The sequence below is a fragment of the Halorarum salinum genome, from assembly GCF_013402875.1.
Taxonomy (GTDB): domain Archaea; phylum Halobacteriota; class Halobacteria; order Halobacteriales; family Haloferacaceae; genus Halorarum; species Halorarum salinum.
In genome coordinates, this window is sequence record NZ_CP058579.1 from 2,187,398 (window position 1) to 2,244,584 (window position 57,187).

58 protein-coding genes, 1 tRNA gene and 1 pseudogene (2 of these 60 cut by a window edge) are annotated in these 57,187 nt (G+C 62.1%); 30 read left to right on the top strand and 30 right to left on the bottom strand.

The genetic code is table 11. The annotated features are described in order from the left end of the window. Positions 1-1,759 (top strand): annotated as a pseudogene (locus HUG12_RS10750) (ATP-binding protein); it begins 250 nt to the left of the window's first position. 156 nt (positions 1,760-1,915) lie between these two features. On the opposite strand, the gene HUG12_RS22040 reads toward HUG12_RS10750, so the two are convergent. After that, complete coding sequence (locus tag HUG12_RS22040; protein WP_179268772.1) at positions 1,916-2,296, bottom strand: hypothetical protein; 381 nt, start codon at positions 2,294-2,296, stop codon at positions 1,916-1,918. A gap of 158 nt (positions 2,297-2,454) precedes the next feature. On the opposite strand from HUG12_RS22040, the gene HUG12_RS10760 reads away from it, so the two are divergent. From HUG12_RS10760 to HUG12_RS10785, 6 genes are all read left to right on the top strand, one after another. Beyond that, a tRNA-Trp gene (locus HUG12_RS10760) sits at positions 2,455-2,633 on the top strand. 76 nt (positions 2,634-2,709) lie between these two features. Continuing rightward, complete coding sequence (locus tag HUG12_RS10765) at positions 2,710-2,955, top strand: hypothetical protein (protein ID WP_179268773.1); 246 nt, start codon at positions 2,710-2,712, stop codon at positions 2,953-2,955. A gap of 68 nt (positions 2,956-3,023) precedes the next feature. Next, a complete protein-coding gene (locus HUG12_RS10770; RefSeq protein ID WP_218836299.1) occupies positions 3,024-3,944 on the top strand; it encodes a DUF4326 domain-containing protein in 921 nt (306 codons plus the stop codon). Then, positions 3,941-4,210, top strand: a complete 270-nt coding sequence (locus HUG12_RS10775) for an RNA-binding protein (protein WP_218836300.1) — start codon at positions 3,941-3,943, stop codon at positions 4,208-4,210. Before HUG12_RS10770 ends, HUG12_RS10775 begins: the two co-directional genes overlap by 4 nt. Continuing rightward, positions 4,207-4,716 (top strand): hypothetical protein, encoded by a 510-nt coding sequence (locus HUG12_RS10780; RefSeq protein WP_179268775.1) that lies wholly within the window; start codon positions 4,207-4,209, stop codon positions 4,714-4,716. Before HUG12_RS10775 ends, HUG12_RS10780 begins: the two co-directional genes overlap by 4 nt. Then, positions 4,713-6,554: a DUF7845 domain-containing protein gene (locus HUG12_RS10785; protein ID WP_179268776.1), complete on the top strand. Its 1,842-nt coding sequence runs from the start codon at positions 4,713-4,715 to the stop codon at positions 6,552-6,554. Before HUG12_RS10780 ends, HUG12_RS10785 begins: the two co-directional genes overlap by 4 nt. Before the next feature lie 493 nt (positions 6,555-7,047). Here the strand turns inward: HUG12_RS10785 and HUG12_RS10790 are convergent, their stop codons facing one another. The 15 genes from HUG12_RS10790 to HUG12_RS10860 all read right to left on the bottom strand — a co-directional run bounded on the left by HUG12_RS10790 (position 7,048) and on the right by HUG12_RS10860 (position 19,363). Continuing rightward, positions 7,048-7,266 (bottom strand): helix-hairpin-helix domain-containing protein, encoded by a 219-nt coding sequence (locus tag HUG12_RS10790; protein WP_179268777.1) that lies wholly within the window; start codon positions 7,264-7,266, stop codon positions 7,048-7,050. A 184-nt stretch (positions 7,267-7,450) separates the two neighbouring features. Beyond that, positions 7,451-7,759: a hypothetical protein gene (locus HUG12_RS10795; RefSeq protein WP_179268778.1), complete on the bottom strand. Its 309-nt coding sequence runs from the start codon at positions 7,757-7,759 to the stop codon at positions 7,451-7,453. Then, complete coding sequence (locus HUG12_RS10800; protein WP_218836301.1) at positions 7,756-8,052, bottom strand: hypothetical protein; 297 nt, start codon at positions 8,050-8,052, stop codon at positions 7,756-7,758. The genes HUG12_RS10795 and HUG12_RS10800 overlap by 4 nt, the downstream gene beginning before the upstream one ends. Next, positions 8,049-8,276 carry a hypothetical protein gene (locus HUG12_RS10805; RefSeq protein WP_179268779.1) on the bottom strand — a complete coding sequence of 76 codons (228 nt, stop codon included), beginning with the start codon at positions 8,274-8,276 and terminating at the stop codon, positions 8,049-8,051. The genes HUG12_RS10800 and HUG12_RS10805 overlap by 4 nt, the downstream gene beginning before the upstream one ends. Then, positions 8,273-11,131 carry a hypothetical protein gene (locus tag HUG12_RS10810; RefSeq protein ID WP_179268780.1) on the bottom strand — a complete coding sequence of 953 codons (2,859 nt, stop codon included), beginning with the start codon at positions 11,129-11,131 and terminating at the stop codon, positions 8,273-8,275. Before HUG12_RS10810 ends, HUG12_RS10805 begins: the two co-directional genes overlap by 4 nt. A 229-nt stretch (positions 11,132-11,360) precedes the next feature. Then, a complete protein-coding gene (locus HUG12_RS10815) occupies positions 11,361-12,734 on the bottom strand; it encodes a hypothetical protein (RefSeq protein WP_179268781.1) in 1,374 nt (457 codons plus the stop codon). Positions 12,735-12,739: 5 nt separating this feature from the next. Then, the gene (locus HUG12_RS10820; RefSeq protein WP_218836302.1) at positions 12,740-13,675 is read right to left on the bottom strand and encodes a hypothetical protein; all 936 of its coding nucleotides are present in this window, start codon (positions 13,673-13,675) and stop codon (positions 12,740-12,742) included. After that, a complete protein-coding gene (locus HUG12_RS10825; protein ID WP_218836303.1) occupies positions 13,668-15,437 on the bottom strand; it encodes a hypothetical protein in 1,770 nt (589 codons plus the stop codon). The genes HUG12_RS10820 and HUG12_RS10825 overlap by 8 nt, the downstream gene beginning before the upstream one ends. Next, positions 15,434-15,871 carry a hypothetical protein gene (locus HUG12_RS10830; protein WP_179268782.1) on the bottom strand — a complete coding sequence of 146 codons (438 nt, stop codon included), beginning with the start codon at positions 15,869-15,871 and terminating at the stop codon, positions 15,434-15,436. The genes HUG12_RS10825 and HUG12_RS10830 overlap by 4 nt, the downstream gene beginning before the upstream one ends. 58 nt (positions 15,872-15,929) lie before the next feature. Further along, positions 15,930-16,166: a hypothetical protein gene (locus HUG12_RS10835; protein WP_179268783.1), complete on the bottom strand. Its 237-nt coding sequence runs from the start codon at positions 16,164-16,166 to the stop codon at positions 15,930-15,932. Beyond that, positions 16,163-16,633 (bottom strand): hypothetical protein, encoded by a 471-nt coding sequence (locus HUG12_RS10840; protein WP_179268784.1) that lies wholly within the window; start codon positions 16,631-16,633, stop codon positions 16,163-16,165. Before HUG12_RS10840 ends, HUG12_RS10835 begins: the two co-directional genes overlap by 4 nt. After that, positions 16,630-17,013, bottom strand: coding sequence for a hypothetical protein (locus HUG12_RS10845; RefSeq protein ID WP_179268785.1), 384 nt, complete (start codon positions 17,011-17,013; stop codon positions 16,630-16,632). The genes HUG12_RS10840 and HUG12_RS10845 overlap by 4 nt, the downstream gene beginning before the upstream one ends. Before the next feature lie 2 nt (positions 17,014-17,015). Further along, a complete protein-coding gene (locus HUG12_RS10850) occupies positions 17,016-17,471 on the bottom strand; it encodes a hypothetical protein (RefSeq protein ID WP_179268786.1) in 456 nt (151 codons plus the stop codon). 3 nt (positions 17,472-17,474) lie between these two features. After that, positions 17,475-18,971 carry a hypothetical protein gene (locus HUG12_RS10855; protein WP_179268787.1) on the bottom strand — a complete coding sequence of 499 codons (1,497 nt, stop codon included), beginning with the start codon at positions 18,969-18,971 and terminating at the stop codon, positions 17,475-17,477. An 8-nt stretch (positions 18,972-18,979) separates the two neighbouring features. After that, the gene (locus HUG12_RS10860) at positions 18,980-19,363 is read right to left on the bottom strand and encodes a hypothetical protein (protein ID WP_179268788.1); all 384 of its coding nucleotides are present in this window, start codon (positions 19,361-19,363) and stop codon (positions 18,980-18,982) included. A 435-nt stretch (positions 19,364-19,798) separates the two neighbouring features. Between HUG12_RS10860 and HUG12_RS10865 the strand changes: the two genes are divergently transcribed. From HUG12_RS10865 to HUG12_RS10880, 4 genes are all read left to right on the top strand, one after another. After that, positions 19,799-19,978 carry a hypothetical protein gene (locus tag HUG12_RS10865; protein ID WP_179268789.1) on the top strand — a complete coding sequence of 60 codons (180 nt, stop codon included), beginning with the start codon at positions 19,799-19,801 and terminating at the stop codon, positions 19,976-19,978. Between the two features lie 677 nt (positions 19,979-20,655). Beyond that, positions 20,656-22,164, top strand: a complete 1,509-nt coding sequence (locus HUG12_RS10870) for a PGF-CTERM sorting domain-containing protein (RefSeq protein ID WP_179268790.1) — start codon at positions 20,656-20,658, stop codon at positions 22,162-22,164. 448 nt (positions 22,165-22,612) lie between these two features. Continuing rightward, positions 22,613-23,353, top strand: a complete 741-nt coding sequence (locus tag HUG12_RS10875) for a hypothetical protein (protein ID WP_179268791.1) — start codon at positions 22,613-22,615, stop codon at positions 23,351-23,353. Beyond that, on the top strand, positions 23,350-24,255 hold the full coding sequence (locus HUG12_RS10880; protein WP_179268792.1) for a hypothetical protein: 906 nt from the start codon (positions 23,350-23,352) through the stop codon (positions 24,253-24,255). Before HUG12_RS10875 ends, HUG12_RS10880 begins: the two co-directional genes overlap by 4 nt. Before the next feature lie 343 nt (positions 24,256-24,598). Here the strand turns inward: HUG12_RS10880 and HUG12_RS10885 are convergent, their stop codons facing one another. The 3 genes from HUG12_RS10885 to HUG12_RS10895 form a co-directional block, all read right to left on the bottom strand. After that, the gene (locus HUG12_RS10885) at positions 24,599-25,423 is read right to left on the bottom strand and encodes an HNH endonuclease (RefSeq protein ID WP_179268793.1); all 825 of its coding nucleotides are present in this window, start codon (positions 25,421-25,423) and stop codon (positions 24,599-24,601) included. Between the two features lie 133 nt (positions 25,424-25,556). Continuing rightward, entirely contained in the window at positions 25,557-25,856 is a 300-nt protein-coding gene (locus tag HUG12_RS10890) for a hypothetical protein (RefSeq protein WP_179268794.1), read from the bottom strand. Positions 25,857-26,125: 269 nt separating this feature from the next. Continuing rightward, positions 26,126-27,076 carry a hypothetical protein gene (locus HUG12_RS10895; RefSeq protein ID WP_179268795.1) on the bottom strand — a complete coding sequence of 317 codons (951 nt, stop codon included), beginning with the start codon at positions 27,074-27,076 and terminating at the stop codon, positions 26,126-26,128. A 169-nt stretch (positions 27,077-27,245) separates the two neighbouring features. Between HUG12_RS10895 and HUG12_RS10900 the strand changes: the two genes are divergently transcribed. From HUG12_RS10900 to HUG12_RS10915, 4 genes are all read left to right on the top strand, one after another. Continuing rightward, positions 27,246-30,476, top strand: a complete 3,231-nt coding sequence (locus tag HUG12_RS10900) for an AAA family ATPase (RefSeq protein WP_179268796.1) — start codon at positions 27,246-27,248, stop codon at positions 30,474-30,476. A 3-nt stretch (positions 30,477-30,479) separates the two neighbouring features. Further along, complete coding sequence (locus tag HUG12_RS10905; RefSeq protein ID WP_179268797.1) at positions 30,480-31,841, top strand: hypothetical protein; 1,362 nt, start codon at positions 30,480-30,482, stop codon at positions 31,839-31,841. 107 nt (positions 31,842-31,948) lie between these two features. Continuing rightward, positions 31,949-33,001 (top strand): DNA adenine methylase, encoded by a 1,053-nt coding sequence (locus tag HUG12_RS10910; RefSeq protein WP_246308032.1) that lies wholly within the window; start codon positions 31,949-31,951, stop codon positions 32,999-33,001. 222 nt (positions 33,002-33,223) lie between these two features. Next, positions 33,224-34,000: a hypothetical protein gene (locus HUG12_RS10915; RefSeq protein WP_179268798.1), complete on the top strand. Its 777-nt coding sequence runs from the start codon at positions 33,224-33,226 to the stop codon at positions 33,998-34,000. On the opposite strand, the gene HUG12_RS10920 is transcribed toward HUG12_RS10915, so the two are convergent. Next, complete coding sequence (locus HUG12_RS10920) at positions 33,997-34,701, bottom strand: hypothetical protein (protein WP_179268799.1); 705 nt, start codon at positions 34,699-34,701, stop codon at positions 33,997-33,999. The genes HUG12_RS10915 and HUG12_RS10920 overlap by 4 nt on opposite strands. A 61-nt stretch (positions 34,702-34,762) precedes the next feature. Further along, positions 34,763-35,458: a hypothetical protein gene (locus tag HUG12_RS10925; protein ID WP_179268800.1), complete on the bottom strand. Its 696-nt coding sequence runs from the start codon at positions 35,456-35,458 to the stop codon at positions 34,763-34,765. Between the two features lie 54 nt (positions 35,459-35,512). On the opposite strand from HUG12_RS10925, the gene HUG12_RS10930 reads away from it, so the two are divergent. Then, the gene (locus HUG12_RS10930) at positions 35,513-36,310 is read left to right on the top strand and encodes a DUF2971 domain-containing protein (protein WP_179268801.1); all 798 of its coding nucleotides are present in this window, start codon (positions 35,513-35,515) and stop codon (positions 36,308-36,310) included. On the opposite strand, the gene HUG12_RS10935 is transcribed toward HUG12_RS10930, so the two are convergent. Next, a complete protein-coding gene (locus HUG12_RS10935; RefSeq protein WP_179268802.1) occupies positions 36,307-36,981 on the bottom strand; it encodes a hypothetical protein in 675 nt (224 codons plus the stop codon). The genes HUG12_RS10930 and HUG12_RS10935 overlap by 4 nt on opposite strands. Positions 36,982-38,019: 1,038 nt before the next feature. Between HUG12_RS10935 and HUG12_RS10940 the strand changes: the two genes are divergently transcribed. From HUG12_RS10940 to HUG12_RS21725, 8 genes are all read left to right on the top strand, one after another. After that, on the top strand, positions 38,020-38,259 hold the full coding sequence (locus tag HUG12_RS10940; protein ID WP_179268803.1) for a hypothetical protein: 240 nt from the start codon (positions 38,020-38,022) through the stop codon (positions 38,257-38,259). Further along, complete coding sequence (locus HUG12_RS10945; protein WP_179268804.1) at positions 38,256-38,591, top strand: helix-turn-helix transcriptional regulator; 336 nt, start codon at positions 38,256-38,258, stop codon at positions 38,589-38,591. Before HUG12_RS10940 ends, HUG12_RS10945 begins: the two co-directional genes overlap by 4 nt. Continuing rightward, positions 38,588-39,388, top strand: a complete 801-nt coding sequence (locus HUG12_RS10950) for a phage N-6-adenine-methyltransferase (protein ID WP_246308033.1) — start codon at positions 38,588-38,590, stop codon at positions 39,386-39,388. Before HUG12_RS10945 ends, HUG12_RS10950 begins: the two co-directional genes overlap by 4 nt. 109 nt (positions 39,389-39,497) lie before the next feature. Next, a complete protein-coding gene (locus tag HUG12_RS21720; protein ID WP_246308034.1) occupies positions 39,498-39,980 on the top strand; it encodes a hypothetical protein in 483 nt (160 codons plus the stop codon). Next, a complete protein-coding gene (locus HUG12_RS10960; protein WP_179268805.1) occupies positions 39,977-40,567 on the top strand; it encodes a J domain-containing protein in 591 nt (196 codons plus the stop codon). Before HUG12_RS21720 ends, HUG12_RS10960 begins: the two co-directional genes overlap by 4 nt. Continuing rightward, entirely contained in the window at positions 40,560-41,567 is a 1,008-nt protein-coding gene (locus tag HUG12_RS10965) for a tyrosine-type recombinase/integrase (protein WP_218836304.1), read from the top strand. Before HUG12_RS10960 ends, HUG12_RS10965 begins: the two co-directional genes overlap by 8 nt. A 301-nt stretch (positions 41,568-41,868) precedes the next feature. Further along, complete coding sequence (locus HUG12_RS10970; RefSeq protein ID WP_179268806.1) at positions 41,869-42,384, top strand: hypothetical protein; 516 nt, start codon at positions 41,869-41,871, stop codon at positions 42,382-42,384. Beyond that, positions 42,381-42,803 (top strand): hypothetical protein, encoded by a 423-nt coding sequence (locus HUG12_RS21725; RefSeq protein ID WP_246308035.1) that lies wholly within the window; start codon positions 42,381-42,383, stop codon positions 42,801-42,803. Before HUG12_RS10970 ends, HUG12_RS21725 begins: the two co-directional genes overlap by 4 nt. Positions 42,804-43,022: 219 nt before the next feature. Here HUG12_RS21725 and HUG12_RS10980 read toward each other — a convergent pair whose 3' ends face one another. The 3 genes from HUG12_RS10980 to HUG12_RS10990 all read right to left on the bottom strand — a co-directional run bounded on the left by HUG12_RS10980 (position 43,023) and on the right by HUG12_RS10990 (position 46,570). Beyond that, on the bottom strand, positions 43,023-44,240 hold the full coding sequence (locus tag HUG12_RS10980; RefSeq protein ID WP_179268807.1) for an MFS transporter: 1,218 nt from the start codon (positions 44,238-44,240) through the stop codon (positions 43,023-43,025). Positions 44,241-44,572: 332 nt separating this feature from the next. After that, positions 44,573-45,652, bottom strand: coding sequence for a sensor histidine kinase (locus tag HUG12_RS10985; RefSeq protein WP_179268808.1), 1,080 nt, complete (start codon positions 45,650-45,652; stop codon positions 44,573-44,575). A gap of 495 nt (positions 45,653-46,147) precedes the next feature. Continuing rightward, positions 46,148-46,570 (bottom strand): hypothetical protein, encoded by a 423-nt coding sequence (locus HUG12_RS10990; protein ID WP_179268809.1) that lies wholly within the window; start codon positions 46,568-46,570, stop codon positions 46,148-46,150. A gap of 98 nt (positions 46,571-46,668) precedes the next feature. Here HUG12_RS10990 and HUG12_RS10995 point away from each other — a divergent pair, with 98 nt between their 5' ends. Then, on the top strand, positions 46,669-46,971 hold the full coding sequence (locus tag HUG12_RS10995; RefSeq protein WP_179268810.1) for a hypothetical protein: 303 nt from the start codon (positions 46,669-46,671) through the stop codon (positions 46,969-46,971). Positions 46,972-47,340: 369 nt separating this feature from the next. On the opposite strand, the gene HUG12_RS11000 is transcribed toward HUG12_RS10995, so the two are convergent. After that, positions 47,341-48,372, bottom strand: a complete 1,032-nt coding sequence (locus HUG12_RS11000) for a hypothetical protein (RefSeq protein WP_179268811.1) — start codon at positions 48,370-48,372, stop codon at positions 47,341-47,343. Positions 48,373-49,073: 701 nt separating this feature from the next. On the opposite strand from HUG12_RS11000, the gene HUG12_RS11005 reads away from it, so the two are divergent. From HUG12_RS11005 to HUG12_RS11020, 4 genes are all read left to right on the top strand, one after another. Then, a complete protein-coding gene (locus HUG12_RS11005) occupies positions 49,074-49,499 on the top strand; it encodes a universal stress protein (protein WP_179268812.1) in 426 nt (141 codons plus the stop codon). Positions 49,500-49,561: 62 nt separating this feature from the next. After that, on the top strand, positions 49,562-51,826 hold the full coding sequence (locus HUG12_RS11010; protein ID WP_179268813.1) for an amino acid permease: 2,265 nt from the start codon (positions 49,562-49,564) through the stop codon (positions 51,824-51,826). 200 nt (positions 51,827-52,026) lie between these two features. Then, on the top strand, positions 52,027-54,417 hold the full coding sequence (locus HUG12_RS11015) for an amino acid permease (protein ID WP_179268814.1): 2,391 nt from the start codon (positions 52,027-52,029) through the stop codon (positions 54,415-54,417). Positions 54,418-54,528: 111 nt separating this feature from the next. After that, positions 54,529-54,858 carry a DUF5789 family protein gene (locus HUG12_RS11020; protein ID WP_179268815.1) on the top strand — a complete coding sequence of 110 codons (330 nt, stop codon included), beginning with the start codon at positions 54,529-54,531 and terminating at the stop codon, positions 54,856-54,858. A gap of 63 nt (positions 54,859-54,921) precedes the next feature. On the opposite strand, the gene HUG12_RS11025 is transcribed toward HUG12_RS11020, so the two are convergent. Both HUG12_RS11025 and HUG12_RS11030 read right to left on the bottom strand, forming a co-directional pair. Continuing rightward, entirely contained in the window at positions 54,922-55,152 is a 231-nt protein-coding gene (locus tag HUG12_RS11025) for a DUF7385 family protein (protein WP_179268816.1), read from the bottom strand. A 96-nt stretch (positions 55,153-55,248) separates the two neighbouring features. Beyond that, positions 55,249-56,001, bottom strand: coding sequence for a GTP cyclohydrolase IIa (locus HUG12_RS11030; RefSeq protein WP_179268817.1), 753 nt, complete (start codon positions 55,999-56,001; stop codon positions 55,249-55,251). 300 nt (positions 56,002-56,301) lie between these two features. Between HUG12_RS11030 and HUG12_RS11035 the strand changes: the two genes are divergently transcribed. Then, entirely contained in the window at positions 56,302-56,445 is a 144-nt protein-coding gene (locus tag HUG12_RS11035; RefSeq protein WP_179268818.1) for a hypothetical protein, read from the top strand. Between the two features lie 66 nt (positions 56,446-56,511). Here the strand turns inward: HUG12_RS11035 and HUG12_RS11040 are convergent, their stop codons facing one another. Both HUG12_RS11040 and HUG12_RS11045 read right to left on the bottom strand, forming a co-directional pair. Continuing rightward, complete coding sequence (locus HUG12_RS11040; protein ID WP_179268819.1) at positions 56,512-56,910, bottom strand: OsmC family protein; 399 nt, start codon at positions 56,908-56,910, stop codon at positions 56,512-56,514. A gap of 146 nt (positions 56,911-57,056) precedes the next feature. After that, positions 57,057-57,187 carry the end of a metal-dependent hydrolase gene (locus HUG12_RS11045; protein WP_179270628.1) on the bottom strand. Its footprint extends 583 nt past the window's final position, so the window shows 131 of its 714 coding nt (coding positions 584-714); the start codon falls outside the window, past its right edge — the gene reads right to left on this strand; it ends in the stop codon at positions 57,057-57,059.

Below are 57,187 nucleotides of genomic sequence, written 5' to 3' on the forward strand. Positions count from 1 at the left end.
TACCCACGAGGGAGGAGTCACGGGCGGGATACTCGCTGCTCTCGGAGGAGCCGGTCATCGCCGACGACCTGCGCGAGGAGGACCGCTTCTCGGGCGATCGACTGCTGGTCGACCACGAGGTCGTCAGCGGGATCACCGTCGTCGTCGGTTCGGTGGAGTCGCCGTGGGGCGTGCTCGGAACGTTCACGTCCGAACGCCGGGAGTTCACGGAGAACGACGACAACTTCGTCCGGAGCGTCGCGAACGTCCTCGCGTCGACGGTCGACCGTTCGATGAAGGAGCGCCGGCTGCGAAACCGCGAGAAGCAACTACACCTCGCGACCGAGGCCGCCTCGATCGGCCTCTGGAGTTGGGACGTCCGGGAGGACCTCGTCACGGGGGACGAGTTCGTCGCGGAAACGTACGGCAAGGAGTCGGACGTGGCGACGGGAGGCGCATCGATGGAGACGTTCTTCGAACCGATCCACGAGGACGACGTCGAGGAGACGTGGGAACGGCTCCAGCGGGCGCTACGGACGGGCGAACTCGACGCCGAGTATCGGACCAGGGACGCGAACGGCGAGCTCACGTGGCTGGTGGCCCGGGGTGAGGTCGAGTTCGACGCCGCCGGCGAGCCCGTTCGGCTGTACGGCGCCGTCACCGACATCACCGAGCGCAAACGCCGCGAACGGGCGCTCGAGGAGAGGGAGAAGCGGTATCGGAACCTGTTCACGTCGATGTCCGAGGGGTACTGCGTCATCGAGCGGATGGGGGCTCCGGGGGAGCCGACCGACTTCCGCTACGTGGAGGCGAACTCGGCCTTCGAGGAACACACCGGCATCGAAAACGCGGTCGGGGAGACGCTCCGGGGCGTCGTTCCGAAGGACGTTCGAAAGTGGGTGGACACGTACGAGAGCGTCGTCCGGACCGGCGAACCGGTCTCGTTCGAACGCGGACTCGTGGCGCGGGGGCGGGTGCTGGAGTGTTACGCGTTCCCGGTCGGGGACGAGACGTCGGAGCTGGTCGGGGTGATGTTCACGGACGTCAGCGACCGGGTCGAGCGCGAACGTCGGTTGGAGGAACTGGTCGACGAGTTGGAGGAGTCGAACGAGCGCCTTGAGCAGTTCGCGTACGCCGCCTCCCACGACCTCCGGGAGCCCCTGCGGATGGTCTCGAGCTACCTCCAGTTGATCGAGCAACGGTACGCCGACGCGCTGGACGAGGACGGCGAGGAGTTCCTCGAATTCGCCGTCGACGGCGCCGACCGCATGCGGGGGATGATCGAGGGCCTGCTCCGGTACTCGCGCGTCGAATCGCGTGGCGACCCGTTCGAACCGGTGGACCTCGACGTGGTGCTCGACGACGTGTTGTCGGACCTCCGGATCCAGATCGGGGAGAGCGACGCCGAGATCACCGCCGACGAACTCCCCGCGTTCACGGCGACGAGAGACAGTTACGGCAGGTGTTCCAGAACCTGCTGGACAACGCCATCGTGTATTCCGGCGACGAACCGCCGCGGATCCACGTCACCGCCGAGCGCGACGGGTCTAGGTGGCTCGTCTCGGTACACGACCAGGGGATCGGCATCGATCCGTCGGATGGCGACCGCGTCTTCGAGGTGTTCCAGCGGCTTCACTCCCGAGGCGAACACGCCGGCACGGGGATCGGGCTCGCGCTCTGCCACCGGATCGTCCAGCGCCACGGGGGCGACATCTGGGTGGAGTCCGAACTCGGAGCGGGAGCGACGTTCTCGTTCACGCTTCCGGCCGAGAGCGACTGAACTCGGGAGCGCCCCTCCGTGGAGGGCGGTACGACCCGGTCCCGGACCAGGTGGTATCACCGATCGGTCCGAACGCTCCTCCCGGGTGGTGGCGCGCGCAACGTCGGATCGTGAACCCGTCCGGCGCGTTTCACCCCGCCGATCGTCGGGGCGGCGTCAGGGGGCGACGGTAGCTTCCCCGTACAGCGGTATCGTGATCAGGAGTAGCCCGACCGCGCAGAACGCAGCGAGGGCCGTCGCTCGCCAGCGTCCGGTCGACGGGTTCGACCGGACGGCGACTCCGGCGAGGCCGACGAGTGCGACCTGGACGGCGAACTCGAGGTAGGACGCGCCCAGTCCGAGGTCGCCTCGGAGGACCGACACCGTGAGAGCCGTCGAGAGGAGGGCGAGACCCGCCGCCACGCCCGTGATGGCCGTTCCGGGGCTCCGTGACCTGGCCACGAGCACGGCCAGGGCGCCGTTAGCCAGCGTCCGCGCTCCGACGATCAGCGCGAGAACGGCGGGGTTCGTCCACGTCGGAAAGAGCCACTCGAACACGTTGAAACGGCCCGTACGGGACCTATCAATCTTCCGCTCGGACTCGCCGTTCGTCGTACCCGCCGTAGCAACGCGGATCCGGTCACCGTTCGAGGGGTTCGGCGGGGCCGACCGAACCGAAATCCCTTTAGGCGAATCGGGGGAAGGAACGGACGCGAGGGGTCGTGGCCAAGCCCGGCATGGCGACTGACTCCAGAGGCAGACCGCCCGGTGACGAACTCCAGACTGATATACCGAGCGTCCGACTGATCATCGGCCGCGACGACGACCCTCTGGAGGACCGAGGCGCGACACCGGAGATATCAGTCGATCGGGGGTTCAAATCCCTCCGACCCCATTGCGATCTTAGCGCTAACTTATCATTCCCGAGAGATACCTCTCAAAGCTAAACAATCTCAGGGAGGTGAGGGTGCGTGACCCTCGGCGACCAGAACCGAGGTCGGCTCACGACCGAGGGCGTCGGCGAGTTCCGATGTCCCATCTGTCGCGCGCGGTGTACCGAATCGCAATCCTCGGACGTCCCCGGCGAGTTCGGCCACTATCCGGGCTGTCCTGAGCGCCCGGACCACCTCCCGAACGGGGGTAGCCACTACTTCAAGCCTGACGAGGAGGATATCGGCCGCGTTGCTGCCGACGGCGGCGAGGAGGTGGATCCGTGAGTCTCGACAAGTACGGCGTCACGTCCTGGCCGTCGCTTCGCGAGCTCAAGCGGGACGAGCACGGGGACGTGATCGACCCCGTCTCGGAGCTCCCGATCACACACTCCCGCGGGGAACTGGAAATCCCCGTCGTACGTCTCGCGGACGATGACCTCCGAGACGCGCTCCAGGAGGCAGGCGTCGAGACCGTTCGTTCACGAGGCTACGACAGTTCCTACAATGACCTTCTCGTACCTGAGACGGTCGGCGGCCCCTCCGCGAACGGATATTCGAGCCGGATGGTCGGCATTCTGGCCGAGATTAGCAATCGTAACCCGGTGTGGATTCCCGTCTACCGGGAGGACCTCGAGCCGGCAGAGGACGCGCTGGAGGCCGCACTCTCACCCGAGGCACTCGGTGACGGTGGCGGGTCCGCTGATATCCGTGGCACGACGCGTACTCCTGACGGGTCAGCGGGGCGACCCAACGGCGCCCGTGCGCGGAAGGAACGACTCGCCGAGCAGACCGGCGAACATCCGGAGGCGGCGATCCTCACGCGGCCCGCAGTAGTCGCTGAGTTGGGTCTCCCGACCGAGTACCCGGACGGTAGCCCCCGGTTCACGTACGTCGGACACACACAGTATGACAGCCCTGACGTGTACGCCGGCCGGCACGGCTCGGAGGGAGAGCACGACCTCGTCACGTCGGAGATCGGCGAGGCGGGATGGCTGGGGAATCCGTACCCGGTAGGCTCTCTCGGAACTCGCGAGGAGGTCGTCGAGGCGTTCCAAGCAGCACTGTGGACGCTCTTAGAGCGAAACGCCGAGCTCCGCCGGGCACTGTACGCGCGCTGTCGGGGTCGCGTCCTCGGCTGTTGGTGCCACCGTCTCGAGGAGACCGGGGACGAGGACGCCCCGCGCTGTCACGCCGACGTGATAGCCGAGACGGTCGATAAACACCTCCGCATCACCCCCGAGAGTGCCTGGAGTCGCGGAGGTGAAGACGAGTGACGTCCTGCGTACCGCGCATCTCCTCGCACGCCGAGGGCCGCTGGCTCGTCCGCTCCGCCGATTCCACTCTGGACCCGGCCGGCGCATGGCTCGACGCGAAGGAGATCCATCGTCACGGACTCGACGGCGACGAGGCGCGCTATCACCGCCCCTCGGATACGGTCCTGGTTCGGAAGGACGATACCCTCGTGACGGTGATCTCTCTAGAGAACGCGAAGTACAGCGTTCACGCCGCCGTCGCACACCTTCGAGGTGGTCAGTCGTGAGTTCAGGATGCGCCGAAGCGAACGAGATCGGCGAAGACCTGGAGCTTCGGATCACCGAGTCCGAATCCGCCCTCGAGCACGTTCCGAAGACGGAGACGTTCCGGTACGACGCGCGGACGACGACGCTCCTCGAGGGACGCCCCGAGCGTCCGCTGGCCGGCGTGCTTCTCTTGGAGGAAGGAACGCCGGTCGAAATCAAGACCACGCGTCCGTGGGTGAGGAACGGCGTAGGGCGGTGTCGCGGTCGATTCTACATCAAACAGCCGTCCCACGAGGTCCTCCTCGAAGCGGGCGGCGCCTACTACCTCGCCGTTTACGAACGGCGCCAGACGCCCTCCGGGCCCGAGGTGGAGATCGTCGCCGCCATCATCGTTCCCGCGAGTATCGTCGAGGAACTCCGTGGCTCCTGGTGCGAAACTGGCCGCGCTGACGGCCCGGTCGCGCGACTCTCGTGGACCGCGGTCCTCCGCGAGGATGACCTCGAGAGCGGGGTGGTCGTCGCATGAGTCTCGACGCCCCGACGCCCGCAGAACCGCCGACGGACAACGGTGGGCTCCTCCGGCTTGAGGGCATCACGACCACTACCGAGCAGCTGCCGGAGCCCACTCGCCACGGTGGGAACCTCCACGTCGTCCTGAACGACCAGTACCGGCCGGCTGCGGAGATCGAACACGATTCCGGCGATCGCGACCTACCCGACGGATCAGCATATCAGACCGCCCGCGCTCGGTGGTACGAGGCCGCGGACGCCGACGAAGTCCACACCGTCGAAACGCCGAAGGGATACGAGCGAGAGTACGTCGTTCTCGAGGACGAGTACGAACTCTTCGACGAGCCGGTCGCTGTCACGCTGAACTCGTCCAGGTGCGAACTCGGCCAGGTCACCAGCGCCGGGAACTTCCGCGCCTACTTCAAGTACAACCTCACGCTGAAACCACTGGACGACGACGGCGAGGTTCGCTGGTTCGGGACGCCGACCACGTCGCTGAACGTCACGATCCGCCCCCAGGACGCGGGGCTCGCCCGGAAGACCCAGGAGGAGGGAATCGTCCAGAAGTGGAGTCCGCCGTACGGGAGTGGCACGGAGATCAGAGCTCAGACGACTTGGGCGGAGAGTACCCAGGAGATTCAGGGCCGCATCGAGACGCTCCTGTACGACGTACTGGGCTACGAGTGGGACGACCTCGACGCTCAGAACGAGAGCCGAACGTTCTGGAAGAGCGAGGTCCACCACCGCGTCGCCGAGGAGGTCGCGCCGGAGATCGTCCACACGATGCGTCAGTCGGCGGAGCTCCTCGCTCGCCACGAGGCGGACCTCAAAGAGGAGACCGTCCACTCCGAGGGAACGTGGAAGATCGTGAAGCTTCGGACCGACGGCTGGGAGCAGCTCGGATTTCCGATCCTCCGCGGCCAGGACGTTCAGATAAAGCTCTACATGCCGGATGCGCCGGCCGAGTATCTCGAGTACCCGATGGACCAGCCGAAGGTCGAGGTCTCTCTCGAGGGCCGTCCGCGTGGCGGAGACGCCTATCACGTCGATCGGTGGGAGCAGATTACGCACGTCCTCGAGTCCATCCTCCTCTCTCACCTGAGATGGGCCGACGTCGGAACCGAGCACATCCTCCAGGACGACATGAGCTTGGGGCCGGCCGCGGATCTCCTCTCATGGGAGCATCCCGAGGGCCGTCGTGCGTGGCTTCGTGACCACTACGAGAGCCTCACGCCCCGCGTGTACGCCGAAGCTCGGAAGAGCCAGACGACGGCCGTGTACGACATCCTCCACAGTATCAAACGCCGCGACATCGCGACGTATGCGGAGATCGCCCAGGATGTCGGGCTCGTCGAGCGGACGGTCCGCGGCCACGTCGCCCGTCTCACGGGGACCGCGAAGGAGCCGGGTATCCTGAAGACGATTCCCGACGCGGTCACGTTCGTCACGTTCAGTGCCGAGTGGTGGGAGGACGATGCTCGCGAGGCTCTGGACCGCGTCTACCCGAACGACACGGCCGAGGACCGCTCCCGGCGCCGGCAGACGCGCGTCGAGGAACGCCTCTTGAAGCGGACGCTTGGTCTCACGCCCGCGTCCTCGAGCTCGTCCAGCGACGGCGAAAGCGAGGACGACCAGGTGCCCATCGTGGACGTCGACGACGACAGCGACCAGGAGGACGACAGGGACGATGACGATCGTGGTCGCGATGGCACACCGGACCAGCGTTGCTGGCGATACTTCCACGATGTCGACCTCGACGGCGCCCAGCTCGGGATCGCCCTCGACCGCGGGTACCTTCCGGAGGACCACGTCCGCGTCCGCATTGACGACTCGCCTCTGTTCAGCGGAGGCTGACGTCCGCCAGCGGCCGGTGTTCGCCGGCGATCGATAGCGCCAGCGCCGTCCTGTGACCCTTCTTTTCGCCGTCTCGTGGCGCGTTTCCTTCCTTGACTCATACATGTCTACACACAGAGGATCGTTGACCGCTCATTTCACTTCCACAAAGGTGTATGCGAAAGAGCTCCACCTAATTTCGACCAAATTTTCATCTAAATATCGGTAGGTTCACGGCTGCTGAGAAGCCCGACCGGCTCAGTGAACCCTCCAGAGACCGGCTCAATCCGGGTCCGGGTGGTATGGGGGTGTTCCGGGGTCCCTTACGATGAGTGCCCCTGGGGGGAAGAGAGAAAACGGCCGGAGCCATAACGGCTCCGGCCTGCCACACCGCACAACAGGGCCGAGCACGGCTGCTCACTGGGTCGAGAGACGCTCACGAAAGAAGCCCCCCACGTCAACAGTCAGGAAGGGACCTCTTCCGGAATTAGTTAGGTCGACGCCGAGACGTCCGCTATCGCGCCACCCGCTCCCGGATGCTCGCGGCCCGCTTCTCCCCGATGTCTGGCACGGCCTCGAGGTCATCGCGAGACGCACTCGCGAGGTCCGCCTCCGACTCGAACGCCTCCGCGACCGCCCAGGACCACTCAGACCCGATGCCCGACACGCACTCAACCACGCGCCGAAGCTCGTCGTTTCGCGGGTCGAGCACGACCTCGAGACGGCGCTCCATCTCCCTCTCCGAGATGTAGCCGCGCGAGTAGGTGAGCCGGATCTCTTCGGCGGTCTCTGGGTCCTCGAGTCGAGGTCACCGATCCACACCCGCAGGCCCGTCGGGAGCCGGTGCACGTAGCGGTCGAGGAGGAAGGTGCCGATCGCGATGACCCAGAACACCAACGCAAGTGATTCGAGGGCCGTCACGCCTCGACCCCCCGCTCGTCGACGTCCTCGACGAGCTCCTCGGTCGGCTCGACCACGGCCGCCCAGGCGTCCGCAACCGCGAGCCCGTGGTAGTGGCCGAGCAGGCCCGCCGGGACGCCCGAGACGATGAATAGCAGGCTCCCGCGGGCGCCCTCCAGCTGGGCCGACTCGAGGAGCAGCATCCCCGCGAGCGTGAACACGACCACCCAGGCGCTCAAGAAGTAGCCCAGGAACACGACCAGCGAGACCGCGGTGGCCGCCCGGCGCCGGAGGCGCGCCTCCCGCCGGGAGATGGACAGCGTCACGGGAGCACTCCGTCGAGCAGCGCCCGCCACTCGACTGCCTGGGTAGCCTGCCACAGCTCTTGTGTGCGACTCCCGTCCCAGTTCACGATGCCGACCAGCAGCGCCAGCAGGAGGACGCCAGCGGCCACCTGCAGGTCGTGCGTGGCCCGCGCGCCTGCCGAGACGGCCATGCCCCCGACCGTGCTTGCCTTCTGGGCGTATAGGAGGAACGCGAGCAGGAGCGCGACCACGGCCACGCTCACGCCCTGGAGCCCGAGCATCGCGAGCGCCTGGGCGAGGAGGTCGCGAATCACGCCGCGTCCCCTCCGATCGGGACGGGGTGACCCAGGAACGGCGGCCACCCAGGACGCCGCTCGCGACGGTCCTCGGTCGGCCACGTCCGCGCCGCCTTGTCGTGTGCCGAGAGCGGCGGGGGGTTCCAGTCGCCCTCGTCGTCCTCCTCGAGGGCCGCGATCGCCGAGTCGAGCGCCTCGAGCATGGCGGTCGCGACCTCGGCGACGAGCTCGAGGAGGCTCATCGCCGTCCCCCGAGGTCGAACGTCACTTCGGTCTCGGGCGTGGCGGCCTCCTCGCGGCGCGACTGCCACCACGAGAACACCGAGTAGCCCGCGATACCGAACGCGACCAGGCCGCCGAGCGGCACGATCTCCTCGACGCCCCCGGCGACCGCGCCCGAGACCGACCCGGGCCGGAGCACTTCGATCGAGAGCAGCGCCGACCCGGCGCTCACCGCACCGACGAGCATCCAGCGCGGCCGGCCCCGGACGCTCGAGCGGCCCGTGGCGGCGACCAGGAGCACGACCAGGAGGACCCAGCCACCGACGATCCCCGCATCCCGGAGCGTCGTCTCGGGCGGGTTCTGGGTCCACGAGCCGCCTCCGCCGATGCCCGTGCCGCCGCCACTACTGTCGTCGCTGGTCGCCCCGCGGATGCGGAACGTCTCCTCGCCGTCGGTCGCGCTGAACTCGACGGCCTCGGCGTCCGCGTCGCTTTTCTCGAGGACGCGGCCCCGCGAGACCGAATAGAGCTCGTACGACTCGCCGGAGGTGGCCCCGTAGTAGCGGAGGAGGACGTCGTCGCTCGAGCTCACTTCGCCGGGCCCGAGGGTGAACGTCGGGTCGTCCGGGTTGGCGACGTGCACCGAGACGTCGCCCGAGCTGGGCTCGGCCTCGAGCGGGATGGTCGTGACGCGGAACGTGTCGCCCTCCTGGGCGTTCGGGAGGTGGAGGTCCTGGTCACCGTCGGCGTCGATGACCACGTACTCGTCGGCCTCGCTCCAGCTCTCCTCGTACGTGTAGTGGACGCGGTCGCCCAGCCACGTCCCCGCGACCCCGATCTCAAAGCCGGTCGTGCGGAAGTCGAGCCGGACCTCGGAGTCGAGCGTCGAGTCGTCCGGCGTCGTCGGGTCGAGCACGGTGAGGTCGCCGTTCCGGACGTCGATCTTGTAGCCCGAGGCGTGGACGGCGACTGTGTCTCCCGCGTCCACTTTGCCATCGCCGTCGCCATCGTCGAGCTCGACCAGGAGCGTGGTCCCGTTCTGCAGCTCCCAGCGGTCGCTCGAGACCGACTCCCAGCTCCCCCCGTTCACACTGGTCTCGACCTCCCGAATCTCGTAGATGTGCGTGCTGAATGGGATGGTGAGCGTCGGTGTCTCTCGGTCGTCGGCGAACGTGTGTGAGACGTCATAGGACTCCTCCCAGCCGTTTGCAGCGTATTGAGTGGTCGCCTCCACCTGCGAGGAGTGCGAGTATTGCAGGTCGACCTGGGGGGTAGGGGCGTCCGCCGAAAGGGTGTCGTCGCCCACTTGGACGGTGACGGTGTTCGTCCCGTCCTGGAGCCACGACTCATCCCCCGTGTAGGTCACGGACTCCCCCTCCGCGAGCGTCCCCGAGTGCGACAGTGTCTCGTTGTTGATGGAAACGGCCGGGTCCCGCGTCTCGGTGTGCTCCTGGAGCGCCACGTCGACGTCCACCGTCCCGCCGCCCGAGACGGCCACGTCGAGCGAGTCCGACGACGTCGACAGGTCGAGCGCGCCCGAGGCCGTCTCACCGTCCTCGAGCGACCCGAACTCTGCCGACGACCCCGTCGCCGGGTCGGTGACTGTCGCGGAGTTGACGGGTTTCGCGATGCCGAGCGACACATCGGGATATGCAGACAGGCCAAGGGGCCCGCTCCCGTCGTTCGTAGTTATCCAGTCATCCGACGCGGACGTATCCGTCGCGATCCTGACCAAGTCCTCACTCCCGTCACCGTCGGTCGAATCGGTCACAAACTCCAGCGCATACGTCTCTCCCGCCACAACCGACGGGGACGAATCAAGTTGTATCTCTTGCTCGCCGGTCGACCACTCCGGAGACCACGTCGCGATTTTGTCCCCCTCCCGGGATGTCCAGTCGGGCCCCTCGTTCACGAGATACACGTCCACCGTCGGCCCGTAATCCGCCCCGGCCGTCGACTCGATATTAACCGTTAGCGAGTCTAACTCGCCCGAGGACGTCGGAACGACTTTCAACTCGGGATTTAGTGCGCCGTCCCCGGTGTCGCCCGCAAGGTCCGCATTGTCGCCCGCGTCGCCCGAACCGTCGTCGTCCACCGGATTGTAGGTGGACGACGGGACCGACGCCGTCAGCGTCACCTCGGGGTCGCCGTTTGCGGGGCCGGTCGGGTCAAGATCCCCCGCCACGTCGATCGACACGGTACCGCCGTCGGCCACGTCCGCCACGGACTCGTTATCCCACTCGGTTGCGGTCGAGCCCGTGAACGTCACGTTCGGCGCGGTCACCGCCTCGGGGTTGCCGAGGTCGTACGAGTAGCTCGAGCCGTCCTGTGCCGGTGTGGCCTCGATGACCGTCTCGCCCTCGAACGTCACCGTATTTGAACTGAACTTCGGAATCTCGAAGATGAGCAGCCCGTTCCGCGCCTCTACCTGGGAGGTCCATTCGGTCCCGTCCTCGTGGACGCCGTGGACGACTTTCGGCAGGTAGCCGACCGAGTCACGGATGGCGTCCGCCGGCACCGCGACCTCGCGCCCCTCGTGCTCGGTGTCGTCCCGGAAGACGAGCGCGACGCTCCCGCTGCCGACGACCGACCCGTTCGTGTAGTCGGTCGCCCGATCGGGCGTCGTCACCACGACCTCGAGGCTCGAGGCGTGGTCGGAGGCCATCACCGAGCCCTCGAGGTCGCTCGCGCGGAGCGAGGCGTTCTCGCCGACCGGGAGGTCCTCGTGGACGTTACTGTCCGGGAGCGTCACGAACCCGTCCGGCGGCGCCGTCGACGCGGCCGCCGTGTCGACGAGCGCGGCCGGCCCGATCGGCGCGCCGACCAGGAGCAGCGCCACCACGATCGTCGCGAACTGCCGGAGCCGCGCGCTCATCGCGCCACCTCCCGAACCGAGGGGTGGGGGGTTGACTGTATTCCCTTTTCCCCGCGCGGGCGCGTATGGCCTGGGAGCGCGTTCGTCGACGAATTGTCTGTCAGCGGCTCACAGAACGGCCAACCCGGCCAAATCCGGCCGGTCTGAGCGGTATCCTTTCCAGCGACACCCCCGGCCGTCCATTTCCGGGGGGTCGCCCCGATCGGGGCGCTCGAGGTCGTCGACGAGCTCACGCGCCGAGCACCTCCTGGACCTCGGGGAACCGGATGTGTAACTGGCCGGGTACTTTGAACTCTGCCGGGACGTCGCTCCAGGAGAACTCCGCGAAGTTCTGACTGTTCCACGAAAGCGCCTGGCCGAGCCGCATTCCCTGGGTATAGTTCCGCGCCATCGGCGCGTCGCCCATCCCGACGGTCTTCCCCGTCGGGTTGTCGGCGCCGGCGAGCGTGATTCGCCACCGCTGCTTCTTCCGCATGAGGTTGTGGAGGTCCTCGGGGTCGTGGCCGATGCCGTACAGCGAGAACTTGTTCCGCCGGGCGTCGACGTACTTGTCTCGGACGGCCGAGATGCGGTCGTGGAGCCGGTGGTAGTCGTTGCTCGCGTGCTCGGGCATCCAGTTCCCGATCTCGTCGGCGAGCAGCGAGACCCAGATAGGCGGGCCGTTGTCGATCTTGTCGACGACGTACGCGAACCACCACATCTCGGACGGGGTAACGTCCTCCGGCCCGAGCTCCTCGTCGGCCGCGACGTCCCAGGCGCTCGTGTGGCCGACCTCCTGAATCTCGTCGGCCTCCCGGAACGCCTGGGTGGCGCCCCTGAACCGGGGGTCCGGGTACACCACGTGGAACATGCCCTCCCGGAGCACCTCGTGGTTCAGCTCGCGAATCGACGAGTACCGGACGACCTCGTGAACCATGCGCTCGAGGTCGACCGGGATGGCGTCCATGTCGTCGCTCGGCGGCTCCAGGAGCGCCTCGACCTCGAGGTCCGCGGGGAGGCACAGTCGCGTCCAGGCCCGCAGCGGGAGCCACTCGGCCCGCGCCGACGAGCCGCGCCACACGACCGCGTCCGGGTTCACCTCGAGGTTCCGAATGACCGCGAGCGCGATGGCCATCGTCGACTTTCCCGAGCCTTTCGGGCCGAACGCGCCCCAGTCGGTGCCGCCGATCCGGAGGTCCTGGACGACGTCGGGCCGCTCGGCGAGCCACCGGAACAGCGCCCGGCGCTCCCGCGGGAGGTCGGTGAGGTCGTCGTGTTCGATCCGGAGCTTGTCCAGGTCGTCGAGATGAACCAGGTGGTCCAGGAACGCCCGCGGGTGGTGGATGATGGGATGGCTCCCGCCTTCGATGGCGGGGTGGTCCATCCGCTCGAGGTCCGCGAGGACGTTCGACCAGCACCGGAAGCCGAACGCCCGCCGCATGTTCTCGCCGACCGTGTGCCGGTTCTTCTCGCCCGTCAGCTGTCGCGTCTCGTCGAGCCCCGGGGCGGTCGCGCCCTCGAGGCGGGCTTTCAGGAGCTCGGGGTCCTGGACGACCTCGAGCATACTGTGCGCGTCGTGAGCGGCCGTCTCGGGCCGCCGGTTGATGGTGTCAGATTCGCTCATGATAGTTATGTGATAGAGCCGGTGCCGGTCTCGCCACGGAACCCGCGCGCGGCCGTGACCTCGCTCGCCCGCTTCCCCAGCGCGTCAGCCGCGCGATTGAACGCCGGCAGGAGGTACTCGGCCGCCCAGCCCTCCCGGACGAACATGTCCTCGGGAGTGGGGTCCGTGCCGATGAGCCGGCGCCGGAGCGGCCGCTCGAAGTACGGCGCCGTGACCGTCTCTCGGTCGATGTTCGCGTACGAGGCACCGACGACCCGAAGCGACCACGCGAGCAGCGCCTCGGAGCCCGCGAAGCCCTCGAGGAGCTCGCCCAGCGCGGCCGCCTGTTGCCCGTCCAGTTCCCCAAAGGCGGGCCGCATGAGCGGGTACTGTTGGTCGAGCGGGTCGATCGGGTCGACGTCGTCGCCGTCCCGATCGTCGTCGAGGTGGTCGACGCGCTCGACCGCGGCCCAGCGCGCGACCTCGTGAGCCGCGTGGAACGCCGGCAGGAGGTCTTTGGCGACCATGCCCCGCCGGACCTCGAGCGCGAGCTCGGCCGGCATCTCCTCGACCGTCCCCCAGGGCCGCCCGAGCAGCGCGGAGACCGTCGGGGAGTCGGCCGCCGTCCGCGAATACCAGGCGTCCTCGAGCTGGCCGACCGTCTGGATGACGAGGTCCTGCTGCCACTCGAGCAGCGCCCGCCGATCGGGGAAGCCCTCGAGGACGTCGACGAGGAGGTCCGCCTGGTCGTGGACGAGCTTCGCCGAGGCGGGCCGCGTCGGGGCGTCCACGCCGGCGCTCGTGAGCGTCTCGTGGACGTGGGTCCGGATGGCCTCGGCATCGAACGCGACGCCGCCACGGGCGTCCTCGGCGCTCTCAGCGGGGGCGTCGTCCAGCATGTCCGCGAGCGCGTCCATGCCGGCCTCGAGGCCCTGGACGACCCGGACCTCCGACTCAGTCATCCGCGGGCGCCTCCTCGCCGTCCTCGCGGCCGCTGTGGCCGTTCCTGACGGGTGCCTCGTCGGTCCCCGTCCCCACGTAGCGGTCGAACAGCTTGCCCATCTGCGACTCGCTCCGGTCGTCCAGGAGGTCGCGCCGATCGGCGTGCGACTCGGCCTCGCTCTCCGTGTAGTTCCGGAACCAGTCGTCCCAGGATTTGGCGTCCGCCAGGCCGCGAGCGTGCGTCAGCATCGACCCGACGGCGTGGTGGTAATGGATGGGTGCGAGGTTCGCGTGGAGCTTGCCGTCACGCGGCTGGGCGATCTTGAACGCGAACAGCAGCACGCTCCCGACGAGCAGGCCCAGCAGGCCCGTTCCCGCCGCGAGGCTCCCGATGCCGTACGAGAAGCCGAGCGCGGCGATGCCGGCGATGTACGGAACCGGGTGGAGCTGGCGGTTGCCCTCCTCGTCGTACGTGATGAGGTCGGGCCACTCGAGCGCGTGGTGCTCGGGCTGGTAGTCCAGCGGCGCCTCGTCCTCCGGGTCGAGGAGGTAGAGCTCCTCGATCGGGCCGTCCACCTCGATCCGCGTCTGCATGTTGCCCTCGACCTCGAGGTCCGACGTCGCGCCCCGGGCCCGCGCCCAGAACCGCCGGATGCCCTTCCGGATGGCCGACCGCTCGCCGGTGTCCCCGCGAGCGAACTTCGCCACGTTGAACCGGGCTTTCAACACTCCGGGGGCGTCCTTCGGGTCGCCGTCCTCCTCGGCCTCCTCGGCCTCCTCGGCCTCTTTGGCAGCCTCCTCGACGGCGTCCGGGTCCGTCGGGTCGAACCCGTCCGCGAGTTGGAACTGCAGGAACCCGGCGCCGTACGTGGTGCGCCCGAACCACTCGACCGCGATGACGCCGAGCAGGATGCCGCCGGCCGCCGAGACCAGATACGGCGCGCGGATGAGCGTCGCCGACATCCAGTCCCACGCGAGGACGACGAAGAACATCCCCACGACCGCCGTGAGGACCCACCAGATGGCCGATATTTGCGGGCCGGCTTTGGCCTTCTCGACCGCTTTCCGGCCGCCGTAGAGCGTGAACACCGTCGAGATGAAGAACGGGAAGAGCAGCGAGAGCATCCCCCAGCCGAGGCGGGCGCCCGCGCTGTTCGTCTCGACTGGGAGCGTCGCCTGACTCGAGGCGTGGTAGAACGTCCAGCGCGTGTCGGTCGGGTTCCGGAGACAGCTGGGGTCGGTCGGTCCGCGGACGCACATCACGGTCCGGACCCGGTCGTCGTAGTGCTCGCGGAGGTCGATCTCCGCGTAGTCGTAGCCGCCCGCGAACGTCACCGAGCGCGAGTAGGTGGTGACGTTCACCGCGGCCCGCTGCTGGGAGGTGGTGCCGTCCTCGTGGGTCACCGTTTTCTGCCCGACCTGGTAGTGAGCGACCTCGACGACGTAGTCCTCCTCGGGAACGCCGTAGGCGCGCTTCGACCAGAGCTGCAGGTGGTTCCGTTTGACCGTCTCGCCCGGTTGCATGTACCGCCAGGAGTTGCTGTCCTCGGCCTCGTCGACGAGCAGGCCCGTCGGGAGCGTCTTTACCGCGAACTCGCCGTACTGGCCGTTCTGCCGAATGGAGTCGGGCGCGTTCGCCGGTTTCTCGCCGCCCGGCGTGAGCTCCTCGAGCGTGAGGTTGCGGGCCGCCGCGCCCCCGTCGTCATTCTGTGCAACCGCGGGCGCGACGGCTCCGGCGACCACGAGCACGACGAGCGCCAGGAGCACGGCGGACCGCCTCACGGGAGTCCCCCCGTCCGGAAGTCGGCCCGGTACGCGACCGCCAGGACGACGAGCACGGTCGTGAGGAGCACGAAGTGCCACCACTCCAGGATGATGAGGTCCGAGAGCCCGAGCGCCCCCAGCCCGATCGTCATCGCCGTGGCCGTCAGTACCGGCACTTCGGGCGCCAGCGTGAGCACGAAGCCGATCGCCTCGCCCGCCGTCTGGAAGGTCGTCGCGGCCCAGCCGACGAGCGCGACCACGCTCACGAGCACGATGTTCAGCGCGCCGCCCGTCCCGCGCTTCGCCCGGCCGCCGAAGCCCGCGAGGGCCTCGCGGCGGTCGTTCGCCTCCTGGTAGGACTCGTACGCCCAGGCGAGCGCGACCAGCCCCAGGACGCCCGTCAGCACGAGCGCCGGGTGGCTCGTCGCCCAGGTCACCGGGTTTACGGGCATGTAAGGCCCTCCGGCGGCGGTGTCTGTTCTCGGTCGGTCCTCTCGGTTTCGTGATGTATCATAGTGTGTCGTCCACCTCGTCTTTGGCGTCCCAGAGGTCCGCGAGCCGGAGTCCCAGGTAACACAGCGTGAGGAACAGGAACGGCCCGCGGAGGTCCGGCAGCGCCGTCTCCGGGGCGATGAACCGGATGTACGTCGCGACCACGCTGAACCAAATCTCCTCGCTGCTCGCGACCCACGCGAACAGGTTCCCCAGGGCGGCGACGAGCGGGCCGGCGGCGTCGCGGAGGCTCATCTGAGCGCCTCCAGCGCGCCTTCGGCGGCGTCGCTTCCCGGGATGAGGTAGAGGATGGCGAACGCGGTCACCGCCAGGATGGTGACCAGGAGCGCCACCGTGAACGCGGCCGCGATCGGGGCCGCGATGCCGAGCGCCTCGAGCGAGCCCTGGATGCCCGCGTACAGCGTTTCGATGCCGCCGACGGCCGCACTCTCGACGATGGTGTACGGCGTCGCGATCGGCCCGGCGACGTCGAGCATGACGTTCCGGACGGTCGTGAACGCGTAGATGGCCCAGCCGAGGACGTACGCGGCCGCGTCGAGGATGCCCCCGACGACCCACTCGGCGATGATGACCCGGACCCACTGCTCGGGGTTGCTCGCGATGGTGAGCAGCGTCGAGACGACCGGCGCGAGCGCCTGGACCGTCCGAACGTCGGACCAGCTCACGCCGCGGACGGTCAGTCCGTCCGGGTTCGTGCTCATGCGAACCTCCGGCGGGCCCAGATGAGCAGCGCCGTCGCGAACACGACCTCGAGCGAGAAGAACACCGGAGCGAACACCGGACTCGCCTCCACGGCGGCCTCAAAGCCGGCGGCCCAGGAGAGGCGGAGCGTCTCCGCGCCGCCCCCACCGATGGCCGTGATGATGTTGACGTACATGCGCTCGACGGCGCCGAGCGCCTCGAGATGGATGAGGACGTACGCCTCGAGGATGGCGATCCACCCCGACATGAGCACGAGCCACCCCGCGCCCAGGAGCGTCCCGACGAGCTTGCCGATGAGGATCTCGCCGCCGTCGACGAACTCCTCCTCGAGGGGAACGCTGCCGCCGCCGCCGGTGTCGAGGTTCGGTCCAGAGCTCATGGTCAGTCGTTCTCGTCCTCCAGGTCGCCGCCCGTGTCGAGCTCGATGAACGGCAGGTCGAGCCCGGTGAACGTGTCGAAGTCCATCGCGTCCAGGTACCACACGATGATGAGCATGAACAGCACCACCACGATGGCACCCAGGACGGCGATGAACGGCCCGAGCTGCATCCACGGGTCGAGCCCGACCGCGACCGCCGCGGTGTTCCACACCGATTGCAAGAACCGAGCGGGGGCGCCGAACCCGGCGTCGATGAGCAGCACGGTGACGTTCGTGAACGCGTCCGTCGGCGAGATGATGAGATTCGCGAACGCCTCCCCCAGGCCGATGAGGATGGTGAACGCGGCCGCTGCCAGCCCGCCGACGCCGGCGACGAACGTTTCAGCGAACCCGCCCAGGTCCCGCGAGAACGTGATGTACGTCCGCGCCTGGTCGAGTCGCGGTCCACTCGAGCTCATCGGTTACTTCCCCACGAAGCGGCCGAGTCCGAGCATCGTCATGAGGCCGACCACGCCGCCCGCCAGCCAGTTGTACAGGCTGTGGAACGGACTCCTGCCCGCCGAGTCGCCCCAGAACCCGCCCGTGCCGCCCGCGACGGGCTGCAGCGCGTTGTACTGGCTCTCGACCAGTTTGACCTCGGTCTCCACCACGTACGTCGAGTCGGGTTGGACCGTGTCGTCGACGGCGATCGTGGTGTTCTTCTCGCCGAGCGAGTCGGAGAGGTCGATCCACTCGTCGTCGGAGACGTTCTCCGCGTCCGTGTCGCCGACGCCCTCCGCGTAGCGGAGCTGGACGTACCGCTCACCGAGGAACGTCTGCTCGGTCGTGAGCTCGAGGTTGCCGTGGGTGAGGTCGTACGCCGTAGGCACGCTCAGGCGCGTCGAGGAGTCCCAGAGGTACGGGAAGTTCGGGTACGCGTCGGCCTCCGGGAACAGGATGCTCGTCGTCCCCGGCGAGTCCTGCATCCGGTACTCGACGTTGTAGTAGACGAGCTTGTGGATCGTCGCGTCGGTGAACGTGTCGCCCATGCCCTGCAGGCTCGACGCTTCGATGACGCCGCCCTCCGGGCGCTCGGTGACCTTCACGTCCGTGTAGTCGTCGTCCTCGTCGGTCGAGGTGTCCAGGACCCGCTCGTCGCCGAAGTCCCACTGGGACTTCTTCTCGACGTTCAGGCCGGTCATGGTGACCGTCGCGTCGCCGTCGCGGACGACCACGCGGACCTCCTCGACGGCGTCGAGCGAGCCGTCACCCGAGCCCTCGACCGGGAGCTGCCCGAGCTGCTCCTGGTAGATGACGCCCGAGGCCGTGCTGTTCGCGAACACGTCGTCGGCCGTGCCGTCTCGCGAGGAGTTGGCGACCGCTTCGACGTAGTCGCCGTCGTCGTCACGGACCTGGATGGCGACCTCGGAGCCCGCGGTGAGCTCGTCGACGTTCACGACGAACTGGAGGTACCGCTTCTCGACGTCGTCGGTGAGCGAGCCCTCAGCGTACGCGGCGTGGCTGCTCGAGCCGTCGGTGACGTCGGCGGTCACTTCGATGGAGTCGACGCCGGAGCCGGTCGCGCCGTCGGTGTCGCTGACGGTCGCGCCGCTCTCGGTCCAGTTGGTCGTGTCGAGCCAGGTGACCGAGTTGTTTTCCTCGCCGTCGACGCGCGGGTACCTCCCCAGCGCGTCGGCGTCGATCAGGTCGGCGCGGTACGCGACGTTGATGTCACCCTCCGTGCCGTTCACGGTGGCGTTCAGGTCGGTCACCTCGCCGTTGTCGTTCTCGTACTCGAGCCACCCCATCTCGGTGCGGTCGTGGCTCTCGACGGTCAGCTCGTCTTCGACGATCTTCGTTTCGGGGTACTGGTCGGCCTCGGGGTTCGCCCCGAGGGTGGCCGCTGCAGCGATGCCCGCCGAGCTCACGAGGAGCAGGACCATCGCGAACGCGGCGAAGCGTGTTCTGGTGAGTTTCATTGATTGAATTAGGTGTTGCAGCGGTTCCGGTCGCCACCCGTGGCTGCTGCACTCTCCAGCGCCTCGCGGACCCGGTCCTCGCGGACGTGCTCGAGGCCACCGTAGCGGTCGGCTGACTCGAGGACCTTCACGGGCGTCGCCGGGACGATTTCGCCGCCACCGTCCGTCGCCGGTGTCGGGGTGGTCCCCTTCTCGGCGACCGCGTCCTCGGCTTCACGCCGGAGTCGGCTGGCGAGGACGTCGAACGCGACGTTCCCGAGATACGTGAGCGTCGCCAGGCCGAAGGTGGCGCCGGCGGCCGCGCCGATCGGGCCGCTCCAAGTCGCCGAAGCGAGCACGGTCGCGATCGTGCCGTAGCCGGCAAGGTGGACGACTCGCTCGGAACGATTCATGCGGCTGCCCTTGCGTCCAGGTCGTTCTCATCGAGTACCGCTGGGAGGTGCTCGACGCATAGCCCCACGGCGACCCCACCCAGCCGGTAGATCGTGGCTGCATCGCCACAGCGCCCGGCCGGCGTAACGTACCGACAGCGGGCGCGCTCGGCCGGTGGTGGTGTGTCTGTTCCTCGTCGGTCGTCTCCCTCCGAAAAGGAGGGTTTCGGGCCGCGTGGCCCGCTGTTTCGGATCATGGTCGGTATCCCGGCCCCGATGTGGAGCGACCACACCGACGGCCGTTGGTCCCGAACCTGCGGCAGAGGCCCTATAACAGCGGAAATTACGGAGTTTCAGGGGTAAAAACGGGGAGATTCAGGGCGGATTCATCTCTATTTCAGAGGAGAACGTATCTCGTTCGGTGTACTTTTTAACCAATCTCATTGTAAACGGGTCATGGTCGGAATCAAGGGCCGCTTCGCGGACACCCGGACTACCCAACAAAAGAACGGGTCCATCACGGTGACCGTCCCGGCACCGCTGGCGCACGAATGGGAGCTCGAGGACGGCGACGAACTTCTCTTTCTCGCGACCGAAGGCGACGATCGGGCCGAAGTGCAGCGGCCGTCGAAGTAACGGGCACCTCGAAAGCATATCGCCTCATCGCCTGTTCTCGCCACTTCCTGGAAGTGGCATCTACCACAACAACACAAAGTGGTATCGTGAACAGTGTATCCGAGCTGCGGTAGGTGTCCTCTCGCCTGGCGGATCCATGGGGCGGATATCAGTAGTTGAAAACACGCCTATTCTATTCAGTAGTGCTTCCAAGCTCTGGTCGGTATTAGAAGAGGGCTCAGAGCAAGAGGAATACCGTTGTCCACACACGTAAGAATACAATCAATTTGGCCTTCAGACTCAGATATTAGGCTCTGTTGAAATCCTCTGAAACTGATAGAGCCGGTGTGCGAGATACAGAGGATATATTCAGCAAACTCGTGGTATTCGTTTCACTCTCCAAGTGGTGGAACAACTGTTAGGTAGGTCTGCGAACCTAACTACGGTGTCTTGACAAGCAGTTTCCGGCTCGTTTGCAGGCCTGTGAGCTCTCCAACGAGAAACATTTCGCTCAGTCCGTTCGTTGGCGTGCTCGTCAGTCTCGACGACGCCGCGAGGCACACCCTCGTCTCTAGACGCCGGTGGATGCGCTCTGGAGTTCCGGCATCTATCAGCTGCTGCTTTGAAGCTCCACAGGAGGATTGAATCTCATTTCAGTCCACCAAAGATACTTTATAAAACAGTGATGATTCCAGTCCGTGCTTAGCGCTCGAGCCCTCCAACTGACAGTAATACTGCTCGCTGCTGTCGCCCCTGTCACAGGCGCCGCAGTGGCGCCGTCTGATTCCGCCGCCGCAATCACTCCTCACGACAAAGTCGAGGATCCGGACGGAAACATCACCATCCTCCGCGGCCCCGGATCGCTGTACAAGTCAATTGATGCCCCCAGCGATCTCACGGCTGCACGCGACGACGGCCGGCTCCGAACCCCCGAGTCTCTGGCTCCTGGCGATCTCCTCTCACTTCAGTTCGACTCCGAGCGCGTCGCCGACACCTACACTGCAACGAATGGCACGAACCCGACTGACCGGTTCTTCCGAATGCTGGAGTCGTCTGCGACCAACTTCAGTATCATCGGTCTGAATCACGGTACAGGACAGCTTCCCTCGAAGTTCGCCCTGAATCGGAGCAACGTCAAGGTACTCTACAACGCCAGTTCAGACACGTTTTCACTCCTCGTCGACACCACCAACGTCTCCGTCGTCAATCGAGAGTCCGGTGACCAGATTCGACAGACGCTCGAACATCGAGAGTTCCAGGCCATCCTCGAAATTTCGACCGAGAACAGTACTCGCGTCTTGGCTGGCTCGTCGCAGTTCACCGGTATCGGCGCCAGACTAGAAAGCCCGATGGAGGGAGTGCAGATTGCGGGGCTTTTGACCCCCACCGTGACGACGAGTGAAGCCCAGAATCTGACTCTCACTGGCACGACGCCGTTCCTTCCCAGCACGAATATCACAATTCGAGCCGAAGCGGCTGACAGCCCGTCGATGGTGACGCGAACCGTCCAAACTCAGAACGCGAACGCGTCGACGGACGGCTTCGGACCCAGTGCGTTCCAAACGACGCTTCCCCTCAGGGACGTCAACCGCAACTCTACCGTCGATATCACGGTCGTCACGGAGGGTACCGTCCTCGCCGAACAGACCCTGCTTGTTGGGAAGCCAGCGAAGATGTACAACACCTCAGCTCGGTTGGTAACGTCGGGGCCGCACGAAGGCGAGGTGGCGGTCACCGCAACCATGCGGCTGCCAGAACCGGGCTTGTTGCTGGTGTACATCGACGGGGAGCCTCAGACGGTTTCGGTTCCCGAACACGAAGCTGTCGAGCGCACCCTCTACGTCAGCCAGGAGGCGGTCGACGACCATCATAACGTGTACGTTCTGACGATATGGGACCGGAACGAGAATGGCGTCTACGACCCAGACATCGACACGATGTTCCGGACGACGGCCGACGTTGGTGCGTCAGCTCAGGACATCGAGCTTGACACGCAGATTCGGGTCGACGGCTGGCCGCCGAAGACGACGAGGCGGACGACTGAGCAACCTGCAACCACCACCTCCGGAACGTCGAGCACACCAACGGGCGGGACCCCCACAGCGCCCACGACCTCGGAGCCGTCATCGACGACGATTCCTGGCTTCGGGTTTGGTGTCGGCCTTGCTGGCATCGTCGCTGCTGCGCTACTCGCCATGCGCAATTAGTGGCGTAGGTAGTTTTCCCAAACCGCGCCCTAGCTGATTTGATAAGAGACTCCTGAGCCGGTGTCGCAGCATGCCGGATTATACGAAACAGCGTCTTTCTGAAACAGCCGTTCGGGAGAGATGCGAAAGAATCAATTGAATCGGTGACGAACGCCGAAATAATGTCCCCAGAAACGATGTTTATCAGTAGTTGGTAGCACGGTTTCTTTATTCAGTGAGAAGAGTGAAATTCGCGTTCAGTATAGGTGGTGTACTTAACAGGCGTACCACGAATCAATCGAACCGTCTTCTTTTATCGCAATACCGATATCTTCACTGTCACAGTCGATGTCTAAATCGGGTGTATACTTCCACGTAGCGGAGCTACCTTCTAGAGTAAAAGCAGTCACTGTTGACGGGGTCGCTTGGAGTTCGAGGCCGAACTCGCCGCTCGCGTGGAGGCTGAGTCGTGACGGACGCGATGCTCGCCGCCTTCCGGCACGACGCCCACAAGTTCACCGGCGAGAGCCACGGTGACGCCTGCGAGGAGTTCGCTGGCGTTCCCGTGAACCAGTCGGTTCCGGAGGGCGCAGACTGTGATGCAGCGGCGCTCTCGCGGCCTCAGCACAAGCAGGAGCAGACCGTCCCGACCCACGACGATCACTACCGGCTGTCCCTGCTCACCGGTGAGACCGCCTACGACCCCGTCGAGTTCTCGCGGGCGACCATCGAGAGCGAAGTCCGCGACCTCTTCGCCGTCGAACAGGCTGAGACCGCGCACGAGCGGTGGCTGGCGTCCGACGTTGCCGCCGCGTTCAACGAGTCGGTCTACCACCCGTACACGAGCCTCAAGTACCACACGCTGCTCGTGGCAGCGCTGCTGGACAACTACCGTGCCGGGAACGAGTTCCCCGATCTCCGGCTCATCGTTGAGCCGGCGGGCGAGGTCGTCCCGTTCCGCACCGTCTTCGACGGTGAGCGGTTTGCGCTCCGCATCGGTATCGAGGACGGCGACTGTCCGTCAGCTCGCCTCGGGAGTCGTCCGTGGCGGTCGTGGGCGTCGGCGTGGAACCGCCTCACTGCGCACCCACTCGACACCGGCCACGATAAGTACGACATGACGCTCGATGCGAACCTGCGACGGACGCAGTCTTGGAGCACGGCGCTCCAGTACATCGAGGACTACCACGAGTGGAGGCCCAACCGATGACGGCGATTCAGCAGGTGCTGTGGGAGCTGCGGATGGACTACATCGGCCACCCGTACTACGTCTCGGGGAACGCCATTCTGCACGCCCTCAGCCAGCACCTCGATCCCGAGACCCACGCGGCGGTGTCGGCCAGTCACGGCGTCTTCGTCCCCGGCCAGTTCGGGACGTTCCCCGAGGAACACAGTCAGTCGGGCATCCGCCCGTACCTCGGGAGCGGTCTCCCCGACGTCGAGGCCTACGACGACCTGTTCCTCCAGCGGGAGGCGATGCACCCGTGGCTACTGGATACGCGCGCCCGGGACGCACTGAACACCCACGATCTCCGCGTCCACGGCGGCCACCCGGCGCTCGCTCACGAGACCATCATGGGCCGCCGGGAAGACCAGCGGAAACAGCAGCAGACGACGAAGTGGTACGTCCACGCCTACCTGCACGCCGATGACCCGACGGTTCTCCCGCTCGACGAGGACGTGCTGGAGGGCCTCCAGTTCGGCGGCAAGCGCAACTACGGCTACGGCGAGGTCGAGCTGAAGGACACGCAGATGGTTGACCTCGACGAACTGGACTACTCACGGCTCGAAGGCGCGGAGACGTACCTCATCGAGTTGGTGACGCCGTTCGTCCTAGCGTCGGAGTATCCAGAGGCGAACGACCGCACTATCCCGTGGTGGTGGGCTGAGAACCGCGACGATCTCCGGCTCCGCGAAGAGAAGATACTGGAGCAACGCGAGGTGTTCCGGCTGGAGACGGTCGATCACGGTCAGGTCGTGAAGTATCTCGGCGACCGACCGGTGGAGACCGCGAAGAACGGCCTCCAGCGGGTCGGGTCTCACTCCCGGTACGGCTTCGGAGAACTGCGGCTGAAGCCCCTCGGCGAACAGTATCAAGAACCAGAGAAGTAACGACTAACAGGCCACCAATGCAACACCAGAATCAGGATGAATCGGGCAAGAAAAATACAGCGGTGCGGCTGAATAAAGAAATCGTATTACCAACAACTGATATTCAGACCCAACTCAGTGGGAGTGAAACTCCGTCTATCCAGTCGTATTAACGAAGTAGTGAGTGAAGTGCGAATTTGACCATCAGTTTTCATTATATGCAAACTGTGCTACCGGCTATGTGGGCATGCCCAAGGGGATGACAGGGATATCCCGAACCGGCTTCAGCGGTAGAATCTCTCTTGGAGCCGGTTCCCCATTTCGATATACGTAGTGGTGAAAATCGATTGTCCTCGCAGTACGGCTATGAAGAGGAAATCTTTGGCTGTCGTTTGACTTTGGCCTTTAGCTTTGACCGCGGAATTGATTCTCGGTCTGCCTTCTCATGGCAGTTAGGACAAAGAACGATCAAGTTATTGGGCTTGTTCGGTCCACCCTCGCGACGTGGTTGAATGTGGTGGACATGAGGATGGTCAAAGCTCTCTTCACACCATTCGCATTGCTGGGAAGCACGGTCAAAGATCAGCTTGTTCTTCAATTTCTCGGGAGCCGGTGGGGTTCTCTTTTTCTGGTTCGTAGAGTCCTGCGATGAGTTCTCGTCAACAGCTACTAGGAACTCAAAGGCCTCAGACCACCCTTCAGTTTTGTAGATGACCGCGGCCCATGCGAAAATTGCTACACCGCCTAATGCCAAAACTGCACTGAATAAGAACGTAGGTGAGTTAGGTGCAAACCCGGTTGTCTGAAGGAAGATTCCACCGGTTACAAGAAGAGCAACGGCGATTCCACCCGGAGGGAGATCGGTGGCATCAAAGTCGCCATCGTCGTTTCCACCGAAGTCAATCATACCCCCGAGGTCGGTTTGGTTACCTGACGCCCCACTGCTGCCAAGCGATCCCATCCCGATTGGAGGACCACCATGGGCCTTTTCTTCAAACAATCCTTCTGCTTCGGAGTACGAGCTTACCTCCCGAACGGGAACTGCATCGAGAGTTGGACCACCCATCATCCCCGTGTTATGATCTGCAGTTAAGACCCTCACCTGGATTTTTCTTTGATAGGTGATCTCGTAAACACCTTCCCCCTGTTTTTCGAGTCGCCAGTCTCCTTCACGTCGAACAACGCCCATGTAATTGTGCCATACAGTTCGAGCACAAATAATTTAGTAAAATTAGAATCCTCTGCGTCATCCTATGAGATTAGCTGTGAAGGAGGGTCAAAATTCGCAGGCACCGAGCCTTTCGACAAATCCAGAGAATCTGCTATTCCTCGTCGTTTCCGATGGACCAAGTGGCCGGTTCGTACTGAACCGGTAGCTCGTCGACCGCGAGGATCTCCGCGATCTCCGCCGCCGACAACCCCCCGCGCTCGTCCGCGGTCGCGAGGAGATCGCCGAATGCACCGCGTCCAGGTTCGACGGCGTTCCCGCCGACGAGTCGGAGGTACGCGCGAACGGCGTCGTCGAGGGCCTTTGCTTTGGTGTTCTGGACGGTCCGTTCCTCGAGGTCGACGAGCAGCTGGTCGCGACGGCCGGTGAGCCGCCAGCGGAATGAGTCGGGCATTTCTGAACACACACCCCGATTTGGTGGGGTACGCGAGGAACTCAAACCGGATGAGTATATAAAGCGGACAGCACGACGGGCGAGATCGGGACGTTGGGCGGGAGAACTACGCGCGTCAGAGGTGGAAATTGAACACGGGTCGTGAAAAGCGACCTCGAAACGTGTTCAATTTCGGGGTTGGCGATCTTCGGACGTGCGACCCTGTGTTATCGTGTTAATGGACGTTTGGCAGATAGGCTTAGTAGACTATAGAGTCTACTTTTGTTATTCTATTCTCTCTGGGTCATCTTCGATTCGCTAGTAAGATCTAGAGACTTCTCTACTTTGGAATCTATGGATATGGTTCGGTCCACACGATTGACAAATGAGTTATACCGCATTTCCCCATTCATTAACTGTCTACACCACAGAGAGCGAATCTGAAAATGTATAACTGTATTATCAGAGGTCTTTAGGCTAAAATCTGCTTGATTAATGGGGTATGGTGACCGATGAACGACCGAACAAAAGACTACAGCGATACATTTGATGTCTTGTTTTACAGACTCAGCGAATTCGTACTCAACTTTACAATTGTATTGAAATGCCCCGCCCTCACTGGGCTCATAGTATCCGCCTGTGACCGAAATGCTCTCCGCATCGAGCATAAATGCGAAATTCTCAAGAATATCATGCAACTCTGGATCCATATTGGGAAACTCCCGGTTCAAATTACTCGCATTTGGCCAAAGGGCTTCCATCGCGCCATAGATCACGAGGGCTACGAGCGCGAATAGCAATATAGCACCGATAAAACCTATTTCAAATAGATGAATGTAGAGGCTATAGACTGCTATTATATACATTGGAGTTAGTAGCAATTGGAATAATGACAGAACTGCAACGATCACCCCCCAGCGTTTTGAATGCAAATTCCCTTCCTCAAGCATCTCTTGTGAAGATGTCGCGGAATATTTGTGTGGAGGTTTGTCTCTGTGAAGCATCGTTCCAACACGCTGAATTACCCCCTCATCGCTAAGCTCCCTCTTTTCTTCACCCCCTGGACCATACATTGCTTCGCCGGCAGAATGCCGACTTGCTGCTCCAAGCAACGCAACCATTGCAAGCAGCAGATATATCCCCTTCCCCCTTTGCGAAAACAGAAAGACGAATGATACAGGGATGATATAATATAGCTCGTAATTTGCCCCAGATCGAGGGATTAGGGAAATAGGATTCATGGCCCAAGATATGAAATAGAGGTTATTAAAATGGAAGTAAAAGGATCTTTGACTTTATGAGTCAGTCAAGGTACTGTAGAGCAATGAGACTTCAAGTCGCAATCTCCGATTATTACTAGGGGAATTCCTTACCCTCACACTTACAAGTCCTTCCTCAAATTCCAGGTCAATGGTAAGGCACTCGAATACGTGGGTATTCAATATCTCTCCCGAAAATTGGGAGAGCTGTGTAGACGGTCCTGCTGATCCTAATTTTCATGGAAAGACGCATGTCGGGAATCCGTGGCATGGGACCCGACGAGAGTCGGAGCCTGATATCGAATCTGGTGATCTCATACTGGCACGCATTACCAGTGCTGATGGTGCAAACGCTGATTTCGGCGTAAAGGGCGTTTGGGTCTTTGATGAAGCCCGGAAGGTAAATTCCCAAGACGAGGTTCCCTGGACCGACGCCGAGTATGAGTGGGCCCTCTATTGCCGCCCACTACATCGCGAGCTCACTGAACCCTTCACTGAGGACTTCGGGAATGAGCCATCATTCAGTAGCAATACCCTTCAGGGTTCCATCAAGAGTCTGGAACCGGCGGATAAACAGGAGTACCTGACGACGCTGCTCAATAATATCGAAATTTCCACGGAAGCCAGGGAGCGAATTCAGAGTGAATATGATGAAGATGCCATGCCTAAACGAACGAAATTCGCCGAGGGGACCCCTAGTAATGATTCTCCCTCGATCTGGTTCGAGAAAACTTATGTCGACGGTCGTGATTATAAGCAATCAGGCGAATTAGCGCTTGGCAAGGCGATTTATTCACCAGCGTTTGGCACCGACGGGAGTGATAAGTATCCGACAATGCGAGAATGCAAAGTTGGTGATATCGTACTCCATCTTGTTCAGGATAATCATGAGATAGTTGGTGCGTCTCGGATTAGTAGCGAACTTCAGACGGATTTTGAGGGATTGCCGGAATTCGGCTGGACAGAGGAACAGTACGAATCGGGGGGCTATCTTCGCCGGCTCAGCAATTACGAAGAATTTGATGAGTCACTGAAATTCTATGACGAAGTACTGGAGAAGGAGCAGTACAAAGAACCTCTACTTGAAATCCGCGAAAACCATATGTATTTGCCCTTCACCCGACGGCTCGCGTTTACTCAGGGAGACTATCTTGCCCGTTGTCCAAAGAAACTTGCAAGTATTCTAGCTGCAGAGAACGAGAGCCTCAAAGATTATATCGACCAAGCGAACGTAAAGCTCCCAAATCCCCCGGAAGGGGCGAATAACACGGGGGAAAAGACGAACGACGATAAATTCAATTCAACTTCATTCGAGAAGATTGGGCCGGCTACAGAGGAAATTCTCAATCGACTAGAAAAGAGTAGCTATCCGAACATTCTTCGGCGGCACTCGGATCTCTCGCGGTTTGAGGAGTGGAGTCGTGCTCTATACGGCTTCCAACCGAGCTCATTCGTCACGCCCGAGGATGAGACTGTATTACTTGACCTTGAATCAGTCCTCTACGATTTACAACCTCAACTTGCGGAGATAGCGGGAGACCTCAACATCGGAAAATTAAATCATGCTGACCCCTGGGAAGTAGTCTTTCTCGCATTGCTTCGGGACATTCAGGCGGATCTCCATGGACGGGGCGCAATCGATTTCGAACCGAACGCGAACCAACCGAAACTGAACGTCATCAAAAGACGGGCTTATGACGCGTTTGACCATCCAGAACACCCGCTCATCAAGCCACTCCTGGACCAAGACGTTTGTGTTTACAAACTCACTGCACCGCCAGACTATTGGTTAACGGCACTCCGATACCGGGCAATCGGATTCGAGCCTGACGGAGAAACACTCTGGAACGGAATATCTGAGGGCGTTTCTGAAGGTGACCTCCTACTCTTTCATGCTGCCGGTGACCCGGCGCATACAGAGCTCGAGAAACAGTCCGGGTATGTATTCGGTGGGGCGCTCGTGGATATGACGTTCGAGGACGACAGTGAATGGTGGCTCGAAGCGCAAACGGGGGAGCGGTCGTACCCGATGCGAGTCGCTTTCGAACGCCTCTTCCTGACACAAGGGGCAGCCTCACTGGGCGATCCTCCATCGACAAACGAGCCAGTCTCAAGATTATCTGCGGCAATTGCACGGCTCCAAGAGAGTGCACTCCCGATTTCGTGTGTCAATGAACTTTGCGATGACGCTGTGGAGAGTGCTTTTCCTACGCGAACGGCCGCTGTGGAACTGACGGACGATGTTGATTGGGGTCGTAGAGAGGCGGTACTTGATGCGTTGTCATGGGAAGTAACAGAGGTATCCCCAGTAGCGATACATCGACGTTTCGAGGGCCGTATTCCCGCTGAGACGTACAGTCACCTCCACTTTCCGGAAAATTGCGGTGTCGCTACTGAGACTGAAATCGCACAACAGGTGACGGCGGCTCTCCGTTCTGGAAAGCATATTATCTTCACAGGACCGCCAGGAACCGGGAAGACCGAGATCGCTGAGGCCACTACGGAGCATCTGGAAAATGCGTATCCGAACCTCTTCAGTGGATCACGGCTGACTACCGCGACAGCTGACTGGTCGACCTTCGATACCGTTGGTGGGTATATGCCTGACCCAGACGTCGACGGCGACCAGCTGGACTTCCATCCAGGTGTAATTCTCAACCGATTCAAGAACCCGGACACTGGCATTCAGGCAAACGAGCCGACGATCATCGACGAGATCAATCGGGCAAACATCGACAAAGCGTTCGGACAGCTTTTCACTACGCTCTCCGGTCAAACAGTGACGCTCCCATATCGTCTCAAGGCAGCACCGGGTCAGGAGCTGGAAATTGTCTCCCATGACGAGGCGAACCTACTGGTATCTCGTGCCCGGTTTGTGATACCTGCCTCCTGGCGGATCTTCGGGACGATGAACACCTTCGATAAGACGTCGCTCTATGAGATGAGCTACGCTTTCATGCGGCGGTTCTCGTTCATCCGTATCGGCGTTCCGGACATCCCCTCAGATGGAGCAGAACAGGAGGCTTTGCTCTCGAAATACACTGATGACGACGTCTGGAACATCGATGCCAGTCCCCAGCAACTTCGATACGTTGCAGCCGTCTGGCGTGCAACGAATACTGCGGTAGCGGAGCGTTCCATCGGCCCAGCAATCGTCGAGGATATCCTCTTGTATATCACCGCGCACGAGACTGCTAGCGATCTCTCACCTCGACTGACCGAGGCTGTGATTAGCTACATTTTCCCGCAGCTGGAAGGTGTACCCGAGCGTAAAGAAATCGTCCGGAGCATCGCCGGTGTGTCCGATATCGACGAAGAGGAGCTGGAGCGAGCCGCAAGTGACATGCTCGGTATCTCTGATCTCGATCAGGACTCCGAATAAGACATGGACGACAGCGAGCTCATCGAGGCAGTTTCGAGGGACCTGTTCGCTTACGTCCTCGACGGAGAGTTGCCCGAAGACGACATCGCGGAGCTCATCAAACCCGCTGACTTCCCCGAGCAGTACGCCGATTACGACCGTCTAGTCTCGCTTCACTTCCTCCTCCGTCAGAAAGTCCAGGACTTCGTCGAGTCACTCCCAGATGATATCCGTTCCATCAAGACCGAAACAACCACAGAGGCTAACGTGCAGCGTGAAGGGGTCGACGGACGAATCAATTGGGAATCAACGTATCAAGCCCGAGCGACCACCAGTCCAAAAGACAGTGGCCTCCACGTCATTGAGTCACAGACTGAGCAGTACAACATTCCTGAGAATATCGTTCTAAAGGCACTCGTCAACCTCATCGACGGCGCGATTGGAGACGTTGACCGATATCTCGATTCGAACCGTTCCTGGGTCACAGAATCCTGGGTTGGAGAGGAACGAACTCGGGAACGTTTCCAAACACTCGTCGAGCGGAATATCCACCTTCAGCGCATTCCCTCTCCAACGTCAAACGCACCGACTCCCAGGATGCTAACCAGAGCACAGCAGTCGCGAAGAGAACTCTATCGAACTGCTGGCTCACTCTTAGCAGAACGACGAGCGTACGACTCGTCGAAGAGTGCTATTCAGTCCTTGCTCCAGGAGACAACGATCACCCCGTCAGGGTCCCAAACACTCTTCGAGCTTTTCACCCTCTTTCGCGTTCTCGACGGGTTGCGCAACGTGGGAGGCCCAGAAATCGGAAAGCCGACGTACCACACGCTTGCATCTGGGCGCACGGCTGCAGCTACTTATGATGGTGACCGTGGCCTCAACGTCTTCTACAATCAAACGCCAGACGACCCGTCGATTGAGTTCAAATCACTGCCCGATGAGGAGCCAGCGACGGCGCGGTCAGACATCGCCCTCCGGACCGCAACACAGATCGCTGACGCGTATTTCACCGATACGGACGTCCGACAGCACACGAATCGACCCGACGTACTCATCACTACTGATGACAATGACCCGCCATCTCGGAGCTACCTCATCGTCGAGGTAAAGTACTCTACGAACAAGCAAACGATCCGACAAGGGATTCGAGAAATCGTCGAATACATCTCGTACCTACGTCGCGACGGGAATTACCCGTTCAAATCGAATGAGTTCGGGACGGGATTGAACGGACTTCTCGTTGTTCAAGACCTCGACGATTCGGAGATCGAACCTGCGTCCCTTGCCCAACAATCCCGTGAGGGCCTTCCAGTTCGGATCGTCCAGGCGAAGGATCTCGACGCTGTTCTTCCAAGTCTTATACGGCGCACCTTCCTCATGTAGTAGATTTGGCTCGACTGCGAGACACGATTTATTCCGTCACCGCTTCACTTTCACTTCACCTCCATGGCCCGACCATTTACCTAGCGAACCAGTTCGAACGATTGCAAATGCCCGAGAGCAAGTCGAGGCGAGTTTCCATCAACCTCGATAACGAAGCCGACCGCTGGCGGTACGTCTGCCCCCAAGGTCACCGCAACTGGGAACCGACGAACAATCACTTCTGGTGCCAGAGCTGCGCGGCGAGCTGGCAGGACGTCGACGCGGAATTCAGCGAACTCTACGACCAGCGGGACGAACGGTCGCTTCCCCGCGACGCCGTGTTTCTGGTGACGTCTGCTGGTAGCTACCGCGACCTCTACAAGAACGGAGGGCACGCCTGGATGGCGGACGCCGTGTTCCCGTACCCCGGCGGGAAGTCCCGCCTCGCGTCGTGGATCCTCGACCTCGTGCCCGAGCACGACTGTTTCGTCACCGTCTTCGGCGGCGCTGGCGGCGTGCTCGTGAACAAGGACCCGGACACCAGCACCGTCGAGGTGTACAACGACCGGGACGGCGACCTGGTCCACTTCTTCGAGACGCTCCGGGAACGGACGGACGAACTCGTCGACTGGCTCGGAGACGTCCCCTATTCGCGAGAGGTCCACAAGAACTGGGCGGACCACTTCTTCCGGGGCTACCGCCCACTGGACGACGTCGAGCGCGCCGGACGATTCTTCTACCTTCGATACTCCCAGTTCGGTGCGAAGTACGATGCACCGAATGGTTTCGGGACGAGTAAGGTAAGCAGTCGGGCGTTGAGCTACTCAAACAAGATCGACCGGCTCCATGAGTTCGCCGACCGGTTCAACGACGTCGTCGTCGAGCACCTGGACTGGGCGGCGGTGCTCTCGAAGTATGACCAGCCCGAGACGGTCTTCTACTGTGACCCGCCCTACATCGGGGTGGAGGACGAGTATCCGGTGTCGGAGGTTGACCACGAGGAACTGGTTCGACGGATGAAGGCGCTGGAGGGGTCCTGTATTTGCTCGTACGAGGACCTCCCGGAGAACGTGGACGGGCTGTATCTGGTGGGTCGAGACGAGAAGCGGTTCATCAACAATGGGATTTCGGGGTCCGCGAAGGAGGCGAGGGAGCATCTGCTGCTGAACTTCGATCCTTAAGCGGCGTCGATTTTTCACCTCTTCAAGGATGGTAAAGGAATCACCTTCACAGGACAAAAACTGCCAAATTGAGGTTGCTTGAGTAGTATTTCACTTCCACTGCGGCCCATGCTTACTTACTTGTTGTTGCACGCCAAAACAGACATTGAAAGCAGCTCACGAAAGAGGACAGAGACTTATACCTTAAGGGCTGAAACAAACTCAGTCAGACAATACCCCATCATGCAAGTTCCAAACGTCGGGATTGACGCCCTGCAACAGGTGGCAGGACTTCTAGCCACAATCCTCGGTACATTTCTGGGTGCAATGGCGACGTTATTCCTCCAACGCGTTCTCCCAAACCGATTCAAACTGAAACTTCGCTATTATGCCGGTTATATCGATAAGCGACTTTTTAATGGCGATTTTACAATCAGCACAAAATTAGTTCGGAGCTATACCGTGGAAGAAGATGTCGAGTTATATGAGCTAAGTAATGAGCTCTGGGAGCGTTTTCGGACTCAAGCAACAGGCATGAATGACCATTTTGAGTTTACTCGTGATCGCGGTGGAACTTCTTATGATGTAGACGTTCGCCTTTTCCACGAGCCAGGCTCTGATTCCCCTGAGATCTCTTTAGAGTCCCACGATATGACTGATATTGAGCCGGATGGGGGTACAGAAAGGTACGTGAATTCAATCCGAATTGAGGTTGATTCACGGCTCCCTTACAGCGGTCTGAAAAATAAGCTATTTCGGGCGTACGATCTTCTGCGCGACGTTGAGTCCGAAGTGCCTGTTGAAACAGAAGGAGGCACGTATTCGTTATCTTGTGAAACCGGAGAACCTCCAGTAATCAGCGGTATGCTTAGTGAGATGAATTTCTCAAATATCAAGGCGTTTGATGGTACACTTGAATTTGAATACAACGAGGAGGAGGTCAAGGTGAGAAACTACGAGGAGGGTGAAGTGGATGAGGTAATTGAAACAGTATATAAGATGGCGACTTTGTTTGGCTAATTCAAATTCGGCAATACAATTCTGGTCCAATACCTCTCCATTTCCGCGTCATCCCAGTCTCCCCAGAACACAACAGCATCATTTTTCACAGTTATTCCAACTTTCCTCTCAAATGACCTTGACTCGAAGATCACCCAACGTTTATTCCCCCGTTGATTGAACTCATCTGCTGGACCTGATTCACCTAGGGCCCCAGCAAGAGATGCGCTGGTTGTATTCTCATCAATAGAATCATACGTAGCCCGAGACTCTACGTGACCGTCATCGCGAAGAATCGAAGTTAACTCCTCTTCGGAAATCTCAACCCTGGTCATTCCAAGACTGTCCGTGGTATCAGGACTGGACGGATCTGGACCAAGTCCGAAGAAGTCGAGCAGCCTCGATGCAATTTCGCTTTGATAATCTCCTTTAGCTACTACGAGAACAGCCCCTTCGCCGACAGAATCTGTAAATCTAATTCGGGATTGCTTTCGTTCTCTTTCGTATGTTACGTCATCCCATCCAGGACGCTTTTGCTCAACTTCATAGATAATAGCACAGGAAACCCCATTTGTCGTACGGTTAATCGCTTCGAACTTTGTCCGAAGCGGTCCATTTGCACGCTCAGAGCGCCGTTCTAGCTGTACCTCTGAAAGTCGGGAAATAAGATCTTCACTCTCAAAACCTCCCTCAATCTCATATATGGCGGTCGACACTGGCATTGTCTTGCTGGGTAGTTGTTAGCTTATCATATAATTATTGTGTAACCTGGCTCCAGTAGAATTACTTTGCCTCTAAATGTGGAATGATCTCCTCAATAACGTACTTCGTATATTGCTCAGTGGAAAAATTACTTGGCTGATATATCTCTACATAGGAGGTTTCTGAGGCAAACATACGGATCGGGAGTGAATTAAACTCATAATCAAGGCCAATCTGGTTTTTCTTTGCGGCGTTCAGGGTGTCTCCTACCACTTCATCGTGAAGGAGCGAGTCTCCGTGGACGACACCATTTTCAGCGGAGCCAAGATTATCGTAGAAGCCGATCTTCCAGGGGTTGGCATCTCCATTACTGGAGTTTTTTCGCTCAATGAACTCATCAACATTGAAATTGGAAGGTGTAATTGAGATAGAGGAGTGATTACGAAGTACTTCTATTGCAAAATTACCTGCACTACTCGAAACAGCGAAAAACTTCCCTGGGTGGTAGAGAAAATCAGTGACCTGAACGACCTTCTCCTCATCAGTGTACTCAGCGATCCCATCTTCTCTAATCCTTGGGTCATCAACCTCCACTATGCGCTCGACGGCGACTTTTCCTTGTTGGACAACAGAGTTATCTTCTAATCCAATTTCCCTATCAACCTCAATAGCTTCAGTCACTGAATCAAATTTAGCACCATCTGGAAGTTCTACGGCCTTTTGAAAGTCAGTAATCCTCGTATCTGACTCTGCTATATGAATAACTCCGGCTTTCATGGCCGGAACTCGTATCGACAATAGTTATAACTATTGCATATTGTAGTGGTAATTATGGGGTATACTAGACACCCATCTTGTAATCCTCCGGGGACAGATGACCCGGACAAAATTTGGAGATATATGGACTTCACACAACTTGTGTCCTTACTGGAAAACGATGAACTCTACTTCCCTAGAGCCGACAGTCTCGAAGATCCATTTGAAGGATCACTTCCTGTATCTCATAAAAATAATGTCAGAGAAGAAATTTTTAATGAAAAATCTGTAAACTGGGCTGTTCAGCACCTTCCAAAATTCAGAAAGATATGCCGTAAGTTTACCTTCCTTAGCTGTTGGCACATGAATAGGGGAGAATCTGCAGCCATGTGGGATATCTACCTTAAGTCTAACCAAGGAATCTGCATACAGTCAACCATAGACGACTTGATTGAGGGTCTAAATACTGAATACAACGTCTATTTAAGTAAGGTAAAATACATAGACTACACCGACGCAAAAATACCCGGGTGGACTGGCCTTGGAGACACGATTTCACCGTTCATCTACAAGAGAGAAAGCTTCAAACATGAATCTGAAGTTCGGGCGATTATCCATGAGCTTCCTTGGCATTATTCAGATGAGGGTGGGAAAATAACGTCGGAGGATATCGGCGATGAGGATTTAGAAGAAGGTGACTATGAATCGGGGAAAACTGTTGACGTAGATTTGGATAGATTGATCAATTCAATTCGAGTTTCTCCACAGGCTCAACCATGGGTAGCAGAACTAACGGAAGATGTTTGTGAGACATACGGGCTAGGAGCTGACTTTGTCGTTGATTCTCCGATGGAAAGAGAACCCTATCATTAGGCCATCACAAAATCGAATGCTAACTTGGCTGCAGTCATCACCGCGAGATCACCCTGTACAATTACTATATTGTCTTGAACCGTGATTTTGATACCCTCTTCAGAGGAAGCCAATTCCCCACCTTCTGTTGTATTCATCAATTCATTCTTCTGATTAGGGCTTCCTGTTTGATCTAAGCTAAATGGGTCCGAATCTGAATCTATTTCAACTGAACCCTCACTAGTGGAATCAGGCAAACTCATTCTATTAGCATCTATATCAAGGGATTTTAACATCTGCTCGCCAGCGATATCAGTGTGTGATTGAAGGAATAACGTATCTCCAATATTCACAAAATAGATGTTTTCTGCGTCGGATTTCACAATACGCTTTCTCTTCTTTTTTAGTTTATCCTCAGTCTCTTTAAGCTCCATTTGATGAAACCGGTCAATATGCAGATAATACTCTTTTGCCTGCTGATTATCACCACTATCCTCATCAACTTCTCCGACAACCTCTGTCGCATCAATTATACAATTTCCAAGGTGGACAGTATTACCACGAAAATCTCCTTTTCCTTTCAAATCAACCTTAACCCTTTGAGTAGTTCCTACATCTTCATCGAAACTTGCAATATACATTCCGGTCTTAATATCCAAATCCGAATTAAAGACTTCAAACGTGTGTTCCATAGTACATGAGGTCTTATACCAGCATGCCTTAAATTTTTGTAGTTTACACCGGTGTAGAAGAGATTAATGCAGAACTGTAGAGATCCGTTAAGAGGGCTGATGGTCTTGAATATCTAGAGTCTTCGTTTAAAATGTAATCTAGTATAGTATGGACCCTTAGGTGGGTTCCTGACATAGTTTTACTACCATTCCGCACATGGCTCGCTCTTAATTCAAATTCAGCCATACGCTGTGGCCACGTGACAGGGACAAATACTCAAAACGGCGCTTACTCAACGAAAAGTACGAATAGCCCGAGCGAGCAGACGAGAATCAATGCGACAACCCCCCAAAGGAGCTTCTCTATCGTCCGGATGGGAAGCATATCAGTCCTTGACTTCCTTATGGAGGAACGCGCGCCCCTCGTCGGTAAGCCACCACGCTCGACCCTGACCAATTTTCTTGCTATCCAAAAGCCCTCGATGCTGAAGGTCACGGAGTCGCTGGTACGTTCCCGTATCTCCAATGGAGAGCTTCTCGGATATCTCCGGAGAGGCAAGCACTGGATCAGGGGAATCCGCGAAAACCGTGAGAATATCGGCATCAGAGACAGTCGGCTTGCGGCCCCCAGGCATAATAATACGGTTCGAGATTCCGGTGACTATAATCTGCCTGTCATAATCTACCCCAGCGTAGTTAGTTACTCCAGAAACACTAAGTACTCTCCGTATAACGGACCTGTTACGGGGCGAACACGCGGCGCTGTCGCTCCGCGACAAGTCGCCGTAGAATGCGGACCCGGTGTAGACGCACCGGCCCGCGTGAGGTCCCGTATCCGAGGTACGGCACCCATGTACGAAACTCTCGCCGGGGAACTTCAAGACCCCGTTCGACCGGACGCACCACCGCCCACTTCTGGAGTACCACGTCCCGACAGTGACCTGACCAACCGCGACGCCCCCAGTCCTTCCACAAACCGGGACGTCGCGGTGAGGGTCACGACCCTGAATCGCCCGCGCAGTACGCGCGAAAAGCACGACTCGCAGTACGACCAGAGCCATGTCTAACAACGCCACGCAGTCCGAAAAGTGTACCGAGGGTAACGATACCGACGAGACACCTATTCACGAGATCGGCACGATCCGCCACGTCGTCGTAGGCGAGGAGACCGTCCGCCTCGAAAGTACGAGCGAAGGGGTCGAGTTCCGCTTTTTGACGCCCGAACTCGCCCGTGGAACCGCCCAAGGGCTCCTGCCGGACGGCTACTCCGTCGTTCGCGACGACGAGGTGCGCAGATGAGCGCCGACCTCGACGATGGGTCAGCCATCGAGTGGACCGACCTCACCGCGTTCGAGGGGAACGTCCTCTACGCCATCGCCCGCCTGCAGAGCCACGAGGAGACCTCCTACGGGCTCGCAATCAAGCGCGTCCTGCAGGACCTCTACGGGAAGGAGATCAACCACGGCCGACTCTACCCGGCGCTCGACGACCTCAACGAGTACGGCCTCGTCGAGAAGTCCGCGCTGGACAAGCGGACGAACGAGTATCTCCTGACCGATGCCGGCCGCCAGCTCCTCCGCGAGCGCATCGACCTGCTCGCCGACGCGGTCGTCGGGGGTGATGAGGTGTGAGCGACGAGCCCCTTCTGGCGCTCGCCGAGAAACTCGACCAGCGGGCGGATAAGTTCGCCAAGGCGGCGAACTGTGCTGACGGTCAGCTCGAGGTGACAGTCGCGGACGTTCGGGCCGACACGTACGCCGAATCCGCAGCCATCGCCCGCGAGATGGCCAATGAATCCGAGGACGTGGACGTAGGAGACAGTACTGCGACCGACGGCGGGTCAGTGCTTCAAGGCCACCGCCAGGAGACCGAGGATAACGAGTACGCGACGCCGCCGGAGATCTGGCGCCCGCTGGCCCGCGCCACCGGCGGGTTCGACGTCGACCCGGCGAGCGGGGCGGAGCCAGTTTCCATCGCCCCCATACGCTACACGGAGGCCGAGGACGGCCTCTCGAAAGCATGGGAGGGGTCGGTGTTTCTCAACCCGCCGTGGTCGTCGAACGGCGATGGGAGCGCGAAGGAGACGTGGCTCCGGAAGGCCCGGAACGAGGCGAACCGTGCGAAGGTCGACGTGGTTGTCGTCGTTCTCCCGGCGGACACGTCCGCACACTGGTTCCACGACCACGTGCTCGCCGCCGAAGCGGTCTGTCTCGTCGGCCCTGGACGCATCCCCTTCGTTGGCGAGGATCGAAACCCATCGTTCCAGCTCGCGGTCGCGGCGTTCGGCGACGTCGACCGTGACCTCGTCGACGCCCTCGAGACGCTCGGAGCTGTCATCCGTGGACACACCGTCGTCGACGACACTACCCAAGCATCGCTTGGGGCGATTGACGAGGCCTCGACTGTCTCAGGGGGTGATAGACGATGAACAAATCCGAGCGTGCCCCGCTGGCTTACGTTGTTGCGGACGGAAGCTTCGTTCTCTTCGGAGGCGGCGACGCCTGGGCGAAGACCGACCTGGTCGCGGAGGTCCGGAGATGAACGCCGACCCCGCCTCGTTCCCCAACGAAGCAGGGAGCGACGCGCGCGCCATCGCCGACGGCGGTGAAGATCTGCCCCACTTCTGCGATATCTGCGGAACCGGGTTTCGAACGATCGCCGGCCTCGCTGACCACGACTGTAACGAACAGCCGGTCGTGACCGACGGCGGGACAAAACTCGACGTGCATCGCTACAGGGTAGGGCGCCCCGCCTCGGTCACCTACGGCCCAGGCTCGTCGGACGGCGACGACTGGGAACTCCGGTTTTCGACGATCGGCGGCGAGCGCATTGTCGCGGAGCTCGCCCGGGAGCAGATGTACGAACTGTGGATCGAGGTGAAGGGCGTGCCGTGGCCGAAGTCAGTCGACGACTACCGCCGGCGGGACGACCTTCTCGGGGAACTCGTCGAGCGGGCGAATATGGCGTGCAATGAACAGCTCCGTGACGCGCTCACCGCCATCGGAGGTGAGACGCAGTGACGTCGCTCGACTGGCCGGCGGAGTTCCGGCGAACTCCGCCGGCGGACCGCTCGCCGAACCGGAGCTTCGAGGTGTCGCTTCACGATGCCGTCGAGGATCTCGCCAAGGAGATGGGTCGTCTCGACGTCGACGACTGGCGACTCTCGACCGCAATGGACCACCAGACGCGGAACCCGAACTACCCGTACGCGAATCAGCCCGAACCGGACGACCCGGGCGTCGTCCTCCGCTGGTCGATGGACGGCGACCAGTTCGCCGTCGCGTGCGACTGGTACAACCGCGTTCGGGATAACCTCCGGTCCGTCGGCCTCTACGTCGCCGAGAAGCGGAAGATGGGGACCCGTCCCGTGACCACGGGCGAGACGGAGTTCGCGAACGCTCGACTGCCGCCGGGCGACGACGAGGAGTCCGCGGTTCCCGTCACTCCCAGTCCACACAGCGTGCTCGGCGTCGATCGCGGCGCCGACGACGAGGAGGTGAACGCGGCCGCGCGGGAGTTGCTGAAGGAGCACCACCCGGACCATGGAGGCGAACGTCAGGCGTTCATGCGCGTCAAGTGGGCCAGGGAGGTGATTCTCAGTGAATAGAAGCCCACCCTCGGACCTCACTATCACCGAAGCCATCGAACTCTACATCCATCGCAAGAGCCCGGACTGGAAGGGTGAGACCGAGCGGACGTACCGCCGGAACCTCCGGGTCTTCGAGGACTACGCCGCCGAGAACGACCTCGAAACGATCGAGGACCTCACACGCTGGACGATCGGCGGCTTCACCGACTACCTCCTGGAGCAGGACTTCGCCCGCGTCACCGTCGCGAGCCGGCAGAAGACGGCCAAGACGTGGTTGAAGTACCTCGAATCCCAGGGTGTCCTCGACCTTGGCCTCCATCTCGCGATTGACACCATCAAGACCACGGACGAGGAGGAGTCATCCGACCAGCAGCTCGCGCCGTCGGACGCCCGCGACCTCCTCGCCTTCTATCGGAACAGTACTGCGTGGCGCGGAACCCGCCGGCACGCGATGCTGGAGATCTTCTGGCATGTCGGGTGTCGGTCTTCCGCGGTCCGCGGGCTGGATATCGACGACTACGAGGACGGTGTCCTGAAGTTCCGGAACCGCCCCGACACTGGGACGCGGCTAAAGAGCGGCAACGAGCACGAGCGGAACGTCGTGCTCTCGGAGAAACCGCGGAAGGTTCTCGAGCTCTTCATCGCTCGTGAGCGCATCAACAAGCGTGACGAGCACGGGCGCGCGCCGCTGTTCACCAGTCGGCGGGGACGGCCGACGCTCAACACGATTCGAAGCTGGATGTACCTGACGACACAGCCGTGCATGGCCGTCGAGTGCCGCACGGCAACCGGCGGCCGAACTGCGAATACGTTCCCCGTGACCAAGCTAGCAAGTGCCCGTCGACGCGTGGTCCGCATGCGATTCGCCACGGGTCGATCACGTGGCAGCGGAATCTCGGCTTCGACGAGGATACCGTCGCTGCGCGGGTGGCGGCGACTCCGCAGGTCATCCGGCGGTACTACGACGACCCCGACTTCGACGACGAGCTCGAACGCCGTCGTTCGGAGACCGAGGTGATCGACATCGAGGAGCATCTCCACCCGACGGATCTGGGGGCGGAAGAGGAGGATGCCTGACCATGTTTAGAAGCTCTCAGACGGGCGATATAGTACGAATTCCGGCACGGGAATCGCCCTCCGACCCCACTCCATTTAAATACTGAGCGACAGCCGTACTCGGCAAATTCACCGCTCAGATCCTTCGACGGGGCCCTCTGGAAGCGAGGGTCAAATCGGGTCTCAATACTTGCGGGAAATCTGAGAAGTCGGGCCTATCGAGCCCGTCGTACCGGCGATGATCTCCTCGGAGGTGAGCTTCGTTGACCGCCTCCTCCGGGGGCGCCCTCGCGCACGCGAAGGCGATCGGGCACGACGTCGAGGAGTTCGTCGTCGACGCGATCGACGCGTTCGAACTCGCGTACGAAACCGACGTGCACCACGACGCGATCGTCACCGAGCCCGTCAGCTGTGACCTCGAGGCCGCCGGTGGCGTCCCGGTCGTCTTCGTTGGCCTGGTCACGCTCGAGGCCGACCAGCTCGTCGAGGTCAAAGCGTGCGTCCGGAGTGCGTCGAACGGCGACGCGACCACGCCCGGCCGATGGCTGTTCAAGGGAGCCGACGAGGGGCAGCACGGCGCGCTCGTCGATGAGGACGCCGTCTACGCGCTCACAGTCTACGATGGAGAAGGTGCGTCGCGGGAGTTGCTCGCGATCGTTCCCGCAGACGTCGTCGACGAGCTCATCTCCGACTCCTGGTACGGCGTCGACCGGCGGGAGAACTGGGTCGCGAAACTCGGCTGGACGCACGTCCTCGACGAGGAGGTGGTCCGGGCGTGACGTCCGACCGCTTCACCGAATCGTTCCCCAGCCTTCGCGAAGAGATCGGCGAGGACCCGGCGCGGTTCCTGGACGTCCCGCTGCTCGGATCGACCGGCGCGTCGACGCCGTTCGGGCTCGCCCGAGCCCGGATCCGCGGCATCGACGAGATCGGCACGGCAAAGGCGTGGCTCGCAGTCGAGCGCGCGCTCGGTCGAGGTGACGATGACGGTCCGCGTGAGCGGGTCGTCGACCTCCTCGAGGCGCGGATCGACGATCTCGAGGAGCACGGCGAGCGTCCGAGCAACGAGCAGCTGGTGATGAGTTGGGGCGGCTGGGCCCAAACGTCGACGGGGCGCGAGACGTTCCTGCAGAACTACCTCGGGCCAGTCCCCGACCACGTTACAGCGCAGGCGTTCGACGAACTTCCGCTGGCGTAACTCCCTCCAGTTTTCCTGAGCTAACGGCTCTGTTGAAAACCTCAAAGAGCGCCTTATTGAATCCCTCTAGCGGTGATAGGTCCCCAGAATCCTGCTGAATAAATAGCGCAAATTCATCAGTACAATCACTTCGACCCGTTAGACGGAACGAACCAACCGTGGCACGTCAGTTTACGCTGCCCACTCGGTCAGAGTTTTGATAGAGGTACTGTGTCACGGTCACTCGCGCATACGCCGTAAGGCCCCCCCGGCGAGAACGACGACGACCCCGGCAGTAGAGAGTATCACCAAGCCGGGAATGAACGACCCCGTGACCTCATGGAACGTACCGATGAGTACTGGTCCGAGGAATCCACCGATTTCGCCAACTGAAAAGACAAACCCCATAGCCGTCCCGGTGAGCCGCGCACCGACTCCATCTAGATCCGGAGGTATCGCTCGAATGAGTGGCGAGAGCCCGCCCACTCCGATACCGGTGACGACAACGCCAGCGAACATCAAAAATCGTACACCTCCTAGCACTATCCCGACAATTCCAATGCAGGTGATACTTCCACACGTTATCAAGGCCGCTTGGCGGGCGGAATATCGATCGGCGATTGCGGGAACGGACAGGATCCCGACAGCAACGGCTGCAACGAATACACTCGTGGTTTGACCAGCCCGGTCCGGTGAAAGTCCACGTGATTCCAAAATTGTTGGAAGCCAGCCCTGGACACCGTGGTTGACGAACAGATACATCGTCCCGATGATGACGATGAGTTGAAGCTCTCTGTGCGAGAGGATGAGCCCGAGGTCGTGGCTGATCGAGTCGACCGAGAACGACGAATCGTGCTCGGCGGTGCGATCGTCAATTCCTGCCTGCCATGCAACGGCGAACCAGATTACAGCATAGCCGACCGCGATGAGACCGCTCCAGAAAAAGAGGGGGCGCCATCCACCGAGCAGCGGACCGAATATTGGCCGACCGACACTGAATACGCCAGCCGATCCCACGGAGGCTCCGATGAGATAGATCGAGGACGGGAGGCCAGTTCGCTCTGGGGGAAAGAGAAACGAAACGAGCTTTGGGAGTCCAAACGTGATTGCGGTCGCGCCGACGCCAATCAGAAGGGTGAATGCAAGGAGCGACGGGAATCCCTGTGCGATACTTCGGCCGATTTGGGCGACACCGTAAATCAGGATACCGGTCGCAAGACTTCGGCCGGGTCCCACACGGTCGATGATAATCCCCGAAAACAGCGCGAGTGGAATATAGGTTAACGGGACTGCACCGACTAGTACGCCAGCCTGTGTGCCAGTGAGACCCATTTCCGAAATGATCGGAGAGAGATAGGCCGGCAGTGAGAACCAGATAAACATCAGGCACGTATATCCAAACGACGCAGTGACGACTAGTCCGTACGCATGACGGGTCTCATCTGCCAGCTTCCCCATCGAAGAGGCAGTTTCAAAGAGACGAATATAAGCCTATTTACTCCACGAGGAGCGCGAGGAACCAGTGTACTGAATACACCCTCTATATGCAGCAAGTCACTCCTGGCAGAGATCGGATAGTTCTGTCAGTTAATGCTGAATACAGGGCGCTTGTGCAGCACTGAACTCGCGGAGACAGAAACTGAATCAAGTTGACACAGAGAGTGATAGAACTGGTCGTCGCACTCGCAGCGACCTTTCCGACCCTCTAAGACTTCACTGAGAAATAGTGATGTGGGCAAAAGCCTTCGATCAGTTCCGTTTCCTTCAGGCGATCTCTACCAGATGGGATATCACCGAGCCATCGTGGCCGGGAGTCGCAACTCGACGACGGCACCCTGAGGATCGTTCTCCCGGAAGTCGAGTTCGCCCCCGGACCTCATGACCGTCCAATAGATCACCCAAAGGCCGAGTCCTTCCCCGTGTGATAGCTGCGTCTCAGTCGGTTGAAAGAGCGCATTTACTTCGTCGAGAGGCAACCCGCTGCCCGTATCGGCGATCGAAAGCCGCACCTGCTCCGTTTGAACTGGGCTCGAACACTCGATCGCGATTTCGACCTCCCCGTCGTTGTGGATGACCGCGTTCTCGAGCGCTTCATCGATCGCCCGCGGAAGCGCCGAGTGCCCGCGAATCGTGTACCCTTCTGGAATCTCTGTCGAGACGGGAACCTCCGGGTGGTCCCGTCTGAACCGCTGGACACGCTCGTCGACGAGTTTCCGAACCGGGAACTTCTGGATCGTATCATCCTCCCAAATCGAAACGATCCGCCGGGAGCTCTCGCTCAGATTAAGAAGCTCCTCCAAATGGTCCTTCACCCGCCGGACGTCCGGATTATCCGACCCGAGTTTCGCTTCTACATTCTCCAGATGGCCGAGGGCGATGGCTAGCTCATTTCGCAAGTTGTGCCGGAGGACGCGCTGATTCACGTTGAGCAACTTCGTGAGTTCGCGGACGTGTTCGGACTCCTCCTCCGACTCGACTACACACAAGTTCGCCTGTCCCCCGTACGCTCCCCCGAGCACTCCACCAAAGAGAACCATGAACTGTGACTCCGGGAAGGCTGGGTGTTGGACGAACTGAATACTGGTGATCGCGAGGCCAAGGAGTGCGAACGCAAAGATCGATAGACAGGTCTTGATTAGCGCGTGGCGCGATCCGCTGTCGGAGATATCGCGGGTGGTGAGGTCATAGCCGGAGTAGATGATAACGCACGATAGCGACGCTATGATGATCGCTTCCAGTACCGTTCCGAATCTCGTCCCCTCGGTCAAAAGGTGAACGACGGAGAGGCCGAGGCCGGTAGAACCCAGCATGTAAAATCCACTGGCGGGCCACAGCTCCCGCCTGGATGCAGTGCCGAACGCGTTCGTCATACCCTCTACCTTAAGGGATACTGTATAATTTTGTCTCTTTGTAGTGGTACTTTGTATAGGTATGACATAAAAATATAGTATTGAATCGAGGATCAGATAAAATTATCATCTTCTCCCCGGCCTCCGAATTCGAATTAATGCTCATGAGATGCCATAGACCGCGAATTACGCAGATCCTCGCACTACTACACTCCCTAACACTTTCGGGCAATCCTTGCCTCCCGACCAGGTCGAAACTGTATCACTACGGTCATATTCGAGACCACTTCCACCTTACATAAATGTACTTACCATTTACCGAGCGAACCAGTCCGGATGAATGCAAATGCCCGAGAGCAAATCGAGGCGAGTTACCATCAACCTCGATAACGAAACCGATCGCTGGCGGTACGTCTGCCCACAGGGACATCGCAACTGGGAACCGACGAACAATCACTTCTGGTGCCAAAGCTGCGCGGCGAGCTGGCAGGAAGTCGACGCGGAATTCAGTAAACTCTACGACCAACGGGACGAGCAGACGCTCCCTCGCGACGCCGTGTTCCTGGTCACCTCGGCCTTCACCTCGCGATTGACACCATCAAGACCACGGACGAGGAGGAGTCCTCCGACCAGCAGCTCGCGCCGTCGGACGCCCGCGACCTCCTCGCGTTCTATCGGAACAGCACCGCGTGGCGCGGAACCCGCCGGCACGCGATGCTGGAGATCTTCTGGCACGTCGGGTGCCGGTCGTCCGCGGTCCGCGGGCTGGATATCGACGACTACGAGGACGGCGTCCTGAAGTTCCGGAACCGCCCCGACACCGGGACGCGGCTGAAGAGCGGCAACGAGCACGAGCGGAACGTCGTGCTCTCGGAGAAACCGCGGAAGGTTCTCGAGCTCTTCATCGCTCGTGAGCGCATCAACAAGCGTGACGAGCACGGGCGCGCGCCGCTGTTCACCAGTCGGCGGGGACGGCCGACGCTCAACACGATTCGAAGCTGGATGTACCTGACGACACAGCCGTGCATGGCCGTCGAGTGCCGCACGGCAACCGGCGGCCGAACTGCGAATACGTTCCCCGTGACCAAGCTAGCAAGTGCCCGTCGACGCGTGGTCCGCATGCGATTCGCCACGGGTCGATCACGTGGCAGCGGAATCTCGGCTTCGACGAGGATACCGTCGCTGCGCGGGTGGCGGCGACTCCGCAGGTCATCCGGCGGTACTACGACGACCCCGACTTCGACGACGAGCTCGAACGCCGTCGTTCGGAGACCGAGGTGATCGACATCGAGGAGCATCTCCACCCGACGGATCTGGGGGCAGAAGAGGAGGATTCCTGACCATGCTCAGAAGACCTCAAACTGGCTATATAGTAAGAATTCCGTCACGAGAATCGTCCTCCGACCCACTCCATTTATGTACTGAGCGACAGCCGAACTCGGTAGATTCACAGCTCAGATCCTTCGACGGGACCCTCTGGAAACGAGGGTCAAATCGGGCTTCAATACTTGATGCAAATGTGATGATCATGGCCCATCGAGCTAGTCGTACAGGTGAAGATCTCCGTTCAACCGTTCCTTCGGCTCCGAACAGGTGGCGTTTCCCCCGCTCTCACGCAGGGGTTCCCGAACCCGCCACCCCATACGTGCCGAAACCGAGTCACCTGAACGAGAGGGTCGGATGGAACGGCTCTCGAGGTCGTACCTGGCTCACCCGGACACGTCGTCGGCCCACTCCGCGGGGAGGACGCGCAACAGGCCGTCGGCCGCGAGATCGTCGGTAGTGACGAACAGGATGCCGTCGCCCCCGGTGACGGCGGTGCCGCCGCCGATCACCTCGTCCCAGTGGTCGAGGACGGCGTCGGGGATCGGCAGTTCGCGGACGTCCTCGCCGATCTCGCTGCTAGCGACGTACCGCACCCCGTCGCGCCCCTCGATGGCGTCGTAGTCCTGGGAGACCAGCGTTGCGTCGTCGCGCGTGCGGATTCCCCAGAACGCCTCGGCCGAGTGCGCCAGAAAGCCCTGGTTGAACGCCCGCTGTGGCGCCGGGACCTCTCGGCTCTGCCTGTCGAAGGCCGCCTCGCCCAGGCGATCGACGTCCTCGGTCTCGGCGCCGGCGCCGGCGCCAGTGCTCTCCGCGCCCGCCGTCGTCTCGTCGCTCGCGGTTCCCTTGCCACCGGCGTCTCCTGTTTCACGCTCGGTTTCCCCCGTCAGGTCGTCGCCATCGACGCCGGTGTCGACGACCTCGCGCTGATCAATCGATGTCGACCCGACGTCGGTACCGGGTTCGGACTCGAGCCCGGACCCCACGTCCTCGACGTCCGGGGACGTGTCCGTGACCTCCGCGGCCGCTTCGCCGGCGGCGTGGTCCTCCTCGCCGACGCCGCCGGCCTCGTCGGCGACCGCCTCTATGTCAGGGCCGGTGTCGACCACGTCGGTTTCCTCGACGGCCGACTCCCTGCCGCGGCTGCGGGACCGCCGCTGGGCGAGCGCGGCCGTCAGGAACGCAGCTCCGAAGGCGAGCCTGGCGAACCCGCGCCTGCGCTCGCCGCCCAGGAACGCTCGGAGCCCGCCGAGGAGGCCCGTTCCGCCGATGATCGCCGTCACCGCGCCCGATTCGACGCCGCGGCGGAGATACGGCGCTACCTTCGAGATGTACTCGCGGCCGATTTTCGCCGCGGCCCGCGCGGTTTCGACGCCTGATTCCGACTCCGATCGTGGGCTGGTGTCGGACTGGTTCACGCGGGACCGTTCGGTCGCGACGCACAAATCCTCACGGTCATCTCTATTACATCTCGAACGGATCGTTCGTGTACCGGAACCGTCTCTTCTCGGCGACCGGAACTCCGTGCTGGCGACCTGTCGACATTCCGGATTCGGAACATCGGCGACGTCGCGACGCCGGCTGCACGTCAGCGTGTGCGTGCCCCCGCGGGAGAACACACCGATGAGACGACCGCGCCGACGTGCTGGAGGATGTAGCCGGTGTCCGAGGCCGCGGAGAACGGCGCACTCGAAGGCGTCGGGGTCCACCACCATGCGGAGGGCGTGGAAGCCGTCCGCCCGAACGGCGGGCGCCCGCCATCAGCGCGTGGATGCCGTGCCGGTCGACCTCGTCGAGTCGGTGCTGCAGGCGGCTCTCCGTGGTCACCACGACTTCACGCTGGCGTCGAACGATTTCTCGAAGAGCAGTACCTTCCCCGTCCCATTTCTCCATCCGCAAAATTACCCGGAATGATTTCGGATCAAACATTCAGTACGCCATCTTTATATGAATCGGCCGGAGACCCCGGGTATGGACTCCCGCCGTCGGCACATCCGGACGGCAGCATCGAATCCCCGAGGCGTCGTTCGGGGGAACGGAGCGGAGACGGACCGGCGAGGTCGGCCGAACCCTCCGGAGGGACCGTCCCTTCGGGACCGCGGGGGACGGTGAACCGGCAATGACGCCGTTCGACCACCTCCTCGTTCCGATCGCGAGCGAGGAGGACGCGGAGGCGACGTGCGCGGCGCTGGAGCCGTTTCTCGACGACGTCGGCCGCGTCACGGCGGTCCACGTCATCGAGAAGGCGGGGGGCGCGATGGACAAGGCGCCCCTGGAGAAGCGACAGGAGGACGCCGCGACGTTCCTCGGTGTCGTGGACGCGGCACTCGGCGACTCCGTTCCCGTCGAGACGCGGGTCGCGTACGGAACCGACGTCGTCGAGACGCTGTTTCGGGAGGCGGCGGAGATCGGCGCCACCGCCATCGCCTTCCGCCCCCGTGGTGGAAGTCGCCTCCTCCGCATCATCTCCGGCGATACGGCGTCCCGCCTCGTCACCGAACCCGAGATTCCGGTGATCACACTCCCCCAGCAAGAGGACGCCTGACCGTCCATGACCGGTCGTTCAGCGACGCGAGCCAGTGAGTTCCCACTCGGGGTGAACCGCCGATGACTGACGAGGAACTCGCCAAAGACCTGGGCCTGGTGTCGGCGATGACGATCGGCATCGGCACGATGATCGGCGCCGGCATCTTCGTCCTGCCCGGCGTCGCCGCGAACGCGGCGGGGCCGATCGTCGTCGTGTCGTTCGTCGTCGGTGGCCTCATCGCGATGGTGAACGCGCTCTCCGTCTCGGAACTCGGGACGGCGATGCCGAAGGCCGGCGGCGGGTACTACTACATCAACAGGTCGCTCGGGCCGCTGTTCGGCTCGATCGCCGGGATGGGCGACTGGATGGGGCTCGCGTTCGCCTCGGCGTTCTACTGCATCGGCTTCGGGCAGTATCTCGCCGTCTTCGTATCGTTACCGGAGGTGGCGTTTCTCAACCCGATCCAGCTGGGCGCCCTCCTCGCCGGATCCGTCTTCGTCGCGATCAACTACGTCGGGGCCAAGGAGACCGGCGGCGTCCAGACGGTCATCGTGTTCGTGCTGCTCTCGATCCTCACGGCGTTCGCCTTCGCGGGCTTTCTCTCGTTCGACTATGCGACGCTCGCCGGGGCCGACGGTCTCGCGCCGTACGGAACCGGCGCGATCCTGCCGGCGACTGCGCTCGTGTTCGTCTCCTTCCTGGGGTACGCGAAGATCGCGACGGTCGCCGAGGAGCTGAAGAACCCGGGTCGGAACCTCCCCATCGCGATCATCGGGAGCGTCGGCATCGTCACCGTCATCTATGCCGTTCTCGTGACGACGATGCTCGGGGTGATCCCGTGGCCCGAGCTGAGCCGGGACGCGCCGGTCGCGCAGGCGGCTCGGGTGTCGTTCCCCTCGTCCGTCGGTTCGATCGACGGGGTCGCCGCCGCGGCCGCCGGCGTGATGACTCTCGGCGCGCTGCTCGCGACGGCGTCCTCGGCGAACGCCTCCATCCTCGCGTCGGCCCGCATCAACTTCGCGATGGGGCGTGACAGGATCGTCACCAACTGGCTCAACGAGATCCACCCGAACTACGCGACGCCCTACCGGTCGATTCTCGTCACCGGCGGGCTCATCGTCGCGTTCATCGCGTTCCTGGGACGGGACATCGAGGTACTTGCGAAGGCGGCCAGCGTGCTCCACCTCATCGTGTACGCGCTCATGAACGTCGCGCTGATCGTCTTCCGGGAGGCGGACGTTCCCGGGTACGATCCGGAGTTCACCGTGCCGTTCTACCCGTTCACGCCGATCGTCGGCGCGACGCTGTCGCTCGGACTCGTCGCGTTCATGGACGAGCGGGAGATCGCGCTCTCGGCCGGGTTCGTGGTCGCTGCCGTGCTCTGGTACTTCCTGTACGCTCGGACCGAAACGCCCCAGCGGGGCGTGCTCTCGAACTACGTTCTGAGTCGCGAGGGGGAGCTACCGGGACGGGTCGTCGATGCCACCGATGCGGTCGCACCGACCGGGAACGAGGGACCGACGATCATGGTCGCGCTGGCGAATCCACGGACCGAAAGTGCCCTCGTCACGCTCGCCGCCGCGCTCGCGAAGCACCGGGGCGGACGGGTGCTCGCGACCCACGTCGTCACGGTCCCCGATCAGACGTCGCTGGCCACCGCCGCGGAGAACAGGGCGGCGATCGACACCACCTCCGAGCGACTTCTCGCGGCCGCGAAAGCGGACGCGGAGGCGTTCGAGGTTCCCATCGACACGAAAACCGTTCTCTCACATCGGGGAATCGGGGAGGTGATCGACGCCGCGCGGTCGAACGAAGCCGACACCGTCGTGATGGGCTACGGCGGCGCGCAGTTCGCGGGCGGACGTGCCGAGGGGTCGCTGGACGAACTGACGCACGATCTCCCGTGTGACTTCCTCGTGTTGGACGGTCAGGACCTCGATCTCTCCGACGTGCTCGTTCCCACTGCCGGGGGACCTTCGTCCGACCTCTCCGCGGAGGTCGCCCGCGCGTTGCAGGAGACCGTCGGCGTGGACGTCTCACTGCTACACGTCGTCGATGCGGACGAAACGGCGGCTGGCCGCGAGTTCCTGTCCGAGTGGGCCGAGAGCCATCAGTTGGGCGACGCGGAACTGCTCGTCGAAACGGGGGAGGTGGAGGCGACGATCGGACGGTTCGGTGCCGGGTACGGTTTGGTGATCGTCGGAGCGACGGAGCGGGGCCTGCTGTCGCGCATCGTTCGTGGATCGCTCGTGTTCGATTCGATCGAGAGGCTCGAGACGCCGGTGTTGCTGACGGAGCGACCGTCTTCACGGTCCGTTCGGGAACGGTTGCTGGGCCGTCGTTGAAACGGGCAGCGTGTTCGGTCTTCCTTTCGTTACCGCCCCCACTCGTTAGCCTCGAGGCAGAACCCGTCCTGCGCAAACGAGGTCGACGTGGATCGGCGAGGGGATCTCCACTACCGTGCCCTCGATGGCGTCGCGACCCGGGCCGAGCAGTCGCGTACAGGCACCGCGTTTATTGTCGAGAGCAAGGAGCATACACGCGGATGGTAGAGCACACGCGAACGCTGGGGTTCAAGGTCGCTTTCGCGATCGGGCTGGGGACGATGATCGCGGCGGGCATCTTCTCGCTGTCCGGGACGGCCGTCGCTCAAATCGGCAGTAGCGCCGTCATTGCGTTCGTCATCGCCGCCGTCGTCGCGGGATTGACCGCGGCCTCCTACTCGGAGTTCGCGTCCATCTACTCCGAGAACGGCGGCGGCTACCTCTTCTCCTCGCGAACCTTCGAGAACGACACGCTCGAATACACCGTCGGCGCGATGCTGTTTCTCGGCTACACCGGGACGACCGCGTTCTACCTCGCCACGATGGACGAGTGGTTCTTTCGGTTCATCGTCCCCGAACCGCTCCACTTCCTTCCCCACGGGACGACGGGCGTGCTCGCTGCGCTCCTCCTCGGGACGCTCAACGCCAGGGGGACCGAGGAGAGCGGCACCTTCCAGCTGCTGGTCACGGGGGCGAAGGTCGCGGTCCTCCTCGCGTTCATCGGCGGGGCGTTCGCGTACCGCGGACCGGTGGCCGCGGGAGGGACGTTCGCCGCCGGGTTCTCGACTGACGTCGTCGGCATCGTCGCCGTCGCCGCGCTCGCGTTCATCACGTTCTTCGGCTTCTCCGCCATCGCGGCCAGCGCCGGCGAGATCATCGAGCCGAGACGGACGGTTCCGAGGGCCATCGCGGCGAGCATCCTCACCGTCACCGTCCTGTACGCGCTGGTCATCGTCGCGATGGTCAACTCGCCCGTCCCCGCCGAGGTCATCGCCGAGGAGGGCGAAACGGCGATGGGGCGGGTCGCCGCGGGCTTCCTCGGCCCGATCGGTCGGAGCCTCATCGTGGCCGGCGCCGTCTTCAGCATGGTCAGCGCCTCGAACGCGAGCATCCTCGCGGCAAGCGGGATCGGCTCGTTGATGGGCCGCCAGGGACAGGCTCCTCGGCCGTTCTCGCGCATCCACCCCGAGTACAACACGCCGTTCTGGAGCGTGGTGACCGCGACCGGGACCATCGTCGGCCTGATCGTGCTCTTCATCGGCGTGTTCCCGGCCGAGGGCGGGCCGATCCCGTTCGACGTCACGGTGCCGGTCCCCGCCGTCGGCGCGCTCACGGTGACGGAGCTCGGGCTGACTGTTCTGACCGGGTTCGCCACGCTGAACCTCCTGTTGCCGCTCTCGGTCGTCAACGTCGCGCTCATCTACTCCCGTCGGCGCCATCCCGGCGTCGAACGGGGCTTTCGCGTACCGGGCGTGCCCCTGGTGCCGGCGCTCGGGGTCGTCGCGAACCTGGCGCTCATCTACAACCTCCCGGTCAAGGGCGTCGTCGTCGGCCTGCTGTTCGTCCTCCTGCTCCTCGCGTCCTACCTCGTCTGGGGCGGTGCGCCGGACGTCAGGGAACTGTACGAGGAGGTGGTGCCGCCGACCGGTCCGTCGGCTGTGACCGGCGGGGACGAGGCCGCCGCGTCGACCGTCGACCAGGGACGTCACCGCATCCTCGTCGCCGTCGCTCGGCCGGAGCGCGCGCCGCGGTACGTCAAACTGGCGGCGACGCTCGGATCGCTCCGGAGCGACGACCCGCTCGTTCAGGTCGTCAACGTCACGCACGTCCCCGAACAGACGCCCTTCGAGGCGGTCGTGGACACCGCTCGGGGGCGCGCCGATCGCATCCAGGAGCTGCTCGACGCCGAGGGGATCGACGTCGAGTACACCGTCGAAGGCCACGTCTCCCAGGACGTCGCCTTCGACATCCTCCAGACCGCCAGAAACGACGGAGCGGACCTGATCCTCATGGGCTACCCCGAGAAGCACACCCGAGTCGCCGAACGGGTCGAGTACAGAGCACCCTGTGGCGTTCTGTTCGCCAGCGGCATCACGGATCCGACCGGACTCGACGTCGTCAACGTCGGCGCCGGCGGCGGCCCCCACCATCTGGACCTGCTGCCGCTGGTCGAGCGCATGGGACGGGAGGGGGCGGACCTGCACGTGATCAACGTCGACCCGGGCGGCGGTCACGGCAGTCCCGAGGACGTCGAGGCGACGACCGCGGAGCTCTCGGAGGCGCCGTCCGTCCGAATCCACGAGGTCACTGCCTCGACCGTCGCTGAAGGGCTGGTGGAGACCGCCGCTCGAAACGGCGGGATCCTCCTCATCGGCGCGACCCGGACGCGACGGCTCCGCCGATGGGTGTTCGGAAGCACGCCGGACAGGGTGATCGAACTCGCCGGAGGCGCCGACGTGCCCGTCCTCGTCTACGCGAGTCCGCGCGGCGTCCACGGCCCGGTGGAAGATTACGTCTATCCCGTGTATCGCTATCTCACCGGACGACGGCGGCGCAGTGCTGCCACGCAGTCGACCACCGAACCTGAGCCGACCGAGCAGAACGGGACGTGACGACGGTCGGGCCGGTCCCGCGATCACCCCCGTCGAAGACCCCGCAAACGCGCCGCCGACTGGTCACCGACTGGCGGAAACCGGTTTCCCCCGCTCGACCGTACGTCGACCATGGCCACCGGTGACACCGACAGGGAGGAGGGCGTCGACTTCGCCGAGATAAACCAGGTCCTCGAGGGGCTCTCGTTCCCGGTCACGAACGACGAACTGGTCGAACGCTACGGCGACCGCGAGTTCGGGCGCACGAACGTCGGCCCGATCACGATCGCGGACCTGTTCGAACCGATGGGGGAGGACACCTTCGGGTCCATCGACGAGGTGCGCGAGATGGCGTTGAGCCAGATGCCGGGCGAGTCCGTCGGCCGCCTGCGCTACTCCGACCGCGGCGTGTCGAACGACACGCGCGAGGGGACCGGTCTGAGCGAGTCGGAGTCGTTCTAATCGCTTGCCGACCCCGTCGACCGGCGGGCTCGACCGTGACACGGGACGAATCCGACGCGTCGGTCAGCCGTCGTGGGTGAAGATGAACGCCTGCCCGTCGTCGACGCCGACGCAGAGGTCGAGCAGCTTCGAGATGTCGAGGCTCGTCGGGTTCTGCTTGCAGACGACCAGGTCCTCGAACGGCTCCCCGCAGGCCGGACAGGCGACCGAGACGGTGTTCTGGTACGACTTGATCGCGGCGTTCTCCTCGCGGGGCGTCAGCGACGAGGTGAGTTCGTCGGTGTCGACGTCCATAGGGGCGCGTTCGACCGATCCCTAATCAATGTCTCGGGCGTGTGGGACGCGTTCGGGGGGGCCGTACGAACCGCCGTCCGCCCGGGCGTCGGCGGCCTACGCGAACTCCACCAGCGTCCCCTCGTACCGGCAGTCCTCCAGGGCGTGTTTCGCGGCGATGCCGGCCTCGTGGGCAGTCGGTCCCCGGCCGACGCCCACCTTCAACTGGACCTCCGCCTCGTCGGCGACGTGCTCTATCGCCGCGTGGTACTCCTCGACGCCCAGATCCGGGCAGACCGAGATGACGTTGTCGCCGCCGACGAAGAAGGAGAGCGCGCCGTGGGCCTCGCGCATGTACCGCATGAGGCTCGCGTACCCCTGCTCGATCCGGATGAACGAGTCGAACTCGTTGAGCCTGTCGGTGTACTTCCCGGTGGCGTCGTTCACGTCGAAGTGGGCGATCCGGACGTCGTCGTCGCCCGCGTCGCCGTTGAACTCGCCGGCGAGCACCTCGGCCCTGTCGGCCGACTGGGCGCTCCCGGCGTCCTGGACGCGCTCGGTCGCGGTCTCGAGCGCCTCGATCGGCCGGTCGTCGACGCCGACCCCGAGGCTGACGGTGACGGGGTAGCGGTTCCGGATCGTCTCCTGGAGGAGCTCGTGGTCGGTCAGGTCGAGGCCGTTCGTCACGGCCACCATGTTGTCGAACCGTGTGAAGAACACGTAGCCGTCGCGGGAGCCGACGAACTGCGCGAGGTCGGCGAACAGCCGCGACTGCATCGTCTGGAGGTCCATCTCGCGGCGCGGCTCGGGCGTCACTGTCCAGGGTCCGTAGTTGTCGATCTGGACGAGCGTCAACTGCGTCGCGGTCACGGTGCCGACTCCGACCCCACCACACATACGCGTTACCGTTCACGGTTTCGGGACGCCCCCGCGTCGTCGGGCCCGGCGGACTGGAATCGGGTCGCGAACGCGGGGGGACGGACGAGGCGGGACGCAGGTTCGAACCCGGTGAACGCCCGTTCGAACCAGACGGACCGCCGGGGCTCGCTCCGGGGGCGCACTCGACGAGGCCGCACTCGACGGTGGCGGCGTCGCCTTCCACGACGGGACGCCGTTACGAGTGTCATCGTCTGACAAAGGTTTATATGCGACAGCGTGATACAGACTACCATGGAAGAGCGCGATTCACCGTACGTCTTCCGTGACGAGGCCGAGGGCCGCGTCGGCGACCGGGATCCGAACCCGGACGGCCGCGACGTGGTCATCATCGAGGGCCGCGCGATGACGTACCGCGCGTACCGCGGGGCCGAGTAGCCCCGCCGCCGTTCGTGTGGTCGTCCCGTGCTCGAAAAGTGAGGAGCGGCGCGTCCGCGCGTCGCCTCAGAACGCGTCGCCGTGGGCCGTGATGTCCGCCTCGAGCCCCTCGCGGACCGCCGAGTGGACGTGGCAGATGTCCTCCCCGCGGGCGACGACGTCCGAGAGCGTGTCGTCGTCGACGTCGGCCTCCACGTAGACGTCGAAGCTGATGGCCGTGAGGTCGTCGTCCCCGTCCAGTTCGGCCTCCGCGTCGATCTGGACCCTGCCGAGGTCGTCGTGGCCCTCCTTCTGCGCGCCGACGCGGAAGGCAGGGAGATAACAGGAGGCGTAGTCCGCGACGAGCACGGAGTTCGGGTCGGGGCCGCCCTCCCCGGTGGCGTCGATGGTGAGGTCGTAGTCGCCGACCTGGCTCGTGCTCTCGTAGCCCTCCTCGCTGACGGTGGACGTCTCGATGTCGGTCATGATGCATCCATCCGGTAAACGATCCGAGGGCGTAAACCTTGTCGAAGCGGTAGCGCGGATCGTCCCGCTGCGGGTGGTTTCGGTCGGAACTGACCGAACTCGTCCCGGCCGGGTCTGACCGAACCCGTCCCGGACCGGTCAGCAACTCACTCCAGCGTGAACGACTCGTCGCCCTCGAGCACGTGGACCTCGGCGTCGCTGCCGGTCGCTTTCACCTCGCGGACGAAGTCGTCCGTCTCGATCTCGATCGGCGGGAACGTGTCGTAGTGCATCGGAA

Excerpts from the sequence above, each read along its gene's own strand:
- HUG12_RS10815 (WP_179268781.1), bottom strand. The coding sequence starts at position 12,734 with ATGAGCGAATCTGACACCATCAACCGGCGGCCCGAGACGGCCGCTCAC.
- HUG12_RS10925 (WP_179268800.1), bottom strand. The coding sequence starts at position 35,458 with ATGAAAGCCGGAGTTATTCATATAGCAGAGTCAGATACGAGGATTACT.
- HUG12_RS10835 (WP_179268783.1), bottom strand. The coding sequence starts at position 16,166 with ATGAGCCTCCGCGACGCCGCCGGCCCGCTCGTCGCCGCCCTGGGGAAC.
- HUG12_RS10985 (WP_179268808.1), bottom strand. The coding sequence starts at position 45,652 with ATGACGAACGCGTTCGGCACTGCATCCAGGCGGGAGCTGTGGCCCGCC.
- HUG12_RS10885 (WP_179268793.1), bottom strand. The coding sequence starts at position 25,423 with ATGGGCGTTGTTCGACGTGAAGGAGACTGGCGACTCGAAAAACAGGGG.
- HUG12_RS10935 (WP_179268802.1), bottom strand. The coding sequence starts at position 36,981 with ATGGAACACACGTTTGAAGTCTTTAATTCGGATTTGGATATTAAGACC.
- HUG12_RS10805 (WP_179268779.1), bottom strand. The coding sequence starts at position 8,276 with ATGAGCCTCCTCGAGCTCGTCGCCGAGGTCGCGACCGCCATGCTCGAG.
- HUG12_RS10900 (WP_179268796.1), top strand. The coding sequence starts at position 27,246 with ATGGTAAGGCACTCGAATACGTGGGTATTCAATATCTCTCCCGAAAAT.
- HUG12_RS11010 (WP_179268813.1), top strand. The coding sequence starts at position 49,562 with ATGACTGACGAGGAACTCGCCAAAGACCTGGGCCTGGTGTCGGCGATG.
- HUG12_RS10980 (WP_179268807.1), bottom strand. The coding sequence starts at position 44,240 with ATGGGGAAGCTGGCAGATGAGACCCGTCATGCGTACGGACTAGTCGTC.
- HUG12_RS11015 (WP_179268814.1), top strand. The coding sequence starts at position 52,027 with ATGGTAGAGCACACGCGAACGCTGGGGTTCAAGGTCGCTTTCGCGATC.
- HUG12_RS11035 (WP_179268818.1), top strand. The coding sequence starts at position 56,302 with ATGGAAGAGCGCGATTCACCGTACGTCTTCCGTGACGAGGCCGAGGGC.
- HUG12_RS11025 (WP_179268816.1), bottom strand. The coding sequence starts at position 55,152 with ATGGACGTCGACACCGACGAACTCACCTCGTCGCTGACGCCCCGCGAG.
- HUG12_RS11040 (WP_179268819.1), bottom strand. The coding sequence starts at position 56,910 with ATGACCGACATCGAGACGTCCACCGTCAGCGAGGAGGGCTACGAGAGC.
- HUG12_RS10905 (WP_179268797.1), top strand. The coding sequence starts at position 30,480 with ATGGACGACAGCGAGCTCATCGAGGCAGTTTCGAGGGACCTGTTCGCT.
- HUG12_RS10940 (WP_179268803.1), top strand. The coding sequence starts at position 38,020 with ATGTCTAACAACGCCACGCAGTCCGAAAAGTGTACCGAGGGTAACGAT.
- HUG12_RS11020 (WP_179268815.1), top strand. The coding sequence starts at position 54,529 with ATGGCCACCGGTGACACCGACAGGGAGGAGGGCGTCGACTTCGCCGAG.
- HUG12_RS10945 (WP_179268804.1), top strand. The coding sequence starts at position 38,256 with ATGAGCGCCGACCTCGACGATGGGTCAGCCATCGAGTGGACCGACCTC.
- HUG12_RS10820 (WP_218836302.1), bottom strand. The coding sequence starts at position 13,675 with ATGACTGAGTCGGAGGTCCGGGTCGTCCAGGGCCTCGAGGCCGGCATG.
- HUG12_RS10930 (WP_179268801.1), top strand. The coding sequence starts at position 35,513 with ATGGGGTATACTAGACACCCATCTTGTAATCCTCCGGGGACAGATGAC.
- HUG12_RS10840 (WP_179268784.1), bottom strand. The coding sequence starts at position 16,633 with ATGAGCACGAACCCGGACGGACTGACCGTCCGCGGCGTGAGCTGGTCC.
- HUG12_RS10890 (WP_179268794.1), bottom strand. The coding sequence starts at position 25,856 with ATGCCCGACTCATTCCGCTGGCGGCTCACCGGCCGTCGCGACCAGCTG.
- HUG12_RS10855 (WP_179268787.1), bottom strand. The coding sequence starts at position 18,971 with ATGAAACTCACCAGAACACGCTTCGCCGCGTTCGCGATGGTCCTGCTC.
- HUG12_RS10810 (WP_179268780.1), bottom strand. The coding sequence starts at position 11,131 with ATGAGCGCGCGGCTCCGGCAGTTCGCGACGATCGTGGTGGCGCTGCTC.
- HUG12_RS11005 (WP_179268812.1), top strand. The coding sequence starts at position 49,074 with ATGACGCCGTTCGACCACCTCCTCGTTCCGATCGCGAGCGAGGAGGAC.
- HUG12_RS10860 (WP_179268788.1), bottom strand. The coding sequence starts at position 19,363 with ATGAATCGTTCCGAGCGAGTCGTCCACCTTGCCGGCTACGGCACGATC.
- HUG12_RS10865 (WP_179268789.1), top strand. The coding sequence starts at position 19,799 with ATGGTCGGAATCAAGGGCCGCTTCGCGGACACCCGGACTACCCAACAA.
- HUG12_RS10915 (WP_179268798.1), top strand. The coding sequence starts at position 33,224 with ATGCAAGTTCCAAACGTCGGGATTGACGCCCTGCAACAGGTGGCAGGA.
- HUG12_RS10790 (WP_179268777.1), bottom strand. The coding sequence starts at position 7,266 with ATGGAGCGCCGTCTCGAGGTCGTGCTCGACCCGCGAAACGACGAGCTT.
- HUG12_RS10785 (WP_179268776.1), top strand. The coding sequence starts at position 4,713 with ATGAGTCTCGACGCCCCGACGCCCGCAGAACCGCCGACGGACAACGGT.
- HUG12_RS10850 (WP_179268786.1), bottom strand. The coding sequence starts at position 17,471 with ATGAGCTCGAGTGGACCGCGACTCGACCAGGCGCGGACGTACATCACG.
- HUG12_RS10845 (WP_179268785.1), bottom strand. The coding sequence starts at position 17,013 with ATGAGCTCTGGACCGAACCTCGACACCGGCGGCGGCGGCAGCGTTCCC.
- HUG12_RS10830 (WP_179268782.1), bottom strand. The coding sequence starts at position 15,871 with ATGCCCGTAAACCCGGTGACCTGGGCGACGAGCCACCCGGCGCTCGTG.
- HUG12_RS21720 (WP_246308034.1), top strand. The coding sequence starts at position 39,498 with ATGAACGCCGACCCCGCCTCGTTCCCCAACGAAGCAGGGAGCGACGCG.
- HUG12_RS10910 (WP_246308032.1), top strand. The coding sequence starts at position 31,949 with ATGCCCGAGAGCAAGTCGAGGCGAGTTTCCATCAACCTCGATAACGAA.
- HUG12_RS10920 (WP_179268799.1), bottom strand. The coding sequence starts at position 34,701 with ATGCCAGTGTCGACCGCCATATATGAGATTGAGGGAGGTTTTGAGAGT.
- HUG12_RS10895 (WP_179268795.1), bottom strand. The coding sequence starts at position 27,076 with ATGAATCCTATTTCCCTAATCCCTCGATCTGGGGCAAATTACGAGCTA.
- HUG12_RS10880 (WP_179268792.1), top strand. The coding sequence starts at position 23,350 with ATGACGGCGATTCAGCAGGTGCTGTGGGAGCTGCGGATGGACTACATC.